The sequence below is a fragment of the Streptomyces sp. NPDC012827 genome (genome assembly GCF_042900905.1).
GTDB classification, from domain to species: Bacteria; Actinomycetota; Actinomycetes; order Streptomycetales; family Streptomycetaceae; genus Streptomyces; species Streptomyces gulbargensis.
The window spans coordinates 111,077-167,782 of sequence record NZ_JBIBBY010000010.1 but is presented as its reverse complement, the minus strand read 5'-3'; the positions used below and the strand labels follow the sequence as shown (position 1 = coordinate 167,782).

The 56,706-nt window shown below is 73.8% G+C and carries 48 protein-coding genes and 2 pseudogenes (2 of these 50 only partly in view); 25 read left to right on the top strand and 25 right to left on the bottom strand.

Annotation, left to right across the window (positions count from 1 at the left end):
• The 5 genes from ACFY60_RS22525 to ACFY60_RS22505 all read left to right on the top strand — a co-directional run.
• On the top strand, positions 1–885 hold the 3' portion of the coding sequence (locus ACFY60_RS22525; protein ID WP_388613259.1) for an MFS transporter. The gene continues 519 nt to the left of window position 1, outside the view; only the last 885 of its 1,404 coding nucleotides appear in the window; its start codon lies off the left edge, out of view; its stop codon occupies positions 883–885.
• 220 nt (positions 886–1,105) lie between these two features.
• Positions 1,106–2,020, top strand: coding sequence for a DUF2382 domain-containing protein (locus ACFY60_RS22520; RefSeq protein WP_388613260.1), 915 nt, complete (start codon positions 1,106–1,108; stop codon positions 2,018–2,020).
• 159 nt (positions 2,021–2,179) lie between these two features.
• On the top strand, positions 2,180–2,728 hold the full coding sequence (locus tag ACFY60_RS22515) for a hypothetical protein (protein ID WP_388613262.1): 549 nt from the start codon (positions 2,180–2,182) through the stop codon (positions 2,726–2,728).
• 29 nt (positions 2,729–2,757) lie between these two features.
• Positions 2,758–3,414: an RNA 2',3'-cyclic phosphodiesterase gene (gene thpR, locus ACFY60_RS22510; RefSeq protein ID WP_388613263.1), complete on the top strand. Its 657-nt coding sequence runs from the start codon at positions 2,758–2,760 to the stop codon at positions 3,412–3,414.
• Positions 3,415–3,510: 96 nt separating this feature from the next.
• Positions 3,511–3,918 (top strand): nuclear transport factor 2 family protein, encoded by a 408-nt coding sequence (locus tag ACFY60_RS22505; RefSeq protein ID WP_388613265.1) that lies wholly within the window; start codon positions 3,511–3,513, stop codon positions 3,916–3,918.
• 31 nt (positions 3,919–3,949) lie between these two features.
• On the opposite strand, the gene ACFY60_RS22500 is transcribed toward ACFY60_RS22505, so the two are convergent.
• The gene (locus tag ACFY60_RS22500; RefSeq protein ID WP_388613267.1) at positions 3,950–5,317 is read right to left on the bottom strand and encodes a PQQ-binding-like beta-propeller repeat protein; all 1,368 of its coding nucleotides are present in this window, start codon (positions 5,315–5,317) and stop codon (positions 3,950–3,952) included.
• A gap of 70 nt (positions 5,318–5,387) precedes the next feature.
• On the opposite strand from ACFY60_RS22500, the pseudogene ACFY60_RS22495 reads away from it, so the two are divergent.
• Positions 5,388–5,597 (top strand): annotated as a pseudogene (locus ACFY60_RS22495) (IS5/IS1182 family transposase); the annotation flags it as partial.
• A 128-nt stretch (positions 5,598–5,725) separates the two neighbouring features.
• The gene (locus ACFY60_RS22490; RefSeq protein WP_388613269.1) at positions 5,726–6,832 is read left to right on the top strand and encodes a hypothetical protein; all 1,107 of its coding nucleotides are present in this window, start codon (positions 5,726–5,728) and stop codon (positions 6,830–6,832) included.
• A gap of 85 nt (positions 6,833–6,917) precedes the next feature.
• Here ACFY60_RS22490 and ACFY60_RS22485 read toward each other — a convergent pair whose 3' ends face one another.
• A complete protein-coding gene (locus ACFY60_RS22485; protein WP_388613271.1) occupies positions 6,918–8,096 on the bottom strand; it encodes an FAD-dependent monooxygenase in 1,179 nt (392 codons plus the stop codon).
• Between the two features lie 76 nt (positions 8,097–8,172).
• Here ACFY60_RS22485 and ACFY60_RS22480 point away from each other — a divergent pair, with 76 nt between their 5' ends.
• Positions 8,173–8,742 (top strand): TetR/AcrR family transcriptional regulator, encoded by a 570-nt coding sequence (locus ACFY60_RS22480; protein WP_388613273.1) that lies wholly within the window; start codon positions 8,173–8,175, stop codon positions 8,740–8,742.
• Positions 8,743–8,825: 83 nt separating this feature from the next.
• Here ACFY60_RS22480 and ACFY60_RS22475 read toward each other — a convergent pair whose 3' ends face one another.
• The 4 genes from ACFY60_RS22475 to ACFY60_RS22460 form a co-directional block, all read right to left on the bottom strand.
• Complete coding sequence (locus ACFY60_RS22475) at positions 8,826–9,659, bottom strand: aldo/keto reductase (RefSeq protein ID WP_388613275.1); 834 nt, start codon at positions 9,657–9,659, stop codon at positions 8,826–8,828.
• 34 nt (positions 9,660–9,693) lie between these two features.
• Entirely contained in the window at positions 9,694–10,923 is a 1,230-nt protein-coding gene (locus ACFY60_RS22470; protein WP_388613277.1) for an MFS transporter, read from the bottom strand.
• Positions 10,924–11,170: 247 nt separating this feature from the next.
• Positions 11,171–13,636, bottom strand: a complete 2,466-nt coding sequence (locus ACFY60_RS22465; protein WP_388613279.1) for a discoidin domain-containing protein — start codon at positions 13,634–13,636, stop codon at positions 11,171–11,173.
• A gap of 366 nt (positions 13,637–14,002) precedes the next feature.
• On the bottom strand, positions 14,003–15,028 hold the full coding sequence (locus ACFY60_RS22460) for a LacI family DNA-binding transcriptional regulator (RefSeq protein ID WP_388613281.1): 1,026 nt from the start codon (positions 15,026–15,028) through the stop codon (positions 14,003–14,005).
• A gap of 127 nt (positions 15,029–15,155) precedes the next feature.
• On the opposite strand from ACFY60_RS22460, the gene ACFY60_RS22455 reads away from it, so the two are divergent.
• The 7 genes from ACFY60_RS22455 to ACFY60_RS22425 all read left to right on the top strand — a co-directional run bounded on the left by ACFY60_RS22455 (position 15,156) and on the right by ACFY60_RS22425 (position 26,424).
• The gene (locus tag ACFY60_RS22455) at positions 15,156–16,436 is read left to right on the top strand and encodes an ABC transporter substrate-binding protein (RefSeq protein WP_388613283.1); all 1,281 of its coding nucleotides are present in this window, start codon (positions 15,156–15,158) and stop codon (positions 16,434–16,436) included.
• Positions 16,437–16,561: 125 nt separating this feature from the next.
• Positions 16,562–17,434, top strand: a complete 873-nt coding sequence (locus ACFY60_RS22450) for a carbohydrate ABC transporter permease (protein WP_388613285.1) — start codon at positions 16,562–16,564, stop codon at positions 17,432–17,434.
• Entirely contained in the window at positions 17,431–18,279 is an 849-nt protein-coding gene (locus ACFY60_RS22445) for a carbohydrate ABC transporter permease (RefSeq protein ID WP_388613504.1), read from the top strand. Before ACFY60_RS22450 ends, ACFY60_RS22445 begins: the two co-directional genes overlap by 4 nt.
• A 26-nt stretch (positions 18,280–18,305) precedes the next feature.
• The gene (locus tag ACFY60_RS22440; protein WP_388613287.1) at positions 18,306–19,589 is read left to right on the top strand and encodes a glycosyl hydrolase; all 1,284 of its coding nucleotides are present in this window, start codon (positions 18,306–18,308) and stop codon (positions 19,587–19,589) included.
• A 64-nt stretch (positions 19,590–19,653) separates the two neighbouring features.
• Positions 19,654–22,704, top strand: coding sequence for an alpha-mannosidase (locus tag ACFY60_RS22435; RefSeq protein ID WP_388613288.1), 3,051 nt, complete (start codon positions 19,654–19,656; stop codon positions 22,702–22,704).
• Positions 22,705–22,888: 184 nt separating this feature from the next.
• Positions 22,889–23,785, top strand: a complete 897-nt coding sequence (locus tag ACFY60_RS22430) for an alpha/beta hydrolase family protein (protein WP_388613290.1) — start codon at positions 22,889–22,891, stop codon at positions 23,783–23,785.
• Between the two features lie 104 nt (positions 23,786–23,889).
• Complete coding sequence (locus ACFY60_RS22425; RefSeq protein ID WP_388613292.1) at positions 23,890–26,424, top strand: LuxR C-terminal-related transcriptional regulator; 2,535 nt, start codon at positions 23,890–23,892, stop codon at positions 26,422–26,424.
• 52 nt (positions 26,425–26,476) lie between these two features.
• Here ACFY60_RS22425 and gap read toward each other — a convergent pair whose 3' ends face one another.
• The 14 genes from gap to gvpO form a co-directional block, all read right to left on the bottom strand.
• Entirely contained in the window at positions 26,477–27,475 is a 999-nt protein-coding gene (gap, locus tag ACFY60_RS22420) for a type I glyceraldehyde-3-phosphate dehydrogenase (RefSeq protein ID WP_388613294.1), read from the bottom strand.
• A gap of 154 nt (positions 27,476–27,629) precedes the next feature.
• Complete coding sequence (locus ACFY60_RS22415; protein WP_388613296.1) at positions 27,630–28,586, bottom strand: GlxA family transcriptional regulator; 957 nt, start codon at positions 28,584–28,586, stop codon at positions 27,630–27,632.
• 79 nt (positions 28,587–28,665) lie between these two features.
• On the bottom strand, positions 28,666–29,388 hold the full coding sequence (locus tag ACFY60_RS22410; RefSeq protein ID WP_388613297.1) for an HAD family hydrolase: 723 nt from the start codon (positions 29,386–29,388) through the stop codon (positions 28,666–28,668).
• Positions 29,389–29,399: 11 nt separating this feature from the next.
• Positions 29,400–30,365 (bottom strand): LLM class F420-dependent oxidoreductase, encoded by a 966-nt coding sequence (locus ACFY60_RS22405; protein ID WP_309050815.1) that lies wholly within the window; start codon positions 30,363–30,365, stop codon positions 29,400–29,402.
• 114 nt (positions 30,366–30,479) lie between these two features.
• Positions 30,480–32,165, bottom strand: a complete 1,686-nt coding sequence (locus tag ACFY60_RS22400; protein ID WP_388613298.1) for an ABC-F family ATP-binding cassette domain-containing protein — start codon at positions 32,163–32,165, stop codon at positions 30,480–30,482.
• A 237-nt stretch (positions 32,166–32,402) separates the two neighbouring features.
• Positions 32,403–32,678 carry a gas vesicle protein K gene (locus ACFY60_RS22395; protein WP_309049431.1) on the bottom strand — a complete coding sequence of 92 codons (276 nt, stop codon included), beginning with the start codon at positions 32,676–32,678 and terminating at the stop codon, positions 32,403–32,405.
• Complete coding sequence (locus ACFY60_RS22390; RefSeq protein WP_345282944.1) at positions 32,675–32,860, bottom strand: gas vesicle protein; 186 nt, start codon at positions 32,858–32,860, stop codon at positions 32,675–32,677. The genes ACFY60_RS22395 and ACFY60_RS22390 overlap by 4 nt, the downstream gene beginning before the upstream one ends.
• The gene (locus ACFY60_RS22385) at positions 32,857–33,651 is read right to left on the bottom strand and encodes a GvpL/GvpF family gas vesicle protein (protein WP_388613300.1); all 795 of its coding nucleotides are present in this window, start codon (positions 33,649–33,651) and stop codon (positions 32,857–32,859) included. The genes ACFY60_RS22390 and ACFY60_RS22385 overlap by 4 nt, the downstream gene beginning before the upstream one ends.
• Before the next feature lie 43 nt (positions 33,652–33,694).
• Complete coding sequence (locus tag ACFY60_RS22380; protein ID WP_309049434.1) at positions 33,695–34,003, bottom strand: gas vesicle protein; 309 nt, start codon at positions 34,001–34,003, stop codon at positions 33,695–33,697.
• Positions 34,000–34,227 carry a hypothetical protein gene (locus ACFY60_RS22375; RefSeq protein ID WP_389459163.1) on the bottom strand — a complete coding sequence of 76 codons (228 nt, stop codon included), beginning with the start codon at positions 34,225–34,227 and terminating at the stop codon, positions 34,000–34,002. Before ACFY60_RS22375 ends, ACFY60_RS22380 begins: the two co-directional genes overlap by 4 nt.
• Entirely contained in the window at positions 34,224–34,457 is a 234-nt protein-coding gene (locus ACFY60_RS22370; RefSeq protein WP_388613304.1) for a gas vesicle protein GvpG, read from the bottom strand. Before ACFY60_RS22370 ends, ACFY60_RS22375 begins: the two co-directional genes overlap by 4 nt.
• A gap of 2 nt (positions 34,458–34,459) precedes the next feature.
• Positions 34,460–35,179, bottom strand: a complete 720-nt coding sequence (locus tag ACFY60_RS22365; RefSeq protein WP_388613306.1) for a GvpL/GvpF family gas vesicle protein — start codon at positions 35,177–35,179, stop codon at positions 34,460–34,462.
• Positions 35,176–35,607 (bottom strand): gas vesicle structural protein GvpA, encoded by a 432-nt coding sequence (locus ACFY60_RS22360; protein ID WP_388613307.1) that lies wholly within the window; start codon positions 35,605–35,607, stop codon positions 35,176–35,178. Before ACFY60_RS22360 ends, ACFY60_RS22365 begins: the two co-directional genes overlap by 4 nt.
• A 61-nt stretch (positions 35,608–35,668) precedes the next feature.
• Positions 35,669–36,004 (bottom strand): gas vesicle protein GvpO, encoded by a 336-nt coding sequence (gene gvpO, locus ACFY60_RS22355; protein ID WP_388613309.1) that lies wholly within the window; start codon positions 36,002–36,004, stop codon positions 35,669–35,671.
• Positions 36,005–36,534: 530 nt separating this feature from the next.
• On the opposite strand from gvpO, the gene ACFY60_RS22350 reads away from it, so the two are divergent.
• From ACFY60_RS22350 to xdhC, 3 genes are read left to right on the top strand one after another with little or no spacing between them, the layout of a single operon-like run.
• On the top strand, positions 36,535–38,046 hold the full coding sequence (locus tag ACFY60_RS22350) for a xanthine dehydrogenase small subunit (protein WP_388613311.1): 1,512 nt from the start codon (positions 36,535–36,537) through the stop codon (positions 38,044–38,046).
• Complete coding sequence (xdhB, locus tag ACFY60_RS22345) at positions 38,043–40,448, top strand: xanthine dehydrogenase molybdopterin binding subunit (protein WP_388613313.1); 2,406 nt, start codon at positions 38,043–38,045, stop codon at positions 40,446–40,448. The genes ACFY60_RS22350 and xdhB overlap by 4 nt, the downstream gene beginning before the upstream one ends.
• Positions 40,441–41,274, top strand: coding sequence for a xanthine dehydrogenase accessory protein XdhC (gene xdhC, locus ACFY60_RS22340; RefSeq protein ID WP_388613315.1), 834 nt, complete (start codon positions 40,441–40,443; stop codon positions 41,272–41,274). Before xdhB ends, xdhC begins: the two co-directional genes overlap by 8 nt.
• A gap of 392 nt (positions 41,275–41,666) precedes the next feature.
• Here the strand turns inward: xdhC and ACFY60_RS22335 are convergent, their stop codons facing one another.
• A complete protein-coding gene (locus ACFY60_RS22335) occupies positions 41,667–44,072 on the bottom strand; it encodes a hypothetical protein (protein ID WP_388613317.1) in 2,406 nt (801 codons plus the stop codon).
• Positions 44,073–44,255: 183 nt separating this feature from the next.
• Positions 44,256–44,987: a DUF6333 family protein gene (locus ACFY60_RS22330; RefSeq protein ID WP_388613319.1), complete on the bottom strand. Its 732-nt coding sequence runs from the start codon at positions 44,985–44,987 to the stop codon at positions 44,256–44,258.
• Between ACFY60_RS22330 and ACFY60_RS22325 the strand changes: the two are divergent.
• Positions 44,978–45,440, top strand: a pseudogene (locus ACFY60_RS22325) (chloramphenicol phosphotransferase). The gene ACFY60_RS22330 and the pseudogene ACFY60_RS22325 overlap by 10 nt on opposite strands.
• 366 nt (positions 45,441–45,806) lie before the next feature.
• Here the strand turns inward: ACFY60_RS22325 and ACFY60_RS22320 are convergent.
• Both ACFY60_RS22320 and ACFY60_RS22315 read right to left on the bottom strand, forming a co-directional pair.
• Positions 45,807–47,228, bottom strand: a complete 1,422-nt coding sequence (locus ACFY60_RS22320; RefSeq protein WP_388613321.1) for an FAD-dependent oxidoreductase — start codon at positions 47,226–47,228, stop codon at positions 45,807–45,809.
• 182 nt (positions 47,229–47,410) lie between these two features.
• Complete coding sequence (locus ACFY60_RS22315; RefSeq protein WP_388613323.1) at positions 47,411–48,058, bottom strand: alpha-ketoglutarate-dependent dioxygenase AlkB; 648 nt, start codon at positions 48,056–48,058, stop codon at positions 47,411–47,413.
• Positions 48,059–48,288: 230 nt separating this feature from the next.
• Between ACFY60_RS22315 and ACFY60_RS22310 the strand changes: the two genes are divergently transcribed.
• From ACFY60_RS22310 to argG, 6 genes are all read left to right on the top strand, one after another.
• Positions 48,289–48,879 (top strand): TetR/AcrR family transcriptional regulator, encoded by a 591-nt coding sequence (locus ACFY60_RS22310; protein WP_388613324.1) that lies wholly within the window; start codon positions 48,289–48,291, stop codon positions 48,877–48,879.
• A 398-nt stretch (positions 48,880–49,277) separates the two neighbouring features.
• On the top strand, positions 49,278–51,194 hold the full coding sequence (locus ACFY60_RS22305; RefSeq protein WP_388613326.1) for a glycosyl hydrolase family 8: 1,917 nt from the start codon (positions 49,278–49,280) through the stop codon (positions 51,192–51,194).
• A gap of 141 nt (positions 51,195–51,335) precedes the next feature.
• Entirely contained in the window at positions 51,336–52,373 is a 1,038-nt protein-coding gene (locus ACFY60_RS22300; RefSeq protein ID WP_388613328.1) for a GlxA family transcriptional regulator, read from the top strand.
• Between the two features lie 193 nt (positions 52,374–52,566).
• Positions 52,567–53,190: an isochorismatase family protein gene (locus ACFY60_RS22295; RefSeq protein ID WP_388613330.1), complete on the top strand. Its 624-nt coding sequence runs from the start codon at positions 52,567–52,569 to the stop codon at positions 53,188–53,190.
• A 428-nt stretch (positions 53,191–53,618) separates the two neighbouring features.
• Complete coding sequence (locus tag ACFY60_RS22290) at positions 53,619–54,788, top strand: Cmx/CmrA family chloramphenicol efflux MFS transporter (protein ID WP_388613506.1); 1,170 nt, start codon at positions 53,619–53,621, stop codon at positions 54,786–54,788.
• A gap of 106 nt (positions 54,789–54,894) precedes the next feature.
• Entirely contained in the window at positions 54,895–56,340 is a 1,446-nt protein-coding gene (gene argG, locus ACFY60_RS22285) for an argininosuccinate synthase (protein ID WP_388613332.1), read from the top strand.
• A 104-nt stretch (positions 56,341–56,444) separates the two neighbouring features.
• On the opposite strand, the gene ACFY60_RS22280 is transcribed toward argG, so the two are convergent.
• A protein-coding gene (locus tag ACFY60_RS22280; protein ID WP_388613507.1) for a pectinesterase family protein crosses the window boundary here: on the bottom strand, positions 56,445–56,706 show its 3' portion. Its footprint extends 1,679 nt past the window's final position; 262 of the gene's 1,941 nt are visible here — the last part of the coding sequence; its start codon lies beyond the right edge, outside the window — the gene reads right to left on this strand; it ends in the stop codon at positions 56,445–56,447.

The window sequence follows — 56,706 nt, the reverse complement described above, 5'->3', positions numbered from 1 at the left end:
GCCGTGGTCTTCGCCGCGCTGAGCCCGCTGCTGTGGCGGCTGCGGCTGCCGGAGGCCGGGGACGGCTCCGGGGCGGGCCCGGCGTACTGGCGCGGCGCGGTCGCCCTGGCCGGCCGGCGCCCGGTCCTGCTGATCACGGCGGCCACGACGCTGCTCGGGCTCGCCGTCGTCCAACTGGAGAGCGCCTTCCCGCTGCTGGTCGTGGGAGGGGCCTCGGTCTGGCCGGCCGGTGGGCTGTTCGTGGTCAACGCGGTGCTGTTGATCGTGGCGCAGGGGCCGGTGACGAGGGCGGTGGCCGGACGGGGTGCGCGGCCGGTGTTCGTGGCGGGTTTCGCCCTCCTCGCCGCCGCGTTCGTGCTGCTGTCCGCGCCGGGCTCGTGGTGGCCCCTGTGGCTCCTGGCGATCGGCGTGTTCGGTGTGGGCGAGGTCGGCGTGGGCCTGTGGATCGACGACCGCGTCCGGGCGCAGGGCGCGGACGACGCCACCACCGTCTACGGCCTGTCGGGCGTGGGCGACGCGTGCGGCGGGCTGGTCGGGGCCCTGTTCGGCGCCGCCCTGATCGGTGGTGCGGAGCACCCCACCGCGGCGGGGGACGGCTGGAGCGGTTACTGGGCGCTCGCGCCGCTGCTCATGGCCGCCGTGCTGGCGCTGATCCCGCTCCTTCCGGCATCGGCGAGGACGGGCGGGCCCGGGCCGGTCCCTCTGGCCGATCCCGGGACGAGGACGGAGCCCGAGCACGCCACCGGCCGCCCGGGGGCCCCGTACGCTCCCCTCGTTCCGGCCGGCCGGAACGAGGCGGACGCCCGCCCGGCCCACCTGGATTCGCTTCCCGTGGTCCGCCTGGACGACTTCGGTGCTCTGACCAGGGAAGAGGTACGGCGATGACCGGCGAGGGCCGTGGCCGCCCCCGGCTTCGGTCGTGCACGGGCCTGAGTCGTACGATGCCAAGGCGTTCCGCGGGTGTGCGCCGGAGCGGCGGCCCGGTGACGGCGGAGCTCCGAGTGAAGTGTTGAGCAATCAACAAAATCGGTGCGGAATCGGGTGTTTTCATCTCTTTCGTGTTGGTTAGTCGCTAGGTCAGCACGACAGAGACAGGAGGGTCATCATGATCGCCCATGAGCAGATTCCCGCTGTTCTGGACCATCCCGTGTACGACGCCGAGGGCAAGAAGATCGGCGACGCGAAGCACGTCTTCGTCGACGACGCCACCGGCCGTCCCGCGTGGGTCACCGTCAAGACCGGCCTCTTCGGCAGCCACGAGTCCTTCGTCCCCATCAAGGACGCCGCGATGGTGGAGGACCACCTGGAGGTGCCCTACCCCAAGGACCGGGTGAAGGACGCTCCGCACGTGGACGTCGACGGCGGGGGCCATCTCGACGCCCGCGAGGAACGGCGCCTGTACGAGTACTACGGAATCGCCTGGGACGACGCCTGGGCCCGCGCCAACCAGCCCGGCGAAGGCGGCTGGGCGCACGGCGAGTCGGGCACCGCGGACACCACCGGTACGGCCGGTATGACCGGAGCGGCCGGCATGACCGGGGCCGCCGGGACCGCGGGCATGGCGGACACGGCCGGAACCGATGCCATGGACACCCGCGACGCCTCGATGCGCGGCACCGACGACGCGATGACGCGCTCCGAGGAGGAGATGCACGTCGGCACCGAGCGGGTCGAGACGGGCCACGTGCGACTGCGCAAGTACGTCGTCACCGAGAACGTCCAGCAGACGGTGCCGGTGCGCCACGAGGAAGTGGTCGTCGAGCGCGAACCGATCACGGACGCCAACCGTGACCAGGCTCTGTCCGGCCCGGAGATCACCGAGTCCGAGCACGAGGTCACCCTCCACGAGGAGCGCCCCGTCGTCGAGACGCGGGCCGTCCCCGTCGAACGGGTCAGCCTCCGCACGGACGAGGTCACCGACGAGGAGACCGTGACCGGCGAGGTGCGCAAGGAGCACATCGAGGTCGAGTCGGACGACGTCCCGCTGACCGAGGACCCCGACGACCGCCGCGGCATGTGACACCTTCTCACCCCGCGGACCTGTCCACGGCTTTCGACCCGTCGTGCGGCACGCGGTGAACGGCGCCCGTGAGGAGCCCCCTCCTCACGGGCGCCCCCGCGCGTCCCGGGCGGGGACCGGCCGGTAGGGTCGGGTGCTTCGAACATCTGGGGGGATCACATGAGCACGTTCCGGGTGCGGAAGGCCGCCGTGACCGCAGTCGCCCTGGCGGCTTTCACCGTCTCGTGCGGTGGCGCGGACGGGAAGGCGGCGCCGCCGCCCGGCGGCGCGACGACCACGACCACGACCACGGCCACGGCCACGGCCACGGCCACGGCCACGGCGGCAGGAGACCCGGTGGAGGAGACGGCACCGGCCGCCGGCACCCCGGAAACCACCCCGGAGGCACCCGTGACACCGGCTCCCGAGCGCGTACGGGACGCCTTCGCCGGACTCCAGGCGACCCTGGACAACTCGTGCGCCACGGACGGCTGCGCGTACTTCCTGAGCCGCGTGCACGGCGAACTGCTGCGCCTGGAGCGGGCCATGAAGGCGGACCCCAAGGGACCCGGCCACTTCCCCGAGCCGCTCGCCCTGATCGCCGCCCTCGAGCGGGAACTCGGTGACGCCCCGTCGGCGGCCGACCTGGAGAAGCACCGGAAGTCGCTGCTCTCCACCCGCGACCGCGTCAACACCTGGATGCAGGGCCACCCGGACGACTACCGCTGAGCGGGCCCATGACGAGCGGGGAAAGAACGATGAGGCAGCGGCCCGGGGACCAGGGGTACGGAGCCGGGCAGGGCCCCACGGCCGCGACGGCCCAGGCGGGGCCGGAGGGGGACGGCCGGCGGGCGTCGACCGTGCGCGTGTTCATCGCGCTCGCCCCGCCCGACGAGGCGAAGGACGAGCTGGCACAGGCCCTGGCCCCCGCCTACGCGGCGTACCCGCACATGCGCTGGAACCGCATCGAGGACTGGCACATCACCCTCGCCTTCCTCGGGGAACTCCCCCGTGCCGCCGTCCCTCCGCTCCACTCCCCGCTCGCGGACGTCGCCGCGTCGCGGGGACCCGTCGAGCTCGCGCTCCACGGAGCCGGGCACTTCGACGAGCGGGTGCTGTGGAGCGGGATCGCCGGGGACCTGTCGGGGCTGCGCCTGCTGGCCTCGGACGTACGAACGGTCGTCAAGGAGTGCGGCATCCCCTTCGAGGAGCGGCCTCTGCGCCCCCACCTGACGCTGGCCCGGGCCCGGCGCGCCGATCAGGAGTCCGTGGTCGCGGCGGCGGCCGGGCTGGCCGGGTTCACCGGGCGCGGCTGGCCCGCCGCGCGACTGCACCTGGTCGGGAGCGACTTCGGGCGCGGCCCGGGGCCGATCCGCTACCGCGACCTCGAGTCCTGGGCGTTCACCGGTCCGTGAGCGGCGGGCCGTCGGCACCGGGCCCGGGATGGACAGCGGACCTCGGCCGCCCCTACCCTCGCACCTATTCAACTTGTTGAGTAGCCAGGAGGCTCCATGCACGCGTTCCGTACGGCGGTCGAGAGCCGTGACGCCGCCGCGATCGAGGCCCTGCTCGCCGAGGACGTCGTCTTCACCAGCCCGGTCGCCTTCGCCCCGTACACCGGTAAGGCGATCACCGCCGCCGTCCTGCGCGCGGCCATGCGGGTCTTCGAGGACTTCACCTACGTCCGGGAGATCACGGACGCGGGCGGCCGGGACCACGCGCTCGTCTTCACCGCGACCGTCGGCGGCCGGCGGATCCAGGGCTGCGACTTCCTGCACGTCGACGACGACGGCAGGATCGACGACTTCACCGTCATGGTCCGTCCGCTCTCCGCCGCCACGGCACTCGCCGAGGCGATGGGCGCCCAGTTCGAGCGCATCGCCCGGGAGGCGGGGGCGGCTCCCGACCCCGGGGCCTAGGCCGTGTCTTTCGGATGCCGGGCCCGGCCCGTCAGTCGCGCGTGTACGCCGAGAAGGGGCGCACTCCCGAGCCCCAGCGCACGGCGACGACCAGGTCCTCGTACACGCGCACGCCCGCCAGTTCGCCCTTGTGCCGGTCCACGTCGCTGCCGGTGTCGATCCTCTCCTTCTCCTCACCGGTGGCGGCGTCGAGCACCACCAGTTCGTCGAGGCCGTCCTGCCGGGAACCGCGGTCGGCGAGGGCGGTCACCCGGCCGCCGGTCACGTCGAGGGCGCGCAGGCCGCCCGCGACGGCCACGTTCTCCAGCCAGATCTGGCTGCCGCTCGCGAGGTCGAAGGCGATCACCCGGTCCCGGGACGACGTGCGCTCTCTGATCTCGGCGCCGGCGTAGAGCCGCCCGTCCGCGACGGTCACGAGGGCCGGCGCATGCGCCTGGATGGTTCCGTATCCGCCGGTTGTCCCGATCCGGCCGGCCGCCTTCCCGTCCTCGCCGAAGAGGAGGAAGGTGCCCTGCCCGCCCTCCGTCGTCCCGCCGTTCTGCACGACCGGCGGCTCGGCCGACAGCAAGGCCACCTGCCCGTCCGGTGCGGGCGCCGTCCGCCCGCCGAGGGAAGCGGTCCACCGCAGCCCGCCGCCGGCCGGGTCGAACGCGGCCAGCCGCAGTTGGGTGCGGCCACAGGCGAGTACGGCGACGACCTGCCGCTCCCCGGCGGCGACCTGCTCGGGCACACAGTCCTCGGGGACGGCGGCCGTCCAGCGCGGGGCTCCGGTCCGCAGGTCGAAGGCGCGCAGCGCCTTCGTTCCGGAGACGGCGGGCCGGGAGTCGGGGGTCCAGAGGTCGTCGTCGAGGGTCCACATCTCGTCGGCGTCCCGCAGGACGGCGACCCCGCCACCGACGGCGACCATGTCCGTGAACGTCTCGGTCAGGTTTCCCCCGGGGGAGCGGGGCGTGTGCCACCGCTCGCGGCCGCTCATGAGGTCGAGCGCGGCGACCGTCGAGCAGCCCGCGTTCATCACGTTCCCCCGGGCGATCAGGAGGACGGAGCCGGCCGTGCGGCGGCTGACGGCGCAGATGTGCTCCTGCCCGGGCGGGGCGTACTCCCAGCGGACCTTGCCCGTCCTCGCGTCGAAGGCGCCGACCGCGTCGTACCGGCTGCGGACGAGCGTCTCGCCGACCAGCCAGGCCCCGTTGCCGTAGTTCCTGGCGCCGTTGTCGACCGGGGCCTCCCAGACGAGGCGCGGCGAACTCCCCAGGGCGGAGCAGCCCGTGACAAGTCCGAGGGCGCACAGCGCGGTGACGGCCGCGAGCAGGGGGCGGAGCCCGCGCCCCGATCCCCGGCGGCCCGACGGCCACCGCCCCCGCCCGCGTCCCCTGTCGTCGGTCGTGCGCGCTGCCATGCGGACCCCCACCCCTGGCTCCAACGGTCGAATCCCCGTCAGGCTAGAGCACACCTGATCAGCGCCCGGACCCACAGGGTTCGACAAGACGATCTACCGCCGCCGCAACGAAGTCGAACGGACCATCAACCGGATTGAGAACTTCCGAGCCATCGCCACGCGCTTCGACGAACGGGCGTACGTCTTCCATGGATCGGTCACCGTGGCAGCGATCCGCCTGTGGCTCCGTCCGGAGGGAAGGGCCCCCGCTCAGAGGTCCTTGGCATCCGGGAAGACCTAGGGAGGCGGCGGACGCGCCCGGAGCCGTACCGGCCGCTCCCCCGCGCCCACCCCTCCCGAACCGCTGTGCGATCATGCCCGACGGGGCCCTGGGGGGCGGGCGGTACGGGGCGACACGAGGAGTCGGGTGTGAACGCGGGTGGGGGCGACGGTGGTTCGCCGGTGTCCGACGAGGAGTGGGAGCGGTTCCTGCGCTCCTCGCTGGAGGGTGTGCCGGACGCGCCCGCGGAGCCGTCGGCGCGGGACCGGGCCGCCGCCGCGCGCCGGCCGCCCGCCCGGGCGGCGGAGACCGGATGGCGTACGTACACCCCACCCCGGCGCCGGTCGCGGAAGGGCTGGTACGTGGCCGGGTTCGTGGCCTCGGTGGCCCTGCTTGCCGTGGCGCTCGCTCCGGGAGGGGTCACCGGCCTGCTCGGTGACGACGGCAGGGGCGCGGACGCGGCTCCGCTCGCTCCGGAATCGGCCGCGCCGACCGCTCCGCCGGACGCCGCCCCGGAGACGGCCCGGCCCACCGTCGCCGAGCCGTTCAGGGGCTCCCCTGCGGCCCGGTGGGCGGACGGCCCTGCCGGGATCACGGTGCCGCAGGCCCGGGCGACCGGGTGGATGGACCGCGCGGAGGTGGCCCGCGCGCTCCGCCTGAGCCGGGACTTCCTCGTCGCCTCCAACCTGGAGCCGGGCGTGCTGCGCGGTGAGCGCCCGGCCGGGGCGATCGCGCTGATCAACCCCCGCCAGCGGGACGTGCGGGACTTCCTCGCGACGGCGTTCCGCTCGCCGGGTGAGGCGAACGACCCGGTGCTCCTCTTCAGCCGGTTCGATCCCGCGCAGGCGCGCCTGGTCGGGGATGTGGTGAAGACCCGGGGCCGCCTCACCTTCACGGAGGGCGAGAAGGGCGCCCTGCGGGTGACCGCCGACGTCACGTTCGTGTACCCGGTCGCCCCGGCGGGCGGCGGCGACCTGGTCGTCCGCACCGTCGTGCGGCGTGAGGTGGTCATGAGCTGGGACGATCCCTCAAAGGTGAGCACCGAGCCGGGGACGTTCTCGCTGGTCTCGTACAAGGTGGACATGACGAACGGGGGCTGCGGCCCGGCCACCGGCCATCTGACCCCCTCGTTCGAGGGTGGCGGCAGCGGTACGGGAAGCGGGCCCGCGGTCGATCCGTACGACCGCAGCACGTCGATGGACGAGCGGATGCGGGCCGGCGGGGACGAGGAGTGCGGCACCGCGACGCGTTCCTGAGAGGGGCCGGACGGGCGTACGGAGGCGGAAGGGCCGGGGCGGGTGCCCCCCCGGCCCTTCCGCTGTACGGCGACGGTCCGGACGCTCAGGCGGCCCCGGGTGCGGAACCGAGGCTCGGCGGTGTCCAGTCGGCGTGGCGGAGGATGGCGCGGACCGTCGCGCGGGAGGGCGCCAGACGCAGGGCGGCGTTGCGCAGGGCGACCGCCACGGGATGGCTCAGGCCCTGGCCCGTACGGCCGGCCAGGCGGGCGGCCCGGGCGACGGACTGGCTGCGCGGGCGGCGCTCGGCGTCGTAGCGGGCGAGCGCGGAGGCGACGGTGGGTCCGTCGGCGACACAGGCGGCGAGGGTCACCGCGTCCTCCAGGGCCTGGCAGGCCCCTTGGCCGAGGTGCGGGGTCATGGCGTGGGCGGCGTCGCCGAGGAGGGCGACGCGGCCGGACGCGTACGCGGGCAGCGGCGTCACCAGTTCGTGGATGTCGTGGTGCAGGACGGCCTCCGGCCGGGTCGCGTCCAGCAGGGCGGGGATCGGGTCGTGCCAGGTGCCGAAGCGACGGCGCAGGACGGCGAGGGGGTCGGCGTGGCGGACGCCGGGCGGCGCGTTGAGGACGGCGTGCCATTCGGCCCGGCCGTCGCTGAAGGCGATGTGCCCGAACTCCGCGCCCCTCCCCCACGTCAGGGAGAAGTCGGTGGCGAGCGGGACCGGCCGCGCGGTGATGGCGCGCAGCACCGTGGAGCCGCTGTGGACGGGGCCGGGGTGCCCGGGGAACAACCGGCTCCGCAGTCGGCTGCGTACGCCGTCGGCGGCGACGACGAGATCGGCCTCCAGGACGTGGCCGCCGGCCCTGACCCGTACGCGGCCCGGGCCGGAGTCCTCGACGTCCGTCACCTCGGTCCCGACGCGGAGGCTCCCGGCGGGCAGTGCCGCGCGGAGCAGCCGGTGCAGGGTGGCGCGGGGTATGCCGACGATGGGGGTGCCGAGTTCGCGCTCCAGGGCCGCGCCGTCCATCGGGGCGAGCCAGCCGCCGCCGGGGACCCGGGTGCCGCCGGTGTACTGGGGGCGGGCGGCGGCCCGTACCGGCTCGCCCGCGCCGAGGGCGTCCAGGGCGCGGATGCCGTTGGCGTGGAGCGAGATCCCGGCACCGGCGTCGTCCGCCTCGGCAGCGCGCTCGACCACCGTGACGTCCCAGCCCACCCGGCGCAGTCCGATCGCCGCGGCGAGTCCGCCGATGCCGCCGCCCACCACCACCGCGCTGCCACCGTCCATGCCGGTTCCCTCCCCGCGTCTTCTACAGATGTAGAAGAAAGTGTACGCCTCCTCTCTACGGGTGTAGAAAGGGGCCATGTCCTCCGCGCCTGCCGACCGCCGTACCGTCCTCGCCGACGCGGCCGTCCGCGTGCTCGCCGACCAGGGCATGCGCGGCCTGACGCACCGGGCGGTGGACCGGGAGGCGGGGCTGCCACCGGGCACCACCTCCGCCTACTTCCGCACCCGGCACGCCCTGCTCACCGCTCTCGTCCGGCGGCTGGTCGCGCTCGACCAGGCCGAGCTGGAGGCCGCCGGGGAGGCGGTCCCGCCCCCGGCCGACGCGGAGGAACTGGCGGCGGGACTCGCCTCCTTCGCCGAGGGGCGGCTCACCGGGGACGGGCGCCGGCGCTCCCTGGCGCGCTACGCCTGCGCGGTCGAGAGCGTCCACCACCCCGAACTGCGCGAGATCCTGGCACCGCGGGAGAACGCGGCGCGGCGGATCGTGCGGGACTTCCTCGCCGGGCAGGGCGTCGACGACCCGGAGGGCCGGACGATCACCCTCCTGACCTGCGTGGACGGGCTCGTCTTCGATCGCCTGGTGCACGGCGGGAGCGTGGCCCGGGCGGAGATCGACGGCCTGCTGGCGACCGCCCTGCGGCCCTGAGCGGGCGGGACCCACCGGCCCGGACACGGCAGGCCCCGGACCGGTGGAACCGGGCCCGGGGCCGGGACGCGCCGCCCCGCGGATCAGTCGAGGGTGTCGGGGTGCGGGCCGGTCCGCAGGCCCGCGTCGAGGGTGGCGATCGCGGCGGTCTCCTCGTCCGTGAGGGCGAAGTCGAAGACGTCGAGGTTCTCGCGGATCCGGGCCGGGGTGACCGACTTGGGGATGACGACGTTGCCGAGCTGGAGGTGCCAGCGCAGGACGACCTGCGCGGCCGACTTCCCGTGACGGTCGGCGATCTTCCTGATCACCGGGTCCCCGAGGACCGCGCCCTGCGCGAGCGGGCTCCACGCCTCCGTGACGATGCCGTGGGCGGCGTGCAGCTCCCGCAGCTCCCGCTGCTGGAGGCCCGGGTGCAGCTCGATCTGGTTGACGACGGGCACCGGGCCGCCGTCGTCCAGGAGGCGGGCGAGGTGCGCGGGCTGGAAGTTGGAGACGCCCGCGGCCCGGACGCGACCGTCGGCGACGAGGGTGCCGATGGCCCGCCAGCTGTCGAGGTAGCGGTCCTGGGCGGGTGCGGGCCAGTGGATGAGGTAGAGGTCGACGTGGTCCAGGCCGAGCCTGCCGAGGCTCGCGTCGAAGGCGCGCAGCGTGCTGTCGTACCCCTGGTCGGCGTTCCACAGCTTGGTGGTCACGAAGAGGTCCTCGCGGGGGATGCCGGAGGCGGCGAGCGCCGTGCCGACGCCGGCCTCGTTGCCGTAGACCGCCGCGGTGTCGATGGAGCGGTAGCCGGCCTCCAGGGCGTGGCCGACGGCGGTGGCGGTCTCGTCGTCGGGGACCTGGAAGACGCCGAAGCCGAGCTGGGGGATCTCGACGCCGTTGTGGAGCGTGACGGTGGGGATGGCGGGGGCGGTGCTCATGGTGCTTCTTCCGTACGAGGTGAGGGGGGCGGGGTCAGTGGTGGAGGGCGGCCGGGGCGGCGGCCCTGGCCTCGGACCGCTCCGGGTGCGGCGAGCCCGCGACGACGCGGCCGGCGGTCCGCTCACGGCGGTCGAGTCCGGCGGCGAGGACGGCGAGGAGGAGCGCGGTGGCGGCGAGGAGGGCCCCGACCCAGTTGGGGGCGGTGTAGCCGAGGCCGCCGGCGATCACGGCGCCGCCCAGCCAGGCGGCGAGCGCGTTGCCGAGGTTGAAGGCGCCGATGTTGGCGGCGGAGGCCAGGGTGGGGGCGGCCGAGGCCTGGTCCAGGACCCGCTTCTGCAGCGGGGGCACGGTCGCGAAGCCGAGCGCGCCGATCACGGTGAGGGTGAGGGCGGCGAGGACCTTGTCGTGGGCGGTGAAGGTGAAGGCGAACAGGGCCAGGGCCAGGCCGCCCAGGGTGGTGAACAGCATGGGCATGAGGTGGCGGTCGGCGAACCTGCCGCCCACCAGGTTGCCCAGGAACATACCGGTGCCGAGCAGCACGAGGAGCCAGGTGACGGCGCCCTCGGAGTAGCCGGCGACCTCGGTCATCATCGGGGTGATGTAGGTGACGGCGGCGAAGACTCCGCCGAAGCCGAGGACGGTCATGCCCATCGCCAGCCACACCTGGGCCCGGCGGAAGGCGGCGAACTCGCCGCGCACGCTCGGGGCCGGCGGGCGGCCCTGTTCGGGGACGAGCCGGGCGACGCCGAGCAGGCCGATCACGCCGAGGGCGGCGACGGCGGCGAAGGTGGTGCGCCAGCCCGCGGCCTGTCCGATGAACGTGCCGAGCGGGACGCCGACGATGTTGGCGACGGTGAGGCCGGTGAACATCAGCGAGATGGCGGAGGCCTTCTTGTGGGGGGCCACCAGGTCCGCGGCGACGACGGAGCCGATGCCGAAGAACGCGCCGTGGGCCAGCGAGGCGACGACCCGGCCGACGAGCATCGGACCGAACGCCGGCGCCAGGGCGGAGAGCGCGTTGCCGACGACGAAGAGGCCCATGAGGAACATGAGCATCTTCTTGCGGGACACCTTGGTGCCCAGGACCGTCAGCAGCGGCGCGCCGAGGACGACGCCGAGGGCGTAGCCCGTCACCAGCCAGCCGGCGGTGGGGATCGAGACCCCGAAGTCGCCCGCGACCTGGGGCAGCACGCCCATGATCACGAACTCCGTGGTTCCGATCCCGAAGGCCCCGATGGCCAGGGCCAGCAGCGCGAGAGGCATGACGAAAACCTTTCCAGGTCATTGCGAGGAGGTCTTACGTGCGTCGACAATACTTGCACACGCTTCATACATGCAAACGCAGGCATCTTCGGAAGGAGTGTTACGTCGCCTGCAAGCATCTCCGCCGCCGCTCCCGGGCGGCCTCCCGACGAAGAGAAGCCGGGGGCGGGGAAGGCGGGTGGTCCCCGCTTCCCACCCCCGGCGGTGGCCCTGCCGCCGGTAGCGGCGGCGGCTCAGCGGCGTGTCGTCACGGCCCCCAGGCCTCGAACTCGTAGATCCGGGCCGCGGGGTCCGAGGTCTGGGTCGGCCGGGTGATCTCCAGGCGGACGTGGCGGGCCGTGGCGGACACCGGATGGGTGGTGACGGCCGCCGTACTGCCGGTGACCGTGACGGCGGTGGTCCAGGGGTCGGCCGTGGAGGCGCGTACCTTCACGGTGAAGTCCCGGGTGTTCCACGCGGCCTCCTCCCCGCCCGCCGCCGCGTGACGGACCACGAAGCGGTCCAGGGCGCGGGCGGAGCCCAGGTCCACCTCCAGCCACTTGGCCGTCGTGGTGGTGCACCACTTGTCGGTGGTGCCGCCGGTCACCGTGCCGTTCACCGCCTTGGCCGCGGTCTCGGCGCCGTTGCACTGGCCCGAGGCGGTGGCCGGACGGTTCAGGGCGAGGTTGGTCCCGGTGCTGTCCGTCCACGGGACGGTGGTCGTCGCCGCCGGGGAGCGGCCGTACTCGGCCGACACGGCCTCCACCTCCAGGGTCGTCGTGGTCTCCGTTCCCTCCCGGTCGAGCCGGGAGACGAAGTAGGCGTCGTTGGGAGTGGCGCCCAGGAAGGTGCGTCCGCCGTCCGCGTCGCGGCGGTAGACCTCGTAGTGGCGGACGGACCCGGTGGCCGACGGCGTCCAGGCCAGCCGCAGCGACTTGCGGCCCGCGCTCACGTCGGACGAGCCGAGGACGGTCACTCCGGTGGGCGCCGACGCCGAGTCCACCGCCCCGTCGTGGACGGCGAGCTGACCGATCCGTACGTCGTACGCGGGCACGGAGCCGGCGGCCTCCAGGCCGATCTGGGCGATGGTCCGGCCGCTGTACGCGGACAGGTCGAGCGTCCTGCGTTCCCAGCCGGCGGAGGTGGTGGCGCCCAGGTCCAGGGTGGTGAAGGCGGTGGGGGCGTCGGTGAAGGAGATCGCGGCCCTGAGCCGGGTCGGTCCGGCGGCCGGAGTCTTCAGCACGACGGAGAGACGGGTGTCGGCGGCGACCGGAAGCCTGGTCTGGTAGAGACGGACGGTGTTCACGCCGTCGAGCGTCCCGCTCAGGCGCAGCGACGACCCGCCCTCGTACGCGTCGGTGTGGTCGATCGACGGGGTCAGTTTCGTGCCGCTCGCAGACGTGGTGGTGACGAGCCATCGGTAGGTGGGCGGCACGTCCTGGAGCGAGAGGTTGTTCCAGCCGGCCGAGGAGACCCGGACACCGCGCGCGTGGTAGAAGTCGCCCTGTCCCGCCCCGAAGGAGGTCACGAACGGCTTGGCGGTGACGGGACTGGACTCGGGGATGTAGTGGGCCAGACCCTTCCACGCGGAGCTCGTCGTGGTGTTCGACGGGTCGCCGTTGGCGCCGCCCCAGAAGCGTGCCTCGCGGGCCTCGGCGTCGGCGCGGTTCGCGGAGGAGGTGTACGTCCACTCCGGGCGGTAGATGCCGAGCGAGGTGACGTGCTCCCGGCCGGCCGGGAAGACGGCGGACCAGGGGACGGACGTCTGGTAGCCGTTGGCCTCCGTGTCGATGCCCGCGAACAGCTCGTGCTCGTCGCGGCCGAGCCCGCGCGCGAGGGTGCGGGAGGAGTCCAGACCGGATGCGCTCCACCCGAAGTCGAGGAACATCGCGTCCGAGGTGCGCCGGCCGCCCTCCTGGAGGAAGGAGTCGTTGGCGGAGGTCAGGGCGTCCTGCCAGCTCACGGACCCGGACTCGGTCATCGCGTCGTACCACATGAACTCGACCGGACCGAGGGAACGGGCGTAGCGCATCTGCTCGCGCAGGGCGGTGGCGAGGGCCGCGTCGCCGCCGGCCGTCTCCTGGTTGATGAACCAGCCGTCGAAGCCGTAGTGCTGGGCGACCTGGACCAGCTTGTCGGCCACGGGATAGCGGCTGCCGTTCTTCTGCGTGAAGTCGCGCACCCACTGGATCTGGCCACCGTAGGCGGTGGGCGGGAAGAACACGGTGCCGTAGACCTTGACGCCGTTGCGGTGGGCGGCGTCGATGACGGTGGCGTTGGGGGCGAGGATGAGCCCCTCACTCGCGGAGCCGCCCCAGAAGACGAGGGTGTCGACGTACTGCCAGTGGCCGAACGCGTAGTAGTGCGGATTCGCTGAGCCCTGCGACGGGTTGTTCGAGGTGGGGGCGAAGGAGACCAGCGAGGCGACCTTGCCCTCGCCGGGGCGGGCGTGGGGGTTGGCCTTCAGGGCGGGGTCGGAGACGCGCGGGCGGAGGGGGACGCGGGAGCGGTTGAACCGCGCGTCGGGATCGGTGGCCGGGTCCCAGTTCAGGAGAGTGCCGGGGTGCCAGTACGAGGCGTACGGCTGGTCCCCCCTGGCCTCCGCGGGGAGCTGCGCGGGAGCCGCCGCGGGTGCGGGGTCCGCGGGGGCCGCGGTGGCGCCCGCGGCGGGGAGGAGGCCGAGAAGGGCGGCGGTCAGCGCCGCCAGGAGGGCGGCGGGAAAACGTTGTCTCATCCGAATCTCCGGTCCAGCGGGAAGGGTGGGGTCCTGGACGTGCTGGAGGTACAGGTGGTGCGGATGAAGCGACGGCTCGCGGGAGGCGGCCGTCCGCCGGAGGCTAAACGCCTTTAGTAGGGCGGTCAAGAGTGGGGCGGTACGGGGGCGGGGCCGGCGTCCCGGTCGCGGGGAGGGGCGCGGGGCGCTCGCGGCTACCGGGCCTCGGGCTCGGGCGGGGACGCCTCCGGGCGGGCCTCCCGCGCTCCGGCCGGAGCCTCGGGCGGCGCGGGGTGCGGGCCGTCCCCCTCGCGGGGAGGGGCGCGGGGCCCTCGCGCGTGCCGGCCCCGGGCTCGGGCGGGGCGCCTCCCCGTCCCGCCCGGGGCCTCAGGCGGTGCGGTCGCCCGGGGCGGCCGTGCTCTCGCGGACGGTGAGACGCGGGGTGGGGTTCTTGATGTCCCGCGCCGAGCCCGGGTCGTCCAGGAGGGCGAGCAGCGCCCGTGCGACCTGCTCGCCCAGGGCGAAGGTGTCACGGGTGAGGGCGGTGAGGGCGGGGTGGACGATCCGGGCGAGCGCGGAGTCCTCGAAGGAGACGACGGACAGCTCGCCGGGCACGGCCACGCCCATCTCGGCGGCGACGCCGAGTCCGGCCACGGCCATGACGTCGCTGTCGTAGATGAGCGCGGTGGGCCGCCGGGGACGGGCGAGCAGGGCCCGGGTGGCGGCGGCGCCCTCCGCGTCGCTGAAGTCCGTCGGGAGCGAGACGGCCTCCAGACCGAGCCGCCGTGCCCCGTCCCGTACCGCCCGGATCCGGCGCCGGGTGTGCTGGAAGGCCGGGAGCCCGGCGAGGTGGGCGATCCTGCGGTGCCCCAGGGCGGCGAGGTACTCCACGAGGGAGAGCATCGCCTCGCGGTCGTCGGCCCAGACGCTCGGCAGCCGGCCGTGGCGGCCGGGGCCGCCGATGACCATCGCCGGTACGCCGAGTTCCTCCAGGACGGGCACGCGCGGGTCGCGCACCTGGAGGTCGACCAGCACGAAGCCGTCCACGCGGTGCTCCGAGGTCCAGCGGCGGTAGACCTCGATCTCGGCGGCGGTGTCCTCCACGACGAGGAGCTGGAGGGCGGTGCCGCGGGTCGACAGGGCCGCCTGCAGGCCGCTGAGCAGCTGCCCGAAGAACGGTTCGAGGCCGATCGTGCGGGCCGGGCGGGCGAGGACGAGGCCGACGGTGCCGGCCCGGGCGCCGCCGAGGGCGCGGGCGGCACTGTGCGGGCGCCAGTTCATCTCCTCGGCGACCCGCAGGATCCGCTCCCTGGTCGCGGCGCTGACCCCGGGCCGCCCGTTCAGGGCGAAGGAGACCGCGCCCTTGGAGACTCCGGCGCGCCGGGCGATGTCGGCGATGGTGGGTCTGGCCACGGGGCGCCCCTTTCCCGTCCTCGTGCTCTCCCTTGACAGCGGAGTCTAACGGGAGCATAGTCCCCCTTCGCTAGACCGGTTTAGTCATACTGATCCACCGTCGGACAGCACAGACCGGGAGACCTCGATGCGAAGAAGCCTCTGGATCCGACCGGCCGTCGCGGCACTCGCCGCGGTGACCCTCGCCGGCTGCGGGCTCGGCGACCCGGGCGGCGCGAGCGATGACAACGATGCCAACGGCGAGGTGACGGGCCGGGTCTCACTCCAGACCTGGGCCCTGAAGCCGAAGTTCACCGCGTACATGGAGGGCGTCATCGACGCCTTCGAGAAGAAGCACCCGGGCGTGCAGGTCGAGTGGCTCGACCAGCCCGGGGAGGGATACTCCGAGAAGGTCCTGAGCCAGGCCGCCGGCGGCACCCTGCCCGACGTGGTCAACCTTCCACCTGACTTCGCGCTGCCGCTGGTGAGACGGAACATGCTGCTCGACGTGGGCGCGGCCGACCCGGCCCTGGCCGCCGACTACGTGAAGGGCGGCGTCGACGCGTACCGCTTCCCCGGCACCGAGGGGACGTACGGCTATCCCTGGTATCTCAACACCGACGTCAACTACTGGAACGCCGAGCAGCTGACGCGCTACGGCCTGGACCCGAAGAAGCCGCCCGCCGACCTGGACCAGCTGATCGCGGCGGCCCGCACGGTCAAGGAGCGGTCCGGCGGGAAGGTCCATCTGATGAGCCGCAAGCCCGGCCTGATGGACTTCGCCAACGCGGGGGTGCCGCTGATGTCGCGGGACGGCACCCGCTTCACGTTCAACACCCCCGAGGCGGCGGCGCTCCTCGACCGGTACCGGGAGGCGTTCAGGGAGGGGCTGCTCCCGAAGGACGTCCTGACCGAGACGTACGCCGGGAACACGCGACTCTTCAGCTCCGGCGCCGCCGCCTGGACCACCGCCGGCGGCAACTACATCACCTCGCTGGCCGTCGACAACCCGACCCTGGCGCCCAAGGTGGTCTCCTCCCCCGCCATGGGCACGCCACCGCTCTACGTCCAGGGGCTGTCGGTGGCGCGGTCGGGCCGGAACCGGGCCACCGCGCTGGCGCTCGCCCGCTGGATCACCAGCGCCGGGAACCAGGCCGCGTTCGCCCGGCTCACCAGCGTCTTCCCGTCCACGAAGGCCTCCGCCGGCGACCCCTTCCTCAGCCGGAGCGACGGCACCAACGCGGGCGACGCGAAGGTCACCGCCTTCGCCTCGCTGGCCAGGGCCCGGATGCTGGAACCGGTCCAGGCCAACGACGCCGTCAAGACCGTCGTCAACCAGCAGATCGCCCTCGCCCTCAGCGGCCGAACCTCCTCCCGGGAGGCGCTGGACACGGCGGTCGCCCGCGCCGACGAGCTCCTGAAGGACTGAGTCCGGCCCCGTGCGGACGGCGCACCGTCCGCACGGCCCTCCCCCGCGCACCGGAAGGCCCCCGGCCCCCGTTCCCGCCGTACTCCCGCCGTACTCCCGCCGTACTCCCGCGAGGAAGGCACCCCATGACACACCGGCGCTGGTTCACCCCGTGGCTGCTCGCCGCGCCCGCCGTGGTCTGGCTCGCCGTGTTCAACCTGTGGCCCGCCGTCAACACGGTGATCCTTTCCTTCACCAACGCCAAACCACTGGGCGGCGGCCGTTTCACGGGCCTGGCCAACTACGAACGCGCCCTCGACGACAAGCAGTTGGCAGACGCCCTGCTCAACAGCGTCATGTACCTGCTGATCTGTCTGCCCCTGCTCACCTTCCTGCCCCTGCTGCTCGCGCTCCTCGTGGAGAAGAAGCTGCCCGGCATCACCTTCTTCCGCACCGCCTTCTACACCCCGGTCGTCGCCTCCGCCGTCGTGGTCGGACTGATCTGGGGCTGGGTGCTCGACGACCGCGGCCTCCTCAACGGGATCCTCGGCGCCCTCGGCGCGGCGGACCGGCCCGTCCCCTTCCTCACCGACCGGTGGCTGCTGCTGTTCAGCGCCATCGCGCTCACCGTCTGGAAGGGGCTCGGCTACTACATGGTCATCTACCTGTCCGCGCTCGGGAACGTGCCGCGCGAGCTGCACGAGGCCGCCGCCGTCGACGGGGCCTCCGCCGCCCGCCGTTTCCTGCATGTCACCCTGCCCGGCGTGCGGCCCGCGATGATGCTGGTCTCCGTGCTCATCGCGGTCTCCGCGCTGCGCGTCTTCTCCGAGCTGTACGTCCTGTCGGACGGCACCGGCGGTCCGGGCGGGCGCACCATGTCGGTGGTCATGCTCATCCAGATGTACAGCAGGGGCTTCACCGGGCACATCGGCTACGCCTCCGCGCTCAGCATCCTGCTGTTCCTCCTCACCGTCGGACCGATGCTGCTGCTCGCCCGGCTCAACCGGAAGGGGGCCTGACCGTGTCCCGCAGCTTCGCCACCCCGTCCGCCGCCGAGAAGGCCGTGCGCTACGTCCTGCTCGTCCTCGTCCTGATGCTGACCGTCGGCCCCTTCCTGTGGCAGCTGTCGACCTCGCTGAAGGGCCCGGGCGAGGACGTGTACTCCCCGACCCCCGACTTCCTGCCCGCCGACCCGACGCTCGACAACTACGCGCAGGTCGCCGAGACGGTCCCGGTGTGGACGTACGCCGCCAACTCCCTGGTGGTGGCGGGGATCGCGGTCGCCGGCAACGTCGTCGGCGCGACTCTCGCCGGCTACGCCCTGGCCCGGCTCCGCTTCCGGGGCGCCCGCCTGGTGCTCGGGCTGTTCCTCGCCACGCTCGTGCTGCCCGGCGAGGTCACGATCGTCTCGCAGTACGTGACGATCCGCAGCCTCGGTCTCACCGACACCCTGCTCGGGGTGGCCCTCCCCGGCGCTCTGGCCATGCTCAACGTCCTGCTGATGTACACGGCGTTCCGGGCGATCCCGCCCGACCTCGACGCCGCCGCGCTGGTGGACGGCGCCAACGTGTGGCAGCGTCTCGTCCATGTCGGACTGCCCAGCGTCCGGGGCATGTTGAGCGTGGTCGTGATCTTCACGTTCATCGGCGCGTGGGACGACTTCCTGTGGCCGCTGATCGTGCTGAACGACCCCGCCCGCTACACCCTCACCGTCGGTCTGCAGTACCTCGACGGCACCTTCGCCGCGAACCCGCGGCTCATCGCGGCCGGCACGATGATCGCCTTCCTGCCGGTCGTCGCCGTCTTCGCCGCGCTCCAGCGGTTCTTCTTCAAGGGCGTCGAGGAAGGAGCGGTCAAAGGATGAACACCCGCGGAGGATCACCCTCACCCGTGACCGGCCACGAAAGCCGTCCGTCCGCGCCCGCCCGCCGGGCGCCCCGCTTCGGCGTCAACTACACGCCGAGCCGGGGCTGGTTCCACCACTGGCTCGACTTCGACCTGGACGCCGTCCGGGCCGACCTGGACTCGATCGCCGCCCTCGGCCTGGACCACGTGCGGGTCTTCCCGCTGTGGCCGGTGTTCCAGCCCAACCGTGCGCTGATCCGGCCGCGGGCGGTCGAGCAGCTGGTGAGCCTGGTCGACGCGGCGGCCGAACGGGGGCTCGACGTCGCCGTCGACGGCCTCCAGGGCCATCTGTCGAGCTTCGACTTCCTGCCGTCGTGGACGGTCACCTGGCACCGGCGGAACCTCTTCACCGACCCCGACGTCCTCGACGGGCAGGCCGCCTACCTGCGGACGCTCGCCTCGGCCCTCGCCGACCGCCCGGCGTTCCTCGGCATGACCCTCGGCAACGAGATCAACCAGTTCTCCGGCGACCCGCACCCCGACCCGGACCGGATCACCCCCGGTCAGGCGGAGCGCTGGCTGCGCCGGATGCTGGCGGCGTGCGAGGAGGGCGCGCCGGGCCGTACGCATCTGCACGCCGCGTACGACGCCGCCTGGTACCTGGACGGCCACCCCTTCACGCCGGCGCACGCGGCCCGGCTGGGCGCGGCGACGGCGGTGCACTCGTGGGTCTTCAACGGGACCGCCCAGCGCCACGGCCCGGACTCCTTCGCGACCGGTCACCACGCCGCGTACATGATCGAGCTGTCCAAGGCGTGGGCCGAGGACCCGCACCGTCCGGTCTGGCTCCAGGAGGTGGGAGCGCCGGCCCCGCACATCGCCGCCGACCGGGCCTCCGGCTTCACCCGGACGACGCTCGCCGCCGCGCTGGACTGCCCGGACCTGTGGGGTGTCACCTGGTGGTGCTCCCACGACGTCGACCGGTCGCTGGCCGACTTCCCCGACCTGGAGTACACCCTCGGGGTGCTGACCACCGACCGGCGGGTGAAGCCGGCGGGGCGGGCACTGGCCCGGACGGCGGCCGAGGTACGGGAGACCTGGACGCCCCCGGCCCCGCGTACCACGGCGCTCGTGCTCGACCTTCCCGAGGACGCCCCGGAGCGGGCGGTGTGCGGCCCGGAGGGCGCGTTCTTCGGGGCGTACATGCGGCTGGCGGCCGACGGCGCGCGGCCGGCCGTCGTCCTGGCGTCCCGGGCCGGGGACCGGGAGCATCTGAGCGCGCGGGGCATCACCGAGACGGTGACCCCCGACGCCGTCCACCGGTCCTGACCCATCTGTCCGCCGTCCGCCCGTCCCTTCCCCTCCGCCAGCCAGCCACGTGATGGAGCGCTCCATGCATGACGACCGCCGTCTGACCGAAGCCCGGCTCAAGCGGGTCCTCGACGAACGCATCCGCCCCGCGATCCACCCGGAGTCCGTGCCCCTGGAGGCCGGGATCTGGACGGCCCCCGGCGAACCGGTTCCGGCGGCCGAGGGGCTCGCCGCCCCCCGCACGCCGATCGCCGCCGGCGACGCCTGGGGCGCGCCCTGGGGCACGAGCTGGCTCACCGTGTCGGGGCGGGTTCCGCGGGCCTGGGCGGGGCGGACCGTGGAGGCGCTCATCGACCTGGGCTTCGACGCCAACATGCCCGGTTTCCAGTGCGAGGGGCTCGTCTACCGGCCCGACGGCTCCCCCGTGAAGGGGCTGCATCCGCGCAACCAGTGGGTGCGGATCGCGTCCCCGGCGGCCGGCGGTGAGGAGGTTCTGCTGCACGTCGAGGCGGCCTCGAACCCGGTGATCCTGGACTACCACCCGTTCCTGCCGACCGAGCTCGGCGACCGGGAGACGGCCGGTGACGCGCCGCAGTACCGGCTGGCGCGGCTGGACCTGGCCGTCTTCGACGAGACGGTGTGGCAGCTGGTGATGGACCTGGAGGTGCTGGGCGAGCTGATGGCGGAGCTGCCGGTGGAGGGCGCGCGCCGCTGGGAGATCCTGCGGGCCGTGGACCGGGCGCTCGACGCGCTCGACCTCCAGGACGTGGGCGGCACGGCGGCCGCCGCCCGCGAGCGGCTGGCCGGGGTGCTCTCCTCCCCCGCCGAGCCGTCGGCGCACCGGATCAGCGCGGTGGGTCACGCGCACATCGACTCGGCCTGGCTCTGGCCGCTGCGCGAGACGGTCCGCAAGGTGGCGCGGACGACGGCGAACATGACGGCGCTCCTGGAGGACGAGCCGGACTTCGTGTACGCGATGTCGCAGGCGCAGCAGTACGCGTGGATCAAGGAGCACCGGCCCGAGGTGTACGCGCGGGTGAAGAAGGCGGTCGCGGAGGGCCGGTTCGTGCCCGCCGGCGGCATGTGGGTGGAGTCCGACACGAACATGCCGGGCTCGGAGGCGATGGCCCGTCAATTCGTGCACGGCAAGAGGTTCTTCCTGGAGGAGTTCGGGGTCGAGAACGAGGAGGCGTGGCTGCCCGACACCTTTGGCTTCGCGGGCGGGCTGCCGCAGATCATCCGGGCGGCCGGTGCGAAGTGGCTGCTCACCCAGAAGATCTCGTGGAGCCAGGTCAACTCCTTCCCGCACCACACCTTCTGGTGGGAGGGGATCGACGGGACGCGGATCTTCACGCACTTCCCGCCGATCGACACGTACAACTGCTCGATGCAGGGCAAGGAGATCGCCCACGCGGTCCGGAACTTCAAGGACAAGGGGCGGGCACGGCACTCGCTGGCGCCGACCGGCTGGGGTGACGGCGGGGGCGGTACGACGCGGGAGATGGTGGCCAAGGCGGCGCGGCTGCGGGACCTGGAGGGTTCGGCGCGGGTGCGGTGGGAGCGTCCGGCGGAGTTCTTCGCGCGCGCCGAGGCGGAGTACCCGGACGCGCCGGTGTGGGTGGGCGAGCTGTACCTGGAGCTGCACCGGGCGACGCTGACGAGCCAGGCGCGGACCAAGCAGGGCAACCGGGCCGCCGAGAACCTGCTGCGGGAGGCGGAGCTGTGGGCGGCCACGGCGGCCGTGCGCGCCGGATTCCCGTATCCGTACGAGGAGTTGGACCGGATCTGGAAGACGGTGCTGCTGCACCAGTTCCACGACATCCTGCCGGGTTCGTCGATCGCGTGGGTGCACCGGGAGGCGGAGCGGACGTACGCGGCGGTCGCCCGGGAGCTGACCGGCATCGTGGAGCGCGCCCAGCGGGTGCTGGCGGGCGGCGGCGAGGGCGAGGTCGTGTTCAACGCGGCGCCGCACGCGCGGTCCGGGGTGCCGGCGGGCGGGGCGCGCCCGGCCGGGCCGGCGGCCGGGGGCTGTGCGGTGGAGGCCGCTCCCGGCGGCGGGTACGTGCTGTCCAACGGCTTGCTGCGGGTGACGGTGGACGCGCGGGGGCTGGTGGTGTCGGTGGTCGAGTCGGCGAGCGGCCGGGAGGCGGTCGCTCCGGGCGCGGCGGCCAATCTGCTCCAACTGCACCCGGACTTCCCCAACATGTGGGACGCGTGGGACGTGGACCGGTTCTACCGGAACACCGTCACCGATCTGGCGGAGGCCGAGGAGGTGACGGTGGCCGTGGACCGGCCGGACAGGGTGGCGGTTCGGGTCACCCGGTCGTTCGGCTCCTCGCGCGCGGTCCAGACGCTGACGCTGGCCTCCGGCTCGGGGCGGCTGGACCTCGACACGGAGGTGGACTGGCACGAGACGGAGAAGTTCCTGAAGCTGGCCTTCCCGCTGGACGTCCACACGGACCGGTACGCGGCGGAGACGCAGTTCGGCCACCTCCACCGGCCGACCCACACCAACACGAGCTGGGAGGCGGCCAAGTTCGAGGCCTGCAACCACCGGTTCGTCCACCTGGAGGAGCCGGGCTGGGGCGTGGCCCTGGTGACGGCCTCCACCTACGGCCACGATGTGACGCGGACGGTACGGGCGGAGGACCGGGGCACCACGACGACCGTACGGGCCTCGCTGCTGCGGGCGCCCCGTTTCCCGGACCCGCGCACCGATCAGGGCGTGCACCGTTTCCGGCACGCCCTGGTGCCGGGCGCGAGCGTGGGTGACGCGGTGCGCGAGGGGTACCGGGTGAACCTCCCCGAGCGGCGTGTGCCCGGCCACGCCGCCGTGGAGCCGCTGGTGACCGTGGACGAGGACGCGGTCGTGGTGAGCGCGGTCAAGCTGGCCGACGACGGGAGCGGTGACGTGGTCGTCCGGCTGTACGAGTCCCGGGGCGGCCGGGCCGAGGCGCTGCTGACCACCGACCTGGGCGGAAGCGGGGAGGTCGCGGTGTGCGACCTGCTGGAGCGGCCGCTCGCGGGCGCCCCGGACGGCGCGGTCCGGGTGGAGGACGGCGGGGTGCGGCTGCGGCTGCGCCCCTTCGAACTGCTCACGCTGCGCTTCGCCCGCCCGGCCGGAGGCGTCTAGGGCCCGGGCGGAGGGCGCCGGAGCCGTCCGGGCGGCGGCCGGGCGGGCCGTCCGGTGGCGAGGCCGGTGATTGTGCCGATGCCCGCCGGGCGGGCCGGCCCGACAGTGGCGGAACCGAAGCGCGGCCGTCCGCCTGATGTCCGGGGGGTGGCCGCCGTAGGACCAACGAGAGGACGACTCCGTCGTGAGACGACACCTTGCCGGCGCCGCGGGCGCGGCCGCCGCCTGCCTCGCCGCCCTGCTCCTCGCCCCGGGGGCCACCGCGGCCCCCGCCACCTCCTCGGCCGCCCTGGCCGCGAACCCGTACGAGCGCGGTCCCGCCCCCACGGAAGCGAGCGTCCAGGCGTCCCGCGGCCCGTACGCCGTGTCGCAGACCAGCGTCTCGTCCCTGGCCGCCACGGGCTTCGGGGGCGGCACCATCTACTATCCGACGACCACCGCCGACGGAACCTTCGCGGCCGTGGTGATCTCGCCCGGGTTCACCGCCACCCAGTCGTCGATCGCCTGGCTCGGACCGCGCCTCGCCTCGCAGGGCTTCGTGGTGTTCACCATCGACACCCTCACCACCGTCGACCAGCCCGACAGCCGGGGTCGTCAGCTCCTCGCCGCGCTCGACCACCTGACGCAGCGCAGCACGGTCCGGGGGCGCGTCGACGCCACCCGGCTCGGGGTGATGGGGCACTCGATGGGCGGCGGCGGAACCCTGGAGGCCGCCAAGAGCCGGCCCTCCTTGAAGGCGGCCATCCCGCTGACCGGCTGGAACACGGACAAGACCTGGCCGGAGATCTCCACGCCCACGCTGGTCATCGGCGCCGACGGGGACACGATCGCCCCGGTCGCCACCCACTCCGAGCCCTTCTACGAGAGCCTGCCCGCCTCGCTGGACAAGGCCTATCTGGAGCTGAACGGGGCCACGCACTTCACCCCGAACACCTCGGACACGACCATCGGGAAGTACTCGCTCTCCTGGCTCAAGCGGTTCCTCGACAACGACACCCGCTACGAGCAGTTCCTGTGTCCGCTGCCGCGGCCGAGTCTGACGATCGAGGAGTACCGGGGCAGCTGCCCGCTCGGTTCCTGACCCCTGTGCGCCGTCACAGCGGAGCACCCCGGGGTCTGGGCGGCCGCCCAGACCCCGGCCCCTCGCGGCGACCGGCCCGGTGTCGCGCGGGTACGGTGAGCGCCGTGAGGGGAGCCACGCACACCGCCCCGGCCGCCGGACCGGGGCCGGACCCCCGGTGGTACGGCCGGGCGGCCGAACTCGCCGTGGTGGGCGAGCTGTCGGCGCGCGTCGCCGCCGGAGCCGGCGGCGGCGTCGTGTGTGTCACCGGCGGTCCCGGCGAGGGCCGCAGCACCCTGCTCACGCGGGCCGTTAGGGTTTTCCCCGGTACGGCGGTGCTGGTCGGCGCGCCGGGCCACCGGGTGCCGTGGAGCGGGGCGCGGGCCCTGTGCGCCGCTCTCGCCCCGAGCGAGGCGGCGGTCCGGCGGGCGCTGCGGCTCGCGCGGGGCGCGGCCGGGCTCGGCGCGGCGCTCGCGGGGCTCGTCCCCGGCGGTCCCGCGCTGTTCTGTCTGGACGATCTGCATCTGTGGGACGCGCATTCGCGGGCCGCGCTGGCCGCGACCTGGCAGGAGCCGGGCCCCTGGACACGGCGGACGGGCTGGGTCGTGTCCTCGGCCCGTCACCACCGGGTGCCGGGTCCGGCCGGGATCCGGACGGTACGGCTCGGGCGGCTCGGGCGGGAGGCGGCGCGGGCACTCCTCGCCGAGCTGTGCCCGGCGCCGCCCGCCGGGGCGGTCGCGGAGCGGCTGCTCGACACGGCGGACGGGCACCCCGGGGTCCTGGCCGCGGCGGTACGGCACCTGACCCCGGCGCAGCTCGCGGGACGGGCGCCGCTGCCGGGGGACGTGGTCGGCGGCGGCGTCCTCGCGGAGGTGTACGGCGGGCTGCTGGGCTCGCTCCCGGTGGACGGCCGGCGTCTGCTGGCCGTGGTGGCGGGGGCCTGCGGGGGTGCGGACGGGGACCGGGGCGCGACGGTGGGGGCGGTCCTGGACCGGGCGCGGGAGGCACGGGTCCCGGCCGAGCCGCTGGACGGGCTGGTCGCGGACGGCTTGCTGCGCCGAACGGGCGGGCTGCTGGGGTTCGAGGACCCGTTCCTGCGGCGCGCGGCGCTCGCCGGCCGGCCGGCGCCGGCGGACGGGGTGGACGGGCGGAGCCCCGGTGAGCGCCACCGGGCCGACCGGCTCGGTCCGCCCGCTCCGGTACGGGCCCGGGGTGCGGTGGCCCGCGGGCGTTCCCTGCTGGTGCGCGGGCTTGCGGCGCTGGCGGGCGGTCCGGTGATGGACGCGCACGCGTCGCTGCTGCGCGCGGCCGAACTCCTCGGGAGTCAGGAGCCGGTGGAGGCCGCCGACGCCCGGTTCCTGGCGATGGAGGCGGCCTGGGCTGCGGGGGACGTCCCGGCGTGTCTGGCCGCCCTGGAGGGGGCGCGGGAACGGCGGGGAACGGAGCGGGACTTCCTCGACGGGCTGCGCGCCGCGCTGACCGAGCGGCTCGACGAGGCCCGTACCGCCCTCTCCCGGGTGGTCGCGCTCGACGGGGTGTCGGACGAGCCGCGGCTCCTGCTGCGGGCGGGTTCGGCGGCGCTCGTGCTCGGTGACACGGACGCGGCGGCCCGGGTGCACGGGCGGGCGCTCGCCCGGGCCAGGGCGGAGCACCGCACGGCTCTGCTGCCGCGGGCGCTGGAGCATCTGGCCTACGCCGAGCTGCGGGCCGGGAACCACAGCCTGGCGGCGCGCACCGCCCGGGAGGGACTGCGGGCGGCCGAGCTGACGGGCCAGCGGAATGTGGCGGCGCACCAGCACGCCGTACTGGCGCTGGTGGCGTCGGTCACGGGCGACGGCGCGGCGGTGGTGGAGCATGCCGGGCGGGCGCTGGCGATCGCCCGGCCGCACGGCCTCGCCCAGGCGGTGACGCTCGCCGAGTGGGCGCTGGCCCGCGGTGAGCTGGGGCGGGGGCTGGCCGATCAGGCGGCGGCGCGGCTGCGGCCGCTGGTGCGTCCCGGACCCCGGGGCGGGCACTTCGCGCTGCGGATGATGGTCGTGCCGTGCTTCGTGGAGGCGGCGGTCGCGGCCGGGCGGGTCGCGGAGGCGCGGGAGGCGACGGCCGAGTACGCGGTGTGGGCGGGGCTGGGGGTGGACGGGCAGGCACCGGCGCAGTGGGCGCGGTGCCGGGCGCTGCTGGCGCGGGGCGAGGAGCCGGCCCGCTGGTTCGGGGAGGCGGTGCTGCGGCACGAGGGCGCCGGCAACGACTTCGAGCGGGCCCGCACCCTCCTGGCGTACGGCACCTGGCTGCGCAGGCGGCGGCGTCCCGGTGAGGCGCGCGGGCCGCTGCGGGACGCGCTGGTGACCTTCGAGCGGGCGGCCGCGCCGGGCTGGGCGGACCGGGCCCGGGGCGAGCTGCGGGCCACCGGGGCGACCAGCGGCAGCGCGGCCGACCCGGAGGCGGTGGACGAACTCACCCCGCAGCAGCAGCGGATCGCCCGGCTCGTCGCGCAGGGCGCCACGAACCGGGAGATCGCCGAGCGGCTGGGCCTGAGCCCGCGGACGGTCGACCACCATCTGCGGGGCGTGTACGCGCGGCTCGGGATCAGGTCCCGGGTCGAACTGCCCGCCGCTCTCGGGTGGTTCGACCCGGAGGGTGAGCCGGCTCCCCGCCGGCGGTGAGCCGCGAGGAGGAGGCGGGAAAGGCCGCCGCGGGGAGCCGGAGCGGGTGCCGTCAGCGGGCGGAGAGCAGCTCCAGCGTGTCGATCACGCGGTTGGAGAAGCCCCACTCGTTGTCGTACCAGGCGACGACCTTGACGTGGCGGCCGTCGACGCGGGTGAGGTCGGCGTCGAAGATGGACGAGGCCGGGTTGCCGGTGATGTCGGAGGAGACCAGCGGGTCCTCCGAGTACTCCAGGACGCCGGCGAGCGGGCCCTCGGCGGCGGCGCGGTAGGCGGCCAGGACGTCCTCGCGGGTCACGTCGCGGGCGACGGTGGTGTTGAGCTCGACGATGGAGCCGACCGGTACGGGGACGCGGATCGAGTCGCCGGAGAGCTTGCCGTCCAGGTTGGGCAGGACGAGGCCGATCGCCTTGGCGGCGCCGGTGGTCGTCGGCACGATGTTGACGGCGGCCGCGCGAGCGCGGCGGGCGTCGCGGTGCGGGCCGTCCTGGAGGTTCTGCTCCTGGGTGTAGGCGTGCACGGTGGTCATGAAGCCGTGCTCGATGCCGGCGAGTTCGTCCAGGACGGCGGCGAGTGGGGCGAGCGCGTTGGTGGTGCAGGACGCGTTCGACACGATGGTGTGCAGGTCCGGGTCGTAGGCGTCGGTGTTCACGCCGTAGGCGAGGGTGACGTCGGCGCCGTCGGCGGGGGCGCTCACGAGGACCCGCTTCGCGCCCGCGTCGAGGTGCGCGCGGGCCGCCTTGGCGGAGGTGAAGCGACCGGTCGACTCCAGCACGATGTCGACGCCGAGCTCGGCCCACGGCAGGTTGGCCGGCTCGCGCTCGGCGAGCACCTTGATGCGGCGGCCGTCGACGACGAGGGTGTCACCGTCGACGGAGACCGGCCGGCCGAGGCGGCCGGAGGTGGAGTCGTAGGCGAGCAGCCGCGCGAGGCCTGCGGGCTCCGTCAGGTCGTTGACGGCGACGATCTCGAGCGCGGTGTCGCGTTCGAGCAGGGCGCGCAGCACGTTGCGTCCGATGCGGCCGAATCCGTTGATGGCGATGCGAGTCATGAGCGGGGTCCCTTCCGTTTCGACCCCAGGTTCGCGCGGCCGGCCCGCCGGTGACAGCGGCGTGATCGCCATGGTCCGAAAGGATCACGCCAGCCGCCGTCGGGGAGGGTCCGGGCAGGTCAGGGCGGGTGCGGAGGAAGGGTGCGGACCGCCGTCAGTCGTTCTGGGCGAAGGTGCGCCGGTATTCGCTGGGCGTGGTGCCGAGGATCCGCTGGAAGTGCAGGCGCAGGTTGGCGCCGGTGCCGAGTCCGACGTCGGCCGCGATCTGCTCGACGCCGCGCTCCGACCTTTCCAGGAGCTCGCGGGCCATGTCGAGGCGGGCGCGCATGACCCATTGCATGGGGGTGTAGCCGGTGTCCTCGACGAAGCGCCGGGAGAAGGTGCGGGGGGAGACGGCGGCGTGGCGGGCGAGGAGGTCGAGGGTGAGGGGTTCGCCGAGCCGGTGCAGGGCCCACTCGCGGGTGGCGGCGAACCGCTCGCCGAGCGGTTCGGGCACGCTGCGGGGTACGTACTGGGCCTGGCCGCCGCTGCGGTACGGGGCGGCGACGAGGCGGCGGGCGGCGTGGTTGGAGGCCGCCACGCCGAGGTCGCCGCGCAGGATGTGCAGGCACAGGTCGATGCCGGAGGCGGCGCCGGCGGAGGTGAGGACGCTGCCCTCGTCGACGAACAGCACGTTCTCGTCGACGCGGATGTGCGGGCGTTTCGCCGCGAGCGCCTGGGTGTAGTGCCAGTGGGTGGTGGCGCGCTTGCCGTCGAGGAGGCCGGTGGCGGCGAGGGCGAAGGCGCCGGTGGAGATGGCGGCCAGGCGCGCGCCGCGCGTGTGGGCGGCGATCAGCGCGTCGACGACGGCGGCCGGCGGGTCCTCGCGGTCGGGGAAGCGGTAGCCGGGGACGAAGACGATGTCGGCCCAGCTGAGGGCGTCGAGGCCGTGGGCGACCTGGTAGGAGAGTCCGTCGCCGCCGGTCACCGTGCCGGGTTCGGCGCCGCAGACCCTCACCTCGTACGGCATGCTCGCGCGGGTCGTGAAGACCTGCGCGGGTATGCCGACGTCGAGCGGCTTGGCGCCGTCGAGGACGAGGACGGCGACGCGGTGCAGGCGGGAGGGTTTCACGGATCGAGGGTATGCCGGGAGGGGACCGTTTCCCGCCGGTCCCCTCCCCTGTCCTCCGCCGGTTTCCCTGGCGCGCCGGTCACCCGGAGCCGGGCGGCGGGGCGGGGTCCGGGTCCGGCACACCGGCGAAGGGGCTGGTGCCGAGGCCGTCGAGGAGGGCGGCTGGGTCGTCGTACACGGCGGTGGCGCCCGCCTCGGTGAGGTCGGCCCGGGGGACGCCGCCGCACAGCAGGGCGACCCGGGCGACGCCGGCGCGGCTCGCGGCGCGCATGTCCCAGACGCTGTCCCCGACGAACACGGCACGGTCGGGGGTGACCCCCACCAGGGAGAGCGCGTGCTCGACGGGGTCGGGGGCGGGTTTGCCCGCGTCGACGTCGTCGGAGGTGGCGGTGGCGGTGATCGCGTCGTCGGCGTCGATCGCCTTGCGCAGCGCGGCGAGCTCCCGGTCCTTGGCGGAGGTGACGAGGACGATCTTCCAGTCGTCGTCGGCCAGCGTCCTGAGCAGGTCGGCCGCCCGGTCGTGGGCGGTCAGCCGCTCGAAGAAGGTGCCGTAGAGGGTGTCGTGGGCGTGGCTGAGCCGTTCGTCGCCCGCGTGGTCGCGGTCCTCCCCCAGGAGGTGGTCGAGGAGCTGGTCGCCGGGGAGGCCGATCGCCCGGTGGATGGCGTGGGCGGGCACCTGGTGGCCGCCCTGGCGCAGGGCCTCCCACCAGGCGACGACGTGGAGGTGGTTGGTGTCGGCGAGGGTGCCGTCCACGTCGAAGAGGGCGGCCCGGCCGGGGCCGTGGTCGGGGTCGGGGGCCACGGGGGTCCTCCTCACAGCTCTCGGAGGGCGGGCAGGAGGGTGGTCTCGGCCCAGCGGAGGAAGGGGAGCTGCTGGGAGCCGCCGATCTGGACGAGGGCGAGGTCGGTGAAGCCCGCCTCGGCGTAGGGCCGGACGGCCTCCAGGACCGCGTCGACGTCGTCGCCGCAGGGGATGTTCTGCGCCACGTCCTCCGGAGTGACGTACGCGGTGGCCTGGTCGAAGCCGGACGGCAGCGGCAGCTCGGCGTTGAGGCGCCAGCCCCCGAGGGACCAGCGGAACTGCTCGTGGGCGCGGGCGACGGCTTCCTCGCGGTCGGCGCCGTAACAGATGGGCAGCTGCCCGATCCGGGGCTTGCCCGCCCCGCCGTGGGTGTCGAAGGCGTCGATCAGGTCCCGTTTCGGCTCGGTGGCGATCAGCAGGTCGCCCAGGCGGCCTGCGAGTTCGCAGGAGCGGGAGCCGGAGACGGCGATGCCGACCGGCGGCGGGGTGTCGGGGAGGTCCCAGACCCGGGCGTTGTCGACCTGGAAGTGCTTGCCGTGGTGGGTGACGTATCCGCCGTCGAACAGCGCGCGGATGATCTCGGTGGCCTCTTCCAGCATCTCCAGGCGCACGCGGGCGGAGGGCCAGCCGCGACCGACGATGTGCTCGTTGAGGTTCTCGCCCGAGCCGAGGCCGAGGCGGAAGCGGCCCTCTGACAGGAGCTGGAGGGTCGCCGCCTTCTGGGCGATCACGGCGGGGTGGTAGCGGAAGGTCGGACAGGTGACGTACGTCATCAGCGGGATGCGGGAGGTGGCCTGCGCCGCCGCGCCGAGGACGCTCCAGGCGTACGGGGCGTGCCCCTGGGACTCCAGCCAGGGGAAGGAGTGGTCGGAGATGACGGAGAAGTCGAATCCGACCCGTTCCGCCTCGACCACATGGTCGACCAGCTCCCGTGGCCCCGCCTGCTCGGTCATCATCGTGTAGCCGAAGTGCATCATGACGGGCGACTTGCCAGGGCCGCCGCTCCCGAAACGGGCCGGAAGGGCCCATTCCCTCCGCCGGCGGCGGGAAGGGGGCCCGTCCGCGCCCGGGTGGAGGCCCGTCAGCGCGTCTCAGCCGCCGCCGGCCGGGGCCACCGGCCGTCCCGCGCGCAGCTCCACGGCGGTGCCGCCGAACCGTTCGCGGAAGCGGCGGTCGTGCGAGACGGCGACCACGGCCCCGCCGAACCGGGCGAGGGCCGTCTCCAGCTCCTCCACCAGGCCGGGGGCCAGGTGGTTGGTCGGCTCGTCGAGGAGCAGGAGGCCGGCGGGGCGGGAGACGAGCCGGGCCAGTTCCAGGCGGCGGCGCTGCCCCACGGAGAGCACGCGCACCGGAAGGCACAGGTCCTCCTCCCGCAGGAGGCCGAGCGCCAGGAGCTCGTCCGCGTACGTGTCGGGGTGCCCGGGGCGGCCCTCCGCGTACGCGTCGAGGACCCGCCGGTGCGGGACGGCGCCCCGCGGGTCCGGGCCGGGCTCGGGGCGCAGCTCCTGGGCCAGGTGGCCGGTGGGTACGGAGAGGCGGACGGTGCCGGTGTCGGGCCGCAGCTCGCCGGCGAGGAGCCCGAGCAGCGTGCTCTTCCCCGCGCCGTTCGGCCCGCTCACCAGCAGCCGGTCGCCGGCGTGGACCCGCAGCTCCTCCACGGCGAGCCGGCCGGCGACGGTGACCCCGCACAGCTCGGCGAGGGGGGCGCCGTCCCCCTGCTCCTGCGGCTCCTCCGACCCGGGCGCGGGGGCGAACCGGCCGCGGAAGGTCAGCGGCTCGGGCGGCGGGGGAACCGGGTCGCGGCGCAGTTCCTCCAGACGGCGTCGGGCGGCCCGCACCTGTCCGGACAGCTTGTTCTCGTGGGAGCGCCGGTGCTTGCCGAAGCCCTGGCCGGGGTCCCCGCCGGTGGTGGCCAGGCGCCGGCCGGAGGCGGCGACGAGCTCCTCGGTCCGGGCCAGTTCCTCCCGCCACTCCTGGTGGTCCTGGACCCGCCGGCGGTGCGCCGCGGCCCGGGCCTCACGGTATCCGGCCCAGCCGTCGCCGTACCGGGTGACCGCACGGGTGTCCCGGTCCAACTCCAGGACGACGGTCGCGGTGGACTCGAGGAAGGCCCGGTCGTGGGTGACGACCACGGCGGTGCCGCGGTGGCGGGCGATCCGGTCCTGGAGCCGGCGCACGGCGTTCCCGTCGAGGTGGTTGGTCGGCTCGTCGAGCAGGAGCAGCTCGGCGCCGGAGGAGAGGACGCAGGCGAGGGCGAGCCGGGCCTGCTCGCCGCCGGAGAGGGTGGCGAGGCGGCGGACGGGGGTGAGGTGGCCGACTCCGAGGTCGTGCAGGGCCGCGGCGACGACGGCGTCGGCCCGGTGGCCGCCCAGCTCCTCGTAGCGGTCGAGGAGGTCCCCGTACGCGGCGAGCTCCTCGGGCCCGGCATCGGCGAGCCGCTCCTCCGCTGCGCGCAGCTCCGCCTCCGTCCGGCGCAGCTCGGCGAGGGCGAGGTCGACGGTGTCCCGGACGGTGTGCCCGGGGCCGACGCCGTACGTCTCGCCGAGGGTCTGTCCGAGCCGGGCGACGGTGCCGGGGAAGCGGACGAGGACCTCGCCCTCGTCCGGGCTCTCCGTGCCGTCGAGGAGGCGCAGGAGGGTGGACTTCCCGGCGCCGTTCTCGCCGACGACGAAGGCTTTCTCGCCGGGCCGGACGGTGAAGGAGACGTGGTCGAGGAGGAGGCGGTCGCCGTAGGAGAGGCTGACGTCGCGCAGGGTGAGCTGGGCGCGGTCGCGCATGGTGATGTCCCGGGGTGGGTTCGTCGGATTCGGGCGCGCGAGGGACCGGCCGACGCGCCGCACGACCGTCACGGGTCATGGGGCGGGGCCGAGTCCGGGGGCCGGAATCAGAGGAAGAAGTAGTACGAACCCATGGGATCGAGGGTAACAGCGGGGCCTCACCGGCTCACGGGGATTTCGGGAGCGGGAGCGCCCCCGGAGGAGCGCCGGACCGGGAACCGGCTCGTTCCGGGGGCGTCACAGGAGGTTGCCGAGCGGCCCGAGGTCGATGTTCAGGTCCTCCGGCTCCAGGCCGAAGCGGTCGCGCAGCAGGGCCATCCGGTCCTCCAGGAGCATGAGGGTCAGGCCGAGCCGCTCCTCCTGTTCCTCGGTGAGGTCGCCGGACTCGACCCTGCGCAGGGCTTGGCCCTCCATCAGCCGGCGCAGCAGTTCGACGACGGTCAGGACCAGTCGGGCCAGATCGCGCTCCACGGTGTCGGGGTCGAGTTCGACGCGGCGCGGCCGGGTCGTCATGGGCTCACCTGCCTCCACGGGGACGGCACGTTCTCGCCGACCGCGCTGATGAGAGCCTTCAGGTCGACGCGTACGAGGTCGATGTCGGCGATCCGGAGGGTGATGTCCCCGGCGAGGACCACCCCGCCGGCCAGGAGCCGGTCGAGGAGGTCGACCAGGGCGATCTCCCGTTGGTCGGTCATGGTCCGGTTCCCTCCTCGGGGCCGGTCCGGGTGAAGGAGTAGGGCACCCAGGGGCCGGTGACCTCCACGCGAAGACCGGTGTGCAGGTCGTCGGGCGGGGGGAGCGCGTCACGGAACCGCTGTTCCCCGTCCTCGGGGACGAGGTACGCGGCGTTGAGCACGTTGCGGCCGGGGACTTTGGAGAGCCGGGCCTGCTGGGGCGGGTGGAGGACCGTGTCGGCGGCGGCCCGGGCCAGTGCCTCGTGCAGGTGGCGGGCGGTACGGGCGGCCGCGTCGTCCGCGTCCTGCCGGGCCCGCTGCTGCCCCAGCCGGCGGCGCAGGTAGTCGCGGCCGGAGCCGGCCCGGTCCGGGCGGTCGCCTCCGGCGGGTTCGGCCACGGGGGGAGCCGCCGCCTCGTCCACGTACAGCTTGACGCCCCACTCGCGGGCTCCCGCCAGGCGGTCGAGCGCTTCGAGGAGGCGCTCCTCCCCCTCTTCGAGCAGGCGGCGCACGCCGTGCTCGCCGCGGCAGACGGTGGCGAGCCGCAGCGGGACGACGGTGGTGTGCCGGCCCGCCTCGGCCACCACGCCGTGGTGGGCGCGGGCCACCCGGGCGAGCCAGTCCAGGTCCTCGAGCCGCTCGCGCAGGGGCGCCTCGTCGAAGTCGGTCGCGGGGACCTTCTCGGCGAGCGCGGTCAGGCCCCGGTGGTCCACGGTCGTCAGGCCTTCGCCGAGGGTGTCGCCGGCGGGCGGGCCGGCGGCCCCGGGGGACCGGACGACGGCGTACACGTACCAGAGGTTCTCGTCGTTCATCGCTCCTGCCTCGTTCCGGGCTCGCTCCCGTTTCCCTGCCGTCTCACGCCTCCCTCGCCTCCAGTTCGGCGATACGGCGCCGCAACTCCTCGTTCTCGCGGCCGAGTTCACCGCTGCGGGCCCGGGAGGACAGGGCGGGATCCTGCTCCCACCAGTCGATGCCCATCTCCTTGGCGCGCTCCACCGAGGCGACGACGAGGCGCAGCTTGATGGTGAGGAGTTCGATGTCGAGGAGGTTGATGCGGATGTCCCCGGCGATCACCACGCCTTTGTCGAGGACGCGTTCGAGGATGTCGGCGAGGTTGGCCGACTGGGTGTCGGGGGGCCGAGGCAGCCCCGAGGGCATCGTCATGCCGTCTCCTCCCGGTCACTGTCGTGGGGTGCGGCGCGGCGCCCCCGCCGCCCGGTGAGGCGGCGGAGGCGCTCGGCGGCGGAGGTGGCGACGGCGTGCGCGGTTCCGCTGGCGCGGCCGGCCGCGCGGGCGACCGCCAGGGTCAGCGCCGCCAGGCGGCGGCCGCGCGGCGAACCCGCCCGGCGGGCCGCGCCGAGCGCGGGGTGGTGGGTCATGGACTTCATTGGATTCCCCTCACCTCCAGTCGGGCCAGGAGCTCGTCCTCCCGGCGGTCGAACTCCTCCTCGTCGATCTCCCCGGCCTCGAACGCCTCGACCAGGGCGGCGAGTTCGCGTTGGACGACGGCCGGGTCGTAGTACTCCCGCTCGGCCACCTCGACGACCTGCCGCAGCACCCAGGCCGTGCCCCGTACCGGGGCGGCGGGCAGGAGGAGGACTTCCCGGAGCAGTCCCATGGTCAGCCCGCTCCGGCGAAGCTGTACGGGGGCAGCGGTCCCGTCACCTGCTCGCGCAGGTGCTCGTGCTCCTGCCGGAGGGCGCGTACGGCCTCCAGGAACTCCTCCCGCCGTTCGCGTTCCACGAGGAACGACAGGTTGGCGAGGTGCCCGGTGTTCTCCGGGCCCCGTACCACCGCGGCGGCGTAGGGCGCGAGGGTCTCCTCGACGAGCGCGGCGTCGGTCCTCTCGCGCTCGGCGACCGCCCGCGCGACCCGCTCACCGAAAGCGATCTTCTCCTCGTGGGTGCCGCCGCCCGCCGCGCGCTGCGCGGCGTGCAGGGCCATCAGGTCCGGGTCGGCGGTGACGACCAGGTGCAGCACGCTCTCCTCGTCGTGGTGCACCTTGACGTTGAACTCGTCCTTGCCGTCGAGGGCCTTGAGCCGTTCGAGGTAGCGGTCGTGGTGCTCCGCCAGGATGTCGGCGACGGCCGCGTCGTCGGGGGCGATGCCGCCGAACCGGAGGGGCAGGACGGGTCCGTCCTTGCCCGCCGTGATCACGACGTGCTGGTGCGCGAGCAGGTCGCGCCGCTTCGCCTTGGGCTGGGCCGGGGCGTCGCTGCACAGGGCCACCAGGTCGCCGCTGCGTACGGTGCGGACCGGGCTCGGCGGGTCACCGATGCCTTCGATCGGCTCGGGGAGCGTCCGGTCGGCGGACGCGATGCCGTAGACGTAGGTGCTCATTCCTTCTCCTCCCGGCGGCTCGAGCCGCGCCCGCGCGTCCCGCTGCTCGCCTTCTCCTCGACGGCCTCGTCACGTGCCTGGTGGAAGGCGTCGGAGATGGTCTGCGCGGCGCCGCCGAGCGCGCCCTTGGTCTTGGCCCGCGCGCCGGACTCGGTGAGGTCACCGACCAGGTCGGGCAGGCCGGGGTTCTTGTGGGGGCCGGACTCCAGGTCCAGCCGGTTGCACGCCTCCGCGAACCGGAGGTAGGTGTCGACGCTCGCCACGACGACACGGACGTCGATCTTCAGGATCTCGATGCCGACCAGAGAGACGCGGACGAACGCGTCGATCACCAGGCCGCGGTCCAGAACCAGTTCGAGCACGTCGTACAGTCCGCTGGAGCCGCCTCCGGAGGCGGCAGGGGCGGTCTGGGCAGGAACGACAGTCATGCTTCTCGGTCTCCCTCTCGTCTCGGGACGGACGTCGGGGGCGGCGGGGGCGGGGCGCGTCTCAGCGCCGGTCGGCCCGCCCGCGCTCGTAGCGGCGGGCGCGGCGGTAGCCGAGCAACTGCCCCTCGGGGTCCGCCTGCACCTCGTACGAGGCGAGCAGACTCATGGTGTCCGGAACGCGCCGCAGTTCCACGACTTCCACCGTCAGGCGCCAGTCGCCGTTCTCGTGGCGCTCGCAGGAACTCACGGCCTCCGCCGGCTGGTCGAGCAGCTGCGCGAGCTGTTCCGTCGCCGTCCGGATGACCGTGCCGACCGGTGCGGACCGATTCCGCGCCGGGCGCTCCGCGTGCTCCGTCTCCGCCTCGCTGTCCGATCCGTCGTCCGATGAACGGGTCATACCTTGCTCCTCCTCCGCCTTACCGGGTCCATTCGCGACAAACCAGTTGATGTGACTCCTTTTCACGAACGTCTCCGGGACGTCCGGACGGGCACTCCCGTTCCGCGTGCCCACCGCGTGCCGCTCCACACACATCCACCGGCACGACGAGGACGTGTCCGGTGAACGGACAGCCTCTTGACCCGCCGTGGCCCCGGCCACTACGTTGCAGCTCACACGACCCGCGAGCACGAGAGGAGGCGACCGTCGGATGTACACGAGCTCCGACCTGAGGCGCCTCACTCACAGCACGGTCTGGGTCCACGGCCGCATCGCGCACGGCCACTGACGACGCCCCCTTCGTGACGTGCCCTCTCCGTGGCACCTGACGACGCGTCCTCCTTCCCTCTCCTCCCTTTCCCTTTCCGGTACGTCTCCGTGTCGTGCCGTGCCGCGCCCGCCGCCGTCCCGGTGCGCCTCGAACACAGAAAGCTGTCCGCCTTGCCTCACCTGCCGAACCGACCGACCCCTCACCGGAACGCGGGCCCGTCGTGGTAGCGCCGCGCATCACGGTCAACGGGACCGCGACACCGATCGCCCCGGCCGAACCCCACACCACCGTCCTGGACTTCCTCCGCGAGCGCGGCCTGACGGGCACCAAGGAGGGCTGCGCCGAAGGGGAGTGCGGCGCCTGCGCCGTCCTGGTGGCCCGCCCCGGGGTGCACAAGCCCACCGACTGGGTGGCGGTCAACGCCTGTCTGGTGCCGGCCGCGGCGCTCGACGGCCAGGAGATCGTCACCTCCGAGGGTCTCGCCACCGCCGGTGAGCCCGGCACGCCTCCCGTGCTGCACCCGGTGCAGGAGGAGATGGCGCTCCGGGGCGGCTCCCAGTGCGGTTACTGCACACCGGGATTCGTCTGCAGCATGGCCGCCGAGTACTACCGGCCCGACCGCTGCCCCCGCGGGGCCTCGACGGCGGAAGGGAGCGGCGGCGGGCACGACCGCGACGCCGGGGACGGTACGCGGCACGCCGACGCCGAGCACGGTCCGAACGGCTTCGACCTGCACGCGCTGAGCGGGAACCTGTGCCGCTGCACCGGCTACCGGCCGATCCGGGACGCCGCCTTCGCCGTCGGGACACCCCCGGACGAGGACCCGCTGGCGCGCCGCCGTGAGCAGGCGCCGCCCGCTCCGGTCGCCACCGCCTACACCCGGGGCGATAGCGCCTTCCTGCGCCGCGACACCCTGGCCGACACCCTGCGGCTGCTGCGCGAGCGGCCCGACGCCGTGGTGGTCGCCGGCTCCACCGACTGGGGCGTGGAGGTGAACATCCGCTCCCGGCGCGCCCGTTGTGTGATCGCCGTCGACCGGCTGCCCGAACTGCGGGAGCTGAACGTCACGTCCGGGTACGTCGAGATCGGCGCGGCGCTCACGCTCACCGAGATCGAGCGCCGGCTCGACGGCTGCGTACCGCTGCTCGCCGAGCTGTTCCCGCAGTTCGCGTCCCGGCTCATCCGCAACGGCGCCACCCTCGGCGGCAACCTCGGGACCGGGTCCCCCATCGGGGACAGCCCGCCGGTGCTGCTCGCGCTCGAGGCGACGGTGGTGCTCGCCGACGCCGACGGTGAGCGCGAGGTCCCGCTGGCCGAGTACTTCACCGGGTACCGGCAGAGCGTGCGCCGCCCCGACGAGCTGATCCGGGCGGTCCGCGTCCCGCTTCCCCTGTCGCCGGTCACGGCCTTCCACAAGATCGCCAAGCGGCGCTTCGACGACATCTCCAGCGTGGCGGTCGCCTTCGCGCTGGACGTCCAGGACGGCATCGTCCGCAAGGCGCGGATCGGCCTGGGCGGCGTGGCCGCCACCCCGATCCGTGCCCTCACCACCGAGGCGGCTCTGGAGGGCGAGCCGTGGACGGCGCGGACCGCCGAGGCGGCGGCCACACTGCTGCGGGCGGAAGGCACGCCGCTGGACGACCACCGCGCCAGCGCCGCCTACCGCTCGGCGATGCTCGGCCGGAGCCTTGTGAAGCTGTACGCGCGAACCACCGAGGCGGTGTCGTCATGAGTCATCTGTCCGAACGCCCCGAGAAGCCGGTCGTCGGGCTTCCCCTGCCGCACGAGAGCGCCGTCCTGCACGTCACGGGCGCCGCGCTCTACACCGACGACCTGGTCCACCGGACCAAGGACGTGCTGCACGCGTACCCGGTGCAGGTGAGGAAGGCCCACGGCCGGATCACGGCGCTGCGGACCGCTCCCGCGCTGGCCGTGCCCGGGGTGGTCCGCGTGCTGACCGCCGCCGACGTGCCGGGCGTCAACGACGCCGGGATGAAGCACGACGAGCCGCTCTTCCCCGACGAGGTCATGTTCCACGGCCACGCCGTCGCCTGGGTGCTCGGCGAGACGCTGGAGGCCGCCCGGCTCGGCGCCGCGGCCGTCGAGGTGGAGCTGGAGGAGCTGCCCTCGGTGATCACCCTGGAGGAGGCGATCGCGGCCGAGAGCTTCCACGGCGCCCGTCCGGTGATGGTGACGGGCGACGTCGAGGCGGGCTTCGCCGACTCCGCCCACGTGTTCACCGGCGAGATCCAGTTCTCCGACCAGGAACACTTCTACCTGGAGACCCACGCGGCACTGGCGTACCTCGACGAGTCCGAGCAGGTCTTCGTCCAGAGCAGTACTCAGCATCCGTCGGAGACGCAGGAGATCGTGGCGCACGTGCTCGGTCTGCGCAGCCACGAGGTGACCGTGCAGTGCCTGCGGATGGGCGGTGGTTTCGGCGGCAAGGAGATGCAGCCCCACGGCTTCGCGGCGGTCGCCGCCCTGGGCGCCAAGCTGACGGGCCGGCCGGTCCGGGTGCGGCTCAACCGGACCCAGGACCTGACCATGTCCGGCAAGCGGCACGGCTTCCACGCCGCGTGGCGGATCGGCTTCGACGCCGAGGGCCGCGTCCAGGCCCTGGACGCCACCCTGACGGCGGACGGCGGCTGGAGCCTGGACCTCTCCGAGCCGGTGGTCGCCCGGGCGCTCTGCCACATCGACAACACGTACTGGATCCCCCACGCGCGGGTCGCCGGGCGGGTCGCCCGGACGAACAAGGTGTCCAACACCGCCTTCCGGGGTTTCGGCGGCCCGCAGGGCATGCTGGTCATCGAGGACATCATGGGGCGGTGCGCGCCGCTCCTCGGCCTGGACCCGACGGAGCTGCGCGAACGCAACTTCTACCGGCGGGGGCAGACGACTCCGTACGGGCAGCCGGTCGTCCAGCCCGAGCGGATCACCGCCGTCTGGGACCAGGTCAAGCAGAACGCGGGTCTCGCCGAGCGCCGCCGGGAGATCGCCGCCTTCAACGCCGCGCACCCGCACACCAAGCGGGCGCTCGCGCTGACGGGTCTGAAGTTCGGCATCTCCTTCAACCTCACCGCCTTCAACCAGGCCGGCGCGCTGGTGCTGATCTACAAGGACGGCTCGGTCCTGATCAACCACGGCGGCACGGAGATGGGGCAGGGGCTCCACACCAAGATGCTCCAGGTGGCCGCGACCACCCTGGGCGTCCCGCTGCCCAAGGTGCGGCTGGCCCCGACCCGTACCGACAAGGTGCCCAACACCTCGGCCACCGCGGCCAGCGCGGGCGCCGACCTCAACGGCGCCGCGGTGAAGAACGCCTGCGAGCAGCTGCGCGCCCGGCTGCTGGGGGTGGCCGCCACCCGGCTGGGGGCGAACCCCTCGGACGTACGCATCGTGGAGGGCGTCGCCCGCGTCCTCGGCGGCGACGCGGAGCTCGCCTGGGACGATCTGGTGCGCACCGCCTACTTCCAGCGGGTGCAGCTGTCGGCCGCGGGTTTCTACCGGACCGAGGGCCTGCACTGGGACGCCGGGACCTTCCACGGCTCGCCGTTCAAGTACTTCTCGCACGGCGCCGCCGCGGCCGAGGTGGAGGTGGACGGGTTCACCGGCGCGTACCGCCTCCGGCGGGTGGACATCGTGCACGACGTGGGCGACAGCCTCTCCCCCATGATCGACATCGGTCAGGTCGAGGGCGGTTTCGTGCAGGGGGCGGGCTGGCTGACCCTGGAGGACCTGCGCTGGGACACCGGCACGGGGCCGGACCGGGGCCGGCTGCTGACCCAGGCGGCGAGCACGTACAAGCTGCCGAGCTTCTCCGAGATGCCGGAGGAGTTCCACGTCACGCTGCTGGAGAACGCGGCCGAGGAGGGCGCGGTGTACGGCTCCAAGGCGGTGGGTGAGCCTCCGCTGATGCTGGCGTTCTCCGTGCGGGAGGCCCTGCGGGAGGCGGTCGCCGCGTTCGGGCCGGGCGGGATCGCCGTCGAGCTGGCCTCGCCGGCGACTCCGGAGGCGGTGTACTGGGCGATCGAGGCCGTCCGTCGGGCCGGCGCCGGCGGTGCCGTGGCGGCCGGTCCCGGGGCCGGTGGCGTGGTCCCGGCCGGTGCGGAAGCGTTGAGCGGTGCCTGACAGCACGTGGATCGGCGCGGTCGCGCGGTTGCGGGAACGCCGGGAGCCCGGTGTCCTGGTGACCGTCGCGACCGTGCGCGGTCACGCTCCGCGCGACGCCGGCGCGAAGCTCGTGGTCGGCCGGACCATGACGTGGGGTTCGATCGGCGGCGGCAACGTCGAGGCGGTCGCCATCGACCGGGCGCGGGCCATGATCGAGGCGGCGGAGACTAAGCCGGAACTGATCGACTTCGCCCTGAACGACAAGGTGACCAACGAGTACGGCGTGCAGTGCTGCGGCGGCGCCGTCTCCGTCCTGCTCGAACCGCTGCCGGTGGTCCGGGCGGTCGCGATCTTCGGCGTCGGTCACGTCGGGCTCGAACTGGCCCGGATCCTGGCCCGCCACGACCTCGACCTCCACCTGATCGACAGCCGCGCCCACGTCCTCGCCGAGGAGCGGCTCGGGGTCCTGGCGGACGCGGTGGCGCGGGTCCGCGTCCACCACACGCCGCTGCTGCCGGAGGAGGTCCTGGAGGACCTGCCGGACGGCGCCCACGTCCTGATCATGACGCATGATCACGCCGAGGACGCCGCCCTGTGCGACGCCGCCCTGCGGCTGCCCCGGCTGGGTTCGGTCGGGCTGATCGGGTCGGCGGCCAAGTGGGCCCGCTTCCGCGGGCGGCTCGCCACCGAGGGGGGTCACGACGAGGCCGCCATCGGCCGGATCAAGACGCCGATCGGCCTCGCCGACATCACGGGCAAGCAGCCGGCCACGATCGCGGTGAGCGTCGCGGCCGACCTGCTGCGCACCTTCGAGTCCGAGGGGGCGGGCGCGGGGCGGGCCTAGGCCGAGTCGCGAGCCCGGCAAGATCGGCCGGACACCCCTGGACGAGTGAGTCCGAAGTGCGGGTCGGTGGTCGTAGGCGGTGAGTGACGTCGAGGTGCTGGGAGACGTGGCCCTTGTCGCCTCGGGCAGGCAGGGGAATGCGGCGGTCAGCCGGCGGCGGGCGAACCGCAGCCAACTGGTCCCCGAGGAGAAGCCGAGGACGGCCTGCATGACCGCGAGGGTCAACAGCTCGGCATCCGTCAGCCTCGGTGGGCGACCCGATCGCCGCGTTCCTGCCAGAGCGTCATCGATCCTCACCTACGGTGCTGTCGCGAGGGTCTCGTTGGTTCGTCGTCACAGACGAACCCACGAGACCCTCGCTTCATGCACCTGAGGACTTTGAACTTACCGGTCTAGCTGCCGGCGCTCCTGCGGCGTCGCACCCACCACGTCAGCGCGCCGCCCACGACCGCGAGGGCCGCGGCCACGCCGGCGATCAGGCCGAGGGGGCTGCTGCTGCCGGTGTCGGCGAGATGGCCGTCCGGGTCCTTCGCGGGCGGAGTCGTCGGGTCACCGCCGGGCGTGGACGGGTCCGGGGCCGGGGTCGACGGGGTGCCGGTCGGCTTCGGGTCGTCCGGGCCGGTCGGGGTCGGCGTCGGCTTCGGCTCCTCCGGGCCGGTCGGGGTCGGCGTCGGCTTCGGCTCCTCCGGGCCGGTCGGCGTCGGCGTCGGCTTCGGCTCCTCCGGGCCGGTGGGCTGCTCGGAGCTGGATCCACCGAGGTAGGCCGTCTCGCCGCCCTGGTGGGTCACCTCCGTCCGGACGGAGCTCTTGGTGGTCTTGTCCAGGCCGCGGTGCTGGGTGTCGAACTCGACGCGGCTGATGTTCCGCTTCGGCGCCTTGGAGAAGTCGACCCCGCCCATCGAGAGGATCCACACCTTGCCGCTGTAGACACGCTCGAACTTGTAGTCACCGTTCTTGAACGAGTGGACGTACTTGTCGTAGACGGTCTTCTTGTCCCAGTTCTTGTTCTCGCCCCTGAGCGGCCACCGCTTGACGTCGTTGCTGTTGATGATCTCGCGGAAGTCGGTGGGAGCCACCGCGTCCTGGCGGCGGATGTACTCGGCGGCCACTCGCGAGGAGTAGACGCGGCGCAGGTCGGCGTAGGACGCGTCGTCGTTGACCCGGCGCTCCAGCTCCGGCTGGATCATCGTGAGGATCAGCGCCTCGGCCTGCCTGGTCTGCGCCTCGGTGAGCTTGCAGCCGCCGGTCGGCACGTCGGGTCCGGTGGGGACCTCCATGTTGACCTTCAGCGGCGCGTCGAGGATGTAGATGCCGCCGTCCTGCTCGCGGATCTTCGCGGGCTTCGGGGTGATCCACTGCCGGATGACCGGCAGGCACGGCATGCCTTCCGGCGTGCGGGGCGCCGCGCGCCAGAAGCGCTCCCCGCGCTCGTACTTGTCGGGGTTCATCGAATCCGCGTAGTCGTGCTTGAGGGTGAGGTCCGCCTCCAGCAGGATGCGCCCGGCGTCGGTCTTGGCGAACTCCTTGTCCATGATCACGTCGGGGCGGATCGGGTTGAGGTTGACCCAGAACTTGTCCGGGGTCAGGGCGAGCCAGGTGAAGAAGGCGTCCGAGGCGAGCTGGAGCTTGGCGTCACCGCCGTAGCCGGGGTTCGCGTCCGGGTCCTGGACGTAGTCGGCCTTCATCGAGTAGTCGAGGCCCTTGCCCTTGACCGGGGTGCCGACGTAGTTGATCTCCAGAGTGGAGAAGTCGATGCCGCCGGGACCGCGGTTGAAGTAGCCGCCGCGGTTGTTCTGGTCGTAGATCTTCTGGAGCCGGCGCGCTTCCTCGACCGTCTTTCCGGACCGCAGGGCCTGGTCGATGATCGGTCCCCGGCCGCCCTTGAGCGGGTCGGGGTTGAAGCGATTGTCGTACTTCGTGTAGACGTTCGGCTTCTGGGTGCGCTCGATGGCGTTGGAGCGGCGTTCGTAGACCCCGGCCTGGCTGCGGTTGGTATTGCGGTCCCTCTTCATTTCGTCGTCGAACTGCCTGATGGCGTCCTTCGTCCACTTCTCGGTCGCGCCGCCGGTCAGGTACCGGAACGTCGACTTGGGGTACTGCTTGGCGATCTGCTTGTCCGCCTTCAGCTGGTCCCTCTCGACCTTGCCGTTGGACTTGATCTCGACCTTGCGCTCGGTGCGCGTGTTGTGCGCGTCCACGACGCGGTAGCGCTTCTCGCCGTTCTCGTCGATGTACTCGATGACGTCCTGGCAGATCCAGTCGGGGCCGACCATGTTGTACTTCTTGACCATGCGGGCCTCGAAGGCGTCACCACGGCGCGGGTTGCCGTGGTTGCCGACGTACTTCACGTCGAGGAAGCGCTGGAAGTCCTTGTAGCCCGTATTGTACTGCGCGTTGTACCGGGCATAGATCTCCATGACCTTGTCGGCCGGATTCTTCGACTTGTTGAACGCCTTCTCCCACTTGCGGTAGTCGGAGCCCGCGGCCTCCTTCTGGGCCTCGGTCGGCGGCAGCACGCCGTCGTACGCCTTGGCGGGGTTGTCGTACGTGTAGTTCTCGTCGGTCGGCCACGCGTCGTACGGCAGGTTGGCCGGCGGCCCGGAGTTGGGCGGCGTGGTGGGCAGCTTCGTCCCGAGGTACTTCTCGTCGCACCGCATCGTCTTGACGTTGGGCCGCTTCACGGCCTGTGCCTCGTCGAGACCGGGCAGACCCGTCAGGGTCATGGCCGCCGCGGCGATGAAGGCCGGCGCGAGGCGCGGCCACACCCGCCGACGGCGTGTGGAGTGTTGTATGTGCATGCTCACTGACTTCTCCCCCTGGGAGCCCCGTGGTGTGCACGAACGGCATGCGGCGACGCGGCTCCGAGGTCAACTGGATTGGATTCGCCGCCCGTTGGGCACTCTAGGGGCCAGGGGGAGTGGAGTCCCGCCGTTACGTCAGCATGTCCCCGCCAAGTCGTGAGGATTTTGCGGTCGTCACGGTCAGAACTCGTCGAGGCCCCGGATCCAGGTCTCTTCCAGGTCGCCGGTGGTCTTCTCGGTGTGCCGGACACGGAACACCGACAGGGTGCGGCCCTTGCGCTGCAGCGGGGTGACGCGCAGCAGGGCGAGGCGCGCCAGGCCCTCCCAGTGGAAGGACCCGGGGTCGGCGTCGAGGTCGACGTCCTCCCGCGCGAGGTCGTCGGCGCCGATACCGAAGGCGGCGACGACCTCGCGCGGCGTGCCGGAACTTTCCCAGTCCCCTTCTCCGCCCCACCCCGAGCCGAACAGGCGCGTCCCGTCCGGATGGTGGATCACATGAGTGCTGTAGGTCACGTGGTGGTCGATCGTCGCCGAGCCGACGACGACCGCCCCCGGGAAGCGTTCGGCCAGCGCGTCCGCCTGCTCGGCGAGAGGGTGGTTTCCCCCGCTGAGCGCCAGCGCGGGATCGTTGATCTCGGTCACCGCTCCCCAGCATCCGACGCCGACCAGGTCGAGGTCCGCGCGCGTGGCGAAGGAGGGCCGCTCGACCGCCTCGATCCGCTCCGTCTCCTCCACCACCGCGTCCACCGTGAGGAGCGCCGCGGCGAACTCCCTTGCGCGGTTCGGGTCGTGAGCGGGCAGGGCCTTCGCGCCGGCGGGGAAGGGCGGCTCGACGAGGGTGAGCCGGAACTCTCCGTACCGCGCGATGTCCTGCTCCGGCGGGTACTCCCAGAAGTCGTTGCCTGTCGTCATGGGATTACCTCCGTGTATGTCGGGATCCCGGGAGAGCGGGGCGTCCAGGCGCCACCGTAGCGAGACCGAGGGCGTCGGACGCGGGGATCGAGATCTCCGCCGACGGCCGGGTGAGCGCCGGGGCGGAGTTCCGCGCCCCTGGAGGCCGCCTGGACGGAGGGCATCGTGGCGATGGCCCGTGCGGGCGCCGGGATCGCCGGCGACGACGTGTTCCTCGGCGGAGCGTCGTCCCGGCGGCGGTGACAGAAGGCCCTGGGCGAGGTGAACGCGTGTAGGTGGGCGCCCGCTGCGAGAGCGCGGCCGCCGCGGGCCGTGAGGTCGCACGCGGAGACCGCGAGCGGGGCATGGCGGCGCTACAGGCGGAGACGGTGTGTGGTCCACGACCTGGAGGTGGACACGACGCAGACCGAGTCCCTGGTGTGCACGCGCACCATCGCCGCCCGCGTCAGCTGACCGTGTCGGCCAACGGCTCGGCGCCCGGCCGGCCGGCCCGACCCGCGGCAGCCGGAGCGGCATCAGCGCCCCCCGGCAGCACCCCCGTCGCCGTGCGGAACGCCCACGCGTACCCCTCGATCAGCGCCTCCGGGCTGGTCCCGCCGGTGGTCTTCGCCACCGCGACGGCGGAGAGGACCGCCAGGCCGGCGCCCCGCCCATGGCGCGGGAGGCGTGGACGAGCCCGGAGACCGGGCCCCCGTCGCCGGGTTTTGGCGCCGGAGGTCGCGAGGTGGACGAGCGGCGGCCTTCATGGCCGCGCGCGGGCGCCGCTGACCAGGTCACTCATCGCCTACGACCACTGACCCGCACTGTGGACTCACTCGTTCAGTCCTTGAGGGGTTCGGTGGCCGGGCCCTGCAGGACGCTGCCGTCGGCGGCGAAGCGGGAGCCGTGGCAGGGGCACTCCCAGGTCTGTTCCGTCTCGTTGAAGCCGAGTTCGCAGCCCATGTGGGTGCAGCGCCGGCCGCCGGGCCTGCCCGCCAGGAAGTGGCGGGCCACGGTGGCCTGGTGCTTGGCGACGTCGGGGAGTTCGCGCAGTGGGAGCCGCCGGCGCGGGTCGAAGAGTTCGGTCCACGGGGGACGCGGCGCTCCGGTCACGTGCGCGGTGAGGAGCCCGGCGGCGATGACGCCGTTGGACAGGCCCCAGCCGTCGAAGCCGGTGGCCACGTAGACGTGCTGGGTGTCGGGGTGCTCGTGACCGACGTAGGGGACGCCGTCGACCGTGGTCACGTCCTGGGCGGTCCAGCGGTACGGGGCGGCTCCCCCGCCGTCCCCGTCGGTTCCCGCGGCGAAGTCGGGGAAGCTGCGGGCGGCCCAGGATTCGAGGCGGGCGAAGCGTTCCTCGACGCCGCCCGCGCCGGGTTCGTACGACTCCCCCGCCACGATCAGCAGCCGCCGGCCCGGTCCGAAGGGCGCCGTGCGCACCGAGCGGGTGCCGTGCTCGGGGGTGAGGTACATGCCGCGCGGCGCACGGTCGGCGGGGACCGGGGCGGCGACGACCAGTTCGCGGCGGACACCCAGCCGTACGAGCAGGCTGCTGTGGCAGCGGAGCGGGAACTGGGTGGCGAGGACGACGTCGCGGGCGTGCACGGTGTGACCGCCCTCGGTGGTGAGCCGGCACTCGGCGGCCTCCTTGACGCCGGTGACGCGGGTGCGCTCGTGGATCCGGCCGCCGTGCGCGACGAGGTCCTCGGCGATGCCGAGGAGGAAGCGCCGGGGGTGGAACTGGAGCTGGTTCTCGACCCGTACGGCGGCTTCGACGGGATAGGGGAGGCCGGTTTCGGCGGTGCTGTTCACCCAGGTCGCGGGGAGCCCGGCCGCCGAGGCCGCAGCGGCCTCGGCCCGGATGTCCCCGGCCCGTTCGGCCTGCGTGGTGTAGGTGAAGGCGGGCAGGTCCTCCAGTTCGACGTCCTGCCCGAGGCCCGCGCAGAGCCGCTCCACCTCCCGCAGGGCCTCCTGCTGCGCGTCGGCGTACAGGGACGCGGCCTCGGGGCCGTGGTCGTGGCGCAGGCGGTCGTAGCAGAGGCCGTGGAGGGCGGTCACCTTGCCGGTGGTGTGCCCGCTGACCCCGCCCGCGATCCGGTCCGCCTCCAGGACCACGACGTCGCATCCGGCGCGGGCGAGTTCCCGCGCGGTGCACAGGCCGACGATTCCGCCGCCGACGACGGCGACGTCGACGGTGAGGTCGCCGTCCAGGGGCGGGTGTTCGGTGGCCGAGGGACTGCTCTCCAGCCAGTACGGGCGCATGGTGCCTCCTCCGCGCGGTACGGCTCACGTGTCACGGCTCGCTTCCCGCGGCTCGCTCGTGGAACTCACTGCTTGGCTCGCTCACCGGGGCGGTTACCCTGCGCGGCGCGGAATACCCCGGCGCGCGAACGCCCGGGCGCCGGGGGCCCGGGACGCGCGGAGCGCCGGGGCGCGCGGCCGGCTCAGCCGACGCCGTGCGGCCGGAACTGGACGCTGATGCGGGGGCCGACGGCCCGGCGCGTCTTGGGTACGGCGTGTTCCCAGGTGCGCTGGCAGGAGCCGCCCATGACGACGAGGTCGCCGTGCCCGGCGGGCACGCGGAGCGCGACGGGGCCGCCGCCGCGCGGGCGGAAGGCGAGGTCGCGGGGGTCGCCGAGGGAGAGGATGGCGACCATGGTGTCCCGTGTGGCGGAGCGTCCGTGCCGGTCGCCGTGCCAGGCGACGCTGTCGCGGCCGTCCCGGTAGAGGCAGAGCCCTGCGGTGGTGAAGGCCTCGCCGAGTTCAGCGGAGTAGTGCGCGCCGAGGGCCTCACGGGCCTCGTGGAGCGCCGGGTGCGGGAGCGGCCTGCCCTCCGGGTAGTACGCGAGGAGGCGCGGCACGGTGACGACGCCGTCGTACATCCGCCGCTGCTCGGCGCGCCAGGGCACGTGGGCGACGAGTTCCTCGAAGAGGGCGTCGGCCCCGTGGAACCAGCCGGGAAGATGATCGACCCACGCTCCCCCGGCGAGCTCCGTACGCCGCAGCCCGTGCAGGGGTCCGGGGCCGATGTCGGTCCCCTGGTCGAAGAGGGAACCCTGGAATCCGGGGAGGTCGGGTGGTGCGGCGTTCATACGTCCAGCATAGCCACCTAACCGAACATACGAGCGAATCGACAGGGGTGACACCACCGTGCCCACCGGTGGCGAGGGCGGTGGCCCGGAGGCCACCGCTCCGCTCCCCGCCCCCTGAAACGGCGTTCTAGAACGGGTGGCCTATGCTGACTGCCCTGCGGACGCCGAGGCGCGGCCGCGGCCGCGGCCGGTACGGCCCGGTGGGAGGAGAGAGCGAGGGACCCGGCTCGATGAGCCCGAAGCAGCAACGCGGGGAAGCCACCGTCGAGCAGGTCCTGGACGCCGCCCTGCGTCTCTACGCCTCCTCCGGGGAGGCCGGCCTGACGGTCGGGGCGCTCACCCGGACGAGCGGGGTCAGCACCGGCAGCGTCTACCACCACTTCGGCAGTCTCCACGGGGTACTCACGGCGCTCGCGCTGCGCTGGCTCGGCCGGCTCCTGGGGGAACTGAGCACGGCCCTGACCGCGACGGACGACGCCCGGACCGGGGTGCGGGCCGTCGTCCGGGCCTACCTGGGCTTCGTGCGCGACCATCCGGCCGCCGCCCGGCTCCTGCACTCCACCACGGCCGACCGGGAAGGCATGACCCGCACCTCGGAGATCCGGGACTCCCAGGAGGCCCGCCTCTCCCCGATCGCCCAGTGGATCGAGGCCCGCGTCGAGGCCGGCGAACTGGCCCCTCTGCCCGTGCCGGTGATCGAGACCCTCGTTCTCGGTCCGGTCGTCGGGCTCGCGCGCCGCTGGATCACCCTCGGGGACGTCGACCTCGACGAGGCCGCGCGCATCCTCCCGGACAGGATCTGGCGCTCGGTCGCCCCCTGAGGGGAGACACGCGCGAGGAAGGTCCCGCGCGGTGCGCCGCCGGAGGGCGCGGCCCTGTTCGCGGCGCACCGTGGACGGCCTCCTCGTCCCGGTCCCCGGCCGGCGGGTTCCGGCCCTTCGAGGCTGCTCGCCGGGCAGCCCATCCCGGACGTCCGCGCCGCCCGGCCCGCCCGCGCGCGCGGACATCACAGGGGCCGGCACCGTGTCGCCCGTCCATCCCCTTCCCGCCAGGGTCTTGCGCGGCCGCACCCCGCCTCTCTACCCTCCGGGGCGAATGGTTAGGAAAATTTCCTAACGATTGGTCCGGACCTGAAGCGCCCCCGCATCTCCCGTCGCCCGTCCCGGAGTTCGACGTCCACGCGTCCACGGGGCACGTCACGAAAGGAACGACCACTGCCATGAGGCGAAGCGTCACCTCCCTGCTCGTCGCGGCGGGACTGCTGTCCCTGCCGCTCGTCGGGCCGCCCCCGGCGGTCGCCGCCGACACGCTGATCTCCGCCGGCAAGCCGGCGACGGCCTCCTCGATCGAGGCGAGCGGGTTCGAACCCGGCCTGTCGGTCGACGCCGACACCACCACCCGGTGGGCCAGCGCCGAGGGGGTCGACCCGCAGTGGCTGCGGATCGATCTCGGGTCCAGCCACACGATCTCCCGCGTGAAGCTCAACTGGGAGGCGGCGTACGCCAGGACGTACCGGATCCAGACCTCCCAGGACGGTACGGCCTGGACCGACGTCCACACGACGAGCGCGGGCGACGGCGCGATCGACGACCTCGCCGTCTCCGGCACCGGACGGTACGTCCGGATGTACGGGACGGGCCGCGGCACCCCGTACGGCTACTCGCTCTGGGAGTTCGAGGTCTACGGCTCCCGCGCCCCCGCCGACACCACCGCGCCGACCGCCCCCGGCAGCCTCCGGTCGACCTCGACGACCTCCACGAGCGCCGCCCTCGCCTGGAACGCGGCGACGGACGACGCGGGGGTGACGGGGTATCAGGTGTTCCGGGACGGCATCCTGATCGCCTCCCCCTCGGGCACCTCGTACACCGACTCCGGCCTGAGCGCCTCGACGGCCTACACCTACACCGTGAAGGCGCGCGACGCCGCCGGCAACGTGTCGGCCGCGAGCAACGCGCTCACCGTCACCACCCCGGCCACCGGCACGGGCCCGGCCGTACCCTTCGGCAGTCACCTGAGGCCGTACGCGCCCGGCACGCTGAAGCCCTCGGGCACGCAGGCGGTCCTGGACCAGAAGGTCGTCGAGTACTACAAGGCCTGGAAGGCGGCCTTCGTCCGGCAGAACTGCGGCAACGGCTGGTACCAGGTCCACTCGCCCGACGCCGACCACCCCTACGTCGCCGAGGCGCAGGGCTACGGCATGGTCATCACCGCGACCATGGCGGGCGCGGACCCCGACGCCAAAAAGATCTTCGACGGTCTGGTGAAGTGGAAGATCGACCACCCCTCCTCGATCAACCCCCACCTGCTGGCGGCCGAGCAGGACGTGAACTGCCGCAGCGTCAACGGCGGTGACGGCGCCACCGACGGCGACATGGACGTGGCGTACGGGCTGCTGCTCGCGGACAAGCAGTGGGGCAGCTCGGGCACGTACAACTACAAGGACCTCGCGATCAAGCACATCAACGCGATCAAGAAGGACGAGGTCAACCCGGCGACGAACCTGCTGAAGCTCGGCGACTGGAGCAGCTCCGGCGACCAGTACTACTACATCTCCCGCACCTCGGACTGGATGGCCGACCACTTCCGGGCCTTCCGGTCCGCGACCGGGGACGCGGCCTGGGACACGATCCGCACGGCCCACCAGAACCGGATCGCGGGACTCCAGTCGACGTACTCCCCCGGCACCGGCCTGCTGCCCGACTTCGTGGTGAACACCGACACGACGCCGAAGCCGGCGCCCGGCAAGGTCCTGGAGGACCCGAACGACGGCGCGTACTGGTGGAACGCCTGCCGCACCCCGTGGCGCATCGGGGACGACGCGGTGACCAGCGGTGACGCCGGCTCGCTCACGGCGGCGCGGAAGCTCAACACGTGGATCAAGGCGAAGACCGGCGGCGACCCGAACAAGATCGCCATCGGGTACCAGCTCAACGGGACGCAGATCTCCGCGGGCAGCGAGGCGGCCTTCTTCGCCCCCTTCGCGGTGGCGGCGATGACCGACCCGGGCAGCCAGGCATGGCTGGACAAGCTGTGGAACAAGATGGTGGCGACGCCCGTCGACACCAGCAGCTACTTCTCCGCGAGCATCCAGCTCCAGGTGATGATCACGGCGAGCGGCAACCACTGGGTGCCGTGACCCGGCCGCGGCGTCCGTAGCACCGCCTCCCCCTTCTCACGTGCCCACCGGTCCCTCCTCGGACCGGTGGGCACGGCCGTGTCCGGATGTGACAGGGAATCGTCATTGCGGCCACCGGGGCCGGCGGGCGAGGGTGGGGGCATGCCTTCAGCTCCCCAGGCGCCCGGTGCGGACCCCGCACCGGGCGCACGTCAGCCGCACCGCGTCGTCGTCGCGGTCTTCCCGGACGTCGACCTGCTCGACGTCACCGGGCCGGCCGAGGTCTTCGCACTGGCCGACCGGGAGACCGGCGGCCAGGCCGGATACCGGGTCCGCCTCGCCGGACCGGCCGCCGGCGCGGTGCGGACGTCGGCGGGCGTGCGCCTGCTCGCCGACCTCTCCTTCGAGGAGGTGGGCGCGGACGTCGACACGCTCCTGGTGCCCGGCGCGGTCGACATGGTCGAAGCCGGCCCCGTCGCCCGCGTCGATCCCGTGGTGGTCGACTGGGTTCGCAGGACCGCCCCGCACACCCGGCGGGTGGCCTCGGTCTGTGTCGGGGCGCATGTGCTGGCGGCGGCCGGGCTGCTGGACGGGAAGACGGCGACCACCCACTGGTCGACCGCCGCCCAGCTGGCCGCGGACCACCCGCGGGTCACGGTCGACCCGGACCCGATCTTCGTGCGGACCGACCGGGGCCGGCTGTGGACCGGGGCGGGGATCAGCGCCTGCCTCGATCTGGCACTCGCCCTGGTCGCGGAGGACCACGGCGAGGACCTGGCCCTCGCCGTGGCCCGGCAGCTGGTGATGTACCTCAAACGGCAGGGCGGCCAGAGCCAGTTCTCCGTGCCGCTCAGCCGCCCCCCGGCCACCCGCCGGGACATCGACGAGCTGCGGGTGTGGATCGCCGAGCACCTCGACGAGGAACTGTCCACGGCGGCCCTGGCGGCCCGGATGTGCCTGAGCGAGCGGCACTTCGCACGGGTCTTCACCCGGGAGACCGGGGTCGGCCCGGCCGCGTACGTGGAGTCGGCGCGCGTCGAGGCGGCCCGCAGGCTCCTGGAGACCACCGACTGCCCGCTCGACCGGGTGGCGGCCACGGCGGGGCTCGGCTCGCCCGAGACCCTGCACCGGGCGTTCCGCCGTCGCCTGGGCACCACACCGGCGGCCTACCGCCGCCGGTTCCGTACCCACACCGTCTGATCCGCCGGCCGTCGCGACCTCGCGGTCCGGCCGGTCCGCCCCCTCCCCGCCGGCCCGCGCGTGACGGCCCGGCGTCCGTCCACCGGCGCGGCGCCCGCCGCCCGGCGGTGACACGTGCCGTCCCGCCCCGGGGCCCGTGCCCTCTCCCCGGTTCTCCCACCCCGCACATCTCCCTTCCTCGAAAGGTCCTTCCATGAGCACCCAGCAGCCCTCCGCGTCCCTCCGTCAGGTGGTCGGCCTGGACGCCACCCCGCCCCGGCTCGGCGCGTCCGCCCTGGTGATGATCGATTTCCAGAACACGTACCGCTCGGGGGTGATGGCCCTGGAAGGCGCGGAGGAGGCCCTCGCGGCCGGCGCGCGCCTGCTGGCGCGCGCCCGGGCCGCCGGCACCCCCGTCGTACACATCGTCAACGACGGCGGTGAGGACACGCCGTACGACATCCGCGCCCACATCGGTTCCGTCAGCGACGAGGTCGCCCCGGCGGAGGGCGAGGCGGTCGTCGTCAAGCAGTTCCCGAACGCCTTCCACGCCACCGACCTGGAGAAGACCCTGGTCGGTCTCGGCTTCGCGCCGGGCGGCGGCAAGGACCTCGTGCTGGCCGGGTTCATGACGCACATGTGCGTCGCGTTCACCGCGCAGGGGGCGTTCAACCTCGGATACCGGCCGACGGTCGTCGCCGAGGCCACGGCGACGCGCTCCCTCGCCGCGCCCGCCGGCACCGTCGTGCCGGCGGCCACCCTCCACACGGCCGCGCTGACCACGATCACCGATCTGTTCGGCCTGGTCGTCCCGGCCGTCGACGGCCTCACGGACTGATCCCGCGGACCGGCGCGGGGCGGTGGCGCGGCGACCCGCCACCGCCCCGGCGCGCCCTGCGGAAAAACGGTTGAGGGACGGCCGCGCCGCGGCTAACGTGCCGCGGGTGACGAGTCCCGAGTCCGACAGAACCGAGCCGCCGGTCGCCCGGCGGCGGACGCACCCCCGGTAGTCCACCGGCCCTCCCGGTCGCTCCCCTCCCCCGCGCCGCCCCGCGCGACGGTGGGCGCCGACCGGGCCCGGCACCGGCCCCGCCCTCTCCGCGACCGGCCACGCGTTCCGCGTGCCCGGCTCCCGCCGCCTTCCCGGCGGCGGTCTCCTCCGCCCGCCTCCGGCCGGCGGCCGACGACGCCCGGCGCGCGCTTCCCCCCGACCGCGTACGCCCGTTCCGGAGTCGTCCCGTGACCCGTCCCTCCCGCCGCCACCCCCTGCCCTTCTTCGTCCATGTCCTCGGCCTCGCCGTCTTCGCGCAGGGCACCTCGGAGTTCATGCTGTCCGGCCTGGCGCCGGACATCAGCCGCGATCTGTCCGTCCCGGCGGGAGCCGCCGCGAGCCTCACCTCCGCGTACGCGACCGGGATGATCGTCGGCGCGCCGCTGATGGCCGTGACCGGCGCGCGCCGGGCGCGCCTCGCACCGGCCGTCTTCCTCGCCGCGTTCGTCGCGGCCCACACCGTCGGCGCCCTCACCACCGACTTCGCCGTCCTCTTCTGCACCCGGGTCGTGGCCGCCGTGGCGAACGCCGGTTTCCTGGCGGTCGCCCTGTCCGTGGCACCGGCCCTCGTCGCCCCGGAGCGGCGCGCCCGCGCGACGGCCGTCCTGCTGTCGGGGGTGACCCTGGCGTGCGTCGCGGGCGTCCCCGCCGGCGCGCTGCTCGGGGAGCGGTACGGCTGGCGGGCCGCCTTCTGGGCGGTGGGCGCGCTGTGCCTCCCCGCGCTGGTCCTCGTCCTCCGGCACGCCCCCGCCGGCACGCCCGGACCGTCACGCGTGCCGGTCCGGCGCGAACTGCGGGTCCTGGGGGCGCGGCCGGTCCGGCGCGCCCTGCTGCTCTCGGCCCTGACGAACGGCGCGACCTTCGCGGCCTTCGCCCATCTCGGTCTGCTCGGCGTCGAGGTGGCCGGGCTGCCGGACGGCGCGGTTCCGGCGCTCCTGGCCGTCTTCGGCGCCGGTTCCTTCCTCGGGGTGACGGCGGCCGGGCGGGCCGGTGAGGAGGCGCGGCGGCGGGGGCTGCTCGTGGCGCTCTGTCTGCTGCCGGCCGCGTGGGCGGCGCTGGCGGTGGCCGGTGACCGCGCGGTGCCGCTGTTCGTCCTCGCGCCGGTGCTGGGCGGCCTGTCCTTCGGCGCCGGTTCTGCCCTGGTGGGCCGGATTCTGTCGCTGACGACCCGGGCCCCGGCGCTGGGCGGCGCGTCCGCCACGGTGGCACTGAACGCGGGTGCCTTCGCCGGACCGCTGCTCGCCGCGGCGGCGTCCGGCGCGACGGGGGACCACCGGGCCGCCGCCGGGACGAGCGCGGCCCTCGCCGTCCTGGCCCTGGCGGCCGGGGCGGCGTCCGCACGGGTGGGCCGTACCGCGTCCGCCTCCGTGGACGCCCGGCAGTGAGCCGCCCGGGTCGCGCACCCGGCCCGGCCCGGGGCGGCGGCCTTCTCGCGGACGCGGCAGGCAACCCGGGATTGCATGAACATGCGAGATGATGCATACTCTTCCCATGTCCAAGGTCCTCACCTCCCTTCCGGCCGGCGAGCGCGTCGGCATCGCCTTCTCGGGCGGCCTCGACACCTCGGTGGCGGTCGCGTGGATGCGCGACAAGGGCGCCGTCCCGTGCACCTACACCGCCGACATCGGCCAGTACGACGAGCCCGACATCGCCTCGGTGCCCGGCCGCGCCAAGACGTACGGCGCCGAGATCGCGCGCCTGGTCGACTGCCGTGCGGCGCTCGTCGAGGAGGGCCTGGCCGCACTCGCGTGCGGGGCGTTCCACATCCGCTCGGGCGGTCGCGCCTACTTCAACACCACCCCCCTCGGCCGCGCCGTGACCGGCACGCTGCTGGTCCGGGCGATGCTGGAGGACGACGTCCAGATCTGGGGCGACGGCTCGACGTTCAAGGGCAACGACATCGAGCGGTTCTACCGCTACGGCCTGCTGGCCAACCCGCACCTGCGGATCTACAAGCCGTGGCTGGACGCCGACTTCGTCACCGAGCTCGGCGGCCGCAAGGAGATGTCGGAGTGGCTCCTCGCCCACGGCCTCCCCTACCGGGACAGCACGGAGAAGGCGTACTCCACCGACGCCAACATCTGGGGCGCCACCCACGAGGCCAAGACGCTGGAGCACCTGGACACGGGTGTGGAGACCGTCGAGCCGATCATGGGCGTGCGGTTCTGGGACCCGTCGGTCGAGATCCCGGCCGAGGACGTGACGATCGGCTTCGCGCAGGGCCGCCCGGTGTCGATCAACGGCAAGGAGTTCCCCTCCGCCGTCGACCTGGTGATGGAGGCCAACGCCATCGGCGGCCGGCACGGCATGGGCATGTCCGACCAGATCGAGAACCGGATCATCGAGGCCAAGAGCCGGGGCATCTACGAGGCGCCGGGCATGGCCCTGCTGCACGCCGCGTACGAGCGGCTCGTCAACGCCATCCACAACGAGGACACCCTCGCCCAGTACCACACCGAGGGCCGGCGCCTCGGGCGGCTGATGTACGAGGGTCGCTGGCTGGACCCCCAGGCCCTGATGGTCCGTGAGTCCCTCCAGCGGTGGGTGGGCGCGGCCGTCACCGGCGAGGTGACGCTGCGGCTGCGGCGCGGTGAGGACTACTCGATCCTCGACACCACGGGACCGGCGTTCAGCTACCACCCGGACAAGCTGTCCATGGAGCGCACCGAGGACTCGGCGTTCGGCCCGGTGGACCGGATCGGTCAGCTGACCATGCGGAACCTGGACATCGCCGACTCCCGCGCCAAGCTGGAGCAGTACGCCGGCATGGGCCTGCTCGGCTCCGCCGACCCGGCGATCGGGGCCGCGCAGGCCGCCGCGACCGGTCTCATCGGCACCATGCCCGAGGGCGGCGCCGAGGCCATCGCCTCCCGGGGCGAGGGCTCCGGCGACGACGAGATGCTGGACCGCGCGGCGATGGAGTTCGGCACGGACTGACCCCGTACCGGCGGCTCCGGCCGCACCCGGCATGCCGAAGGCCGGTCCGGCGCGCGACGCGCCGGGCCGGCCTTCGCCGTAAGGGGCCCCGAGGGTGGGTGGGGTCAGCCGGCGGTGGGGGTCCAGTCGCCGAGCCAGTCGGCGATCTCCTGGTCGGCCGCCTGCGCGTCCGTCAGGTGCGGCCTCTCCGCGCCCGCCGGGCCGGCGCCGGGACCGGTGTTGCGGTACTCGGCGAAGCGGTCGTCCTTCCAGGAGAAGCCGCCCATGTCGGTCCACGGGGCGGGCCGGACGGCCGCGCTCAGGACGCTGTCGCGGACCGTGGTCTGCGGGTCGAGCGTGGCGTCCCCGCCGGCGTGCCAGGGCCGG

What these genes read in the sequence shown, in the direction of transcription:
- ACFY60_RS22520 (WP_388613260.1), top strand. Translation starts at nt 1,106, where the DNA reads ATGATCGCCCATGAGCAGATTCCCGCTGTTCTGGACCATCCCGTGTAC.
- ACFY60_RS22515 (WP_388613262.1), top strand. Translation starts at nt 2,180, where the DNA reads ATGAGCACGTTCCGGGTGCGGAAGGCCGCCGTGACCGCAGTCGCCCTG.
- thpR (WP_388613263.1), top strand. Translation starts at nt 2,758, where the DNA reads ATGAGGCAGCGGCCCGGGGACCAGGGGTACGGAGCCGGGCAGGGCCCC.
- ACFY60_RS22505 (WP_388613265.1), top strand. Translation starts at nt 3,511, where the DNA reads ATGCACGCGTTCCGTACGGCGGTCGAGAGCCGTGACGCCGCCGCGATC.
- ACFY60_RS22500 (WP_388613267.1), bottom strand. Translation starts at nt 5,317, where the DNA reads ATGGCAGCGCGCACGACCGACGACAGGGGACGCGGGCGGGGGCGGTGG.
- ACFY60_RS22485 (WP_388613271.1), bottom strand. Translation starts at nt 8,096, where the DNA reads ATGGACGGTGGCAGCGCGGTGGTGGTGGGCGGCGGCATCGGCGGACTC.
- ACFY60_RS22480 (WP_388613273.1), top strand. Translation starts at nt 8,173, where the DNA reads ATGTCCTCCGCGCCTGCCGACCGCCGTACCGTCCTCGCCGACGCGGCC.
- ACFY60_RS22475 (WP_388613275.1), bottom strand. Translation starts at nt 9,659, where the DNA reads ATGAGCACCGCCCCCGCCATCCCCACCGTCACGCTCCACAACGGCGTC.
- ACFY60_RS22470 (WP_388613277.1), bottom strand. Translation starts at nt 10,923, where the DNA reads ATGCCTCTCGCGCTGCTGGCCCTGGCCATCGGGGCCTTCGGGATCGGA.
- ACFY60_RS22465 (WP_388613279.1), bottom strand. Translation starts at nt 13,636, where the DNA reads ATGAGACAACGTTTTCCCGCCGCCCTCCTGGCGGCGCTGACCGCCGCC.
- ACFY60_RS22455 (WP_388613283.1), top strand. Translation starts at nt 15,156, where the DNA reads ATGCGAAGAAGCCTCTGGATCCGACCGGCCGTCGCGGCACTCGCCGCG.
- ACFY60_RS22450 (WP_388613285.1), top strand. Translation starts at nt 16,562, where the DNA reads ATGACACACCGGCGCTGGTTCACCCCGTGGCTGCTCGCCGCGCCCGCC.
- ACFY60_RS22435 (WP_388613288.1), top strand. Translation starts at nt 19,654, where the DNA reads ATGCATGACGACCGCCGTCTGACCGAAGCCCGGCTCAAGCGGGTCCTC.
- gap (WP_388613294.1), bottom strand. Translation starts at nt 27,475, where the DNA reads ATGACTCGCATCGCCATCAACGGATTCGGCCGCATCGGACGCAACGTG.
- ACFY60_RS22405 (WP_309050815.1), bottom strand. Translation starts at nt 30,365, where the DNA reads ATGATGCACTTCGGCTACACGATGATGACCGAGCAGGCGGGGCCACGG.
- ACFY60_RS22400 (WP_388613298.1), bottom strand. Translation starts at nt 32,165, where the DNA reads ATGCGCGACCGCGCCCAGCTCACCCTGCGCGACGTCAGCCTCTCCTAC.
- ACFY60_RS22395 (WP_309049431.1), bottom strand. Translation starts at nt 32,678, where the DNA reads ATGACGACCCGGCCGCGCCGCGTCGAACTCGACCCCGACACCGTGGAG.
- ACFY60_RS22390 (WP_345282944.1), bottom strand. Translation starts at nt 32,860, where the DNA reads ATGACCGACCAACGGGAGATCGCCCTGGTCGACCTCCTCGACCGGCTC.
- ACFY60_RS22385 (WP_388613300.1), bottom strand. Translation starts at nt 33,651, where the DNA reads ATGAACGACGAGAACCTCTGGTACGTGTACGCCGTCGTCCGGTCCCCC.
- ACFY60_RS22380 (WP_309049434.1), bottom strand. Translation starts at nt 34,003, where the DNA reads ATGACGATGCCCTCGGGGCTGCCTCGGCCCCCCGACACCCAGTCGGCC.
- ACFY60_RS22375 (WP_389459163.1), bottom strand. Translation starts at nt 34,227, where the DNA reads ATGAAGTCCATGACCCACCACCCCGCGCTCGGCGCGGCCCGCCGGGCG.
- ACFY60_RS22370 (WP_388613304.1), bottom strand. Translation starts at nt 34,457, where the DNA reads ATGGGACTGCTCCGGGAAGTCCTCCTCCTGCCCGCCGCCCCGGTACGG.
- ACFY60_RS22365 (WP_388613306.1), bottom strand. Translation starts at nt 35,179, where the DNA reads ATGAGCACCTACGTCTACGGCATCGCGTCCGCCGACCGGACGCTCCCC.
- ACFY60_RS22360 (WP_388613307.1), bottom strand. Translation starts at nt 35,607, where the DNA reads ATGACTGTCGTTCCTGCCCAGACCGCCCCTGCCGCCTCCGGAGGCGGC.
- gvpO (WP_388613309.1), bottom strand. Translation starts at nt 36,004, where the DNA reads ATGACCCGTTCATCGGACGACGGATCGGACAGCGAGGCGGAGACGGAG.
- xdhB (WP_388613313.1), top strand. Translation starts at nt 38,043, where the DNA reads ATGAGTCATCTGTCCGAACGCCCCGAGAAGCCGGTCGTCGGGCTTCCC.
- ACFY60_RS22335 (WP_388613317.1), bottom strand. Translation starts at nt 44,072, where the DNA reads ATGCACATACAACACTCCACACGCCGTCGGCGGGTGTGGCCGCGCCTC.
- ACFY60_RS22330 (WP_388613319.1), bottom strand. Translation starts at nt 44,987, where the DNA reads ATGACGACAGGCAACGACTTCTGGGAGTACCCGCCGGAGCAGGACATC.
- ACFY60_RS22320 (WP_388613321.1), bottom strand. Translation starts at nt 47,228, where the DNA reads ATGCGCCCGTACTGGCTGGAGAGCAGTCCCTCGGCCACCGAACACCCG.
- ACFY60_RS22315 (WP_388613323.1), bottom strand. Translation starts at nt 48,058, where the DNA reads ATGAACGCCGCACCACCCGACCTCCCCGGATTCCAGGGTTCCCTCTTC.
- ACFY60_RS22310 (WP_388613324.1), top strand. Translation starts at nt 48,289, where the DNA reads ATGAGCCCGAAGCAGCAACGCGGGGAAGCCACCGTCGAGCAGGTCCTG.
- ACFY60_RS22305 (WP_388613326.1), top strand. Translation starts at nt 49,278, where the DNA reads ATGAGGCGAAGCGTCACCTCCCTGCTCGTCGCGGCGGGACTGCTGTCC.
- ACFY60_RS22300 (WP_388613328.1), top strand. Translation starts at nt 51,336, where the DNA reads ATGCCTTCAGCTCCCCAGGCGCCCGGTGCGGACCCCGCACCGGGCGCA.
- ACFY60_RS22295 (WP_388613330.1), top strand. Translation starts at nt 52,567, where the DNA reads ATGAGCACCCAGCAGCCCTCCGCGTCCCTCCGTCAGGTGGTCGGCCTG.
- argG (WP_388613332.1), top strand. Translation starts at nt 54,895, where the DNA reads ATGTCCAAGGTCCTCACCTCCCTTCCGGCCGGCGAGCGCGTCGGCATC.